The sequence below is a fragment of the Massilia sp. HP4 genome, assembly GCF_005222695.1.
Lineage (GTDB): Bacteria > Pseudomonadota > Gammaproteobacteria > Burkholderiales > Burkholderiaceae_D > Telluria.
The window spans coordinates 1-42116 of record NZ_STGG01000032.1 but is presented as its reverse complement, the minus strand read 5'-3'; the positions used below and the strand labels follow the sequence as shown (position 1 = coordinate 42116).

36 protein-coding genes and 2 tRNA genes are annotated in these 42116 nt (G+C 65.1%); 4 read left to right on the top strand and 34 right to left on the bottom strand.

Features of this window, described 5'->3' with window-relative positions; genetic code table 11:
* Nucleotides 1-379 precede the first annotated feature (379 nt).
* The 4 genes from E8M83_RS12315 to E8M83_RS12300 form a co-directional block, all read right to left on the bottom strand.
* Nucleotides 380-455, bottom strand: a tRNA-Asn gene (locus E8M83_RS12315).
* 67 nt (nucleotides 456-522) lie between these two features.
* Entirely contained in the window at nucleotides 523-1281 is a 759-nt protein-coding gene (locus E8M83_RS12310) for an alpha/beta fold hydrolase (protein WP_137173651.1), read from the bottom strand.
* Nucleotides 1282-1371: 90 nt separating this feature from the next.
* Nucleotides 1372-1447: transfer RNA gene (locus E8M83_RS12305), tRNA-Asn, on the bottom strand.
* Nucleotides 1448-1562: 115 nt separating this feature from the next.
* Nucleotides 1563-2774 carry an amino acid aminotransferase gene (locus E8M83_RS12300; RefSeq protein WP_137173650.1) on the bottom strand — a complete coding sequence of 404 codons (1212 nt, stop codon included), beginning with the start codon at nucleotides 2772-2774 and terminating at the stop codon, nucleotides 1563-1565.
* Nucleotides 2775-2892: 118 nt separating this feature from the next.
* Between E8M83_RS12300 and uvrB the strand changes: the two genes are divergently transcribed.
* Entirely contained in the window at nucleotides 2893-5001 is a 2109-nt protein-coding gene (gene uvrB / locus E8M83_RS12295; RefSeq protein WP_137173649.1) for an excinuclease ABC subunit UvrB, read from the top strand.
* Nucleotides 5002-5040: 39 nt separating this feature from the next.
* On the opposite strand, the gene E8M83_RS12290 is transcribed toward uvrB, so the two are convergent.
* From E8M83_RS12290 to ndk, 18 genes are all read right to left on the bottom strand, one after another.
* Nucleotides 5041-7071 carry an ATP-binding protein gene (locus E8M83_RS12290; protein WP_137173648.1) on the bottom strand — a complete coding sequence of 677 codons (2031 nt, stop codon included), beginning with the start codon at nucleotides 7069-7071 and terminating at the stop codon, nucleotides 5041-5043.
* A gap of 81 nt (nucleotides 7072-7152) precedes the next feature.
* A complete protein-coding gene (locus E8M83_RS12285) occupies nucleotides 7153-7749 on the bottom strand; it encodes a MarC family protein (protein ID WP_137173647.1) in 597 nt (198 codons plus the stop codon).
* A 123-nt stretch (nucleotides 7750-7872) separates the two neighbouring features.
* Nucleotides 7873-8412 (bottom strand): phosphoribosyltransferase, encoded by a 540-nt coding sequence (locus E8M83_RS12280; RefSeq protein ID WP_137173646.1) that lies wholly within the window; start codon nucleotides 8410-8412, stop codon nucleotides 7873-7875.
* Nucleotides 8413-8437: 25 nt separating this feature from the next.
* On the bottom strand, nucleotides 8438-9754 hold the full coding sequence (locus E8M83_RS12275) for an adenylosuccinate synthase (protein WP_137173645.1): 1317 nt from the start codon (nucleotides 9752-9754) through the stop codon (nucleotides 8438-8440).
* Nucleotides 9755-9757: 3 nt separating this feature from the next.
* Complete coding sequence (locus E8M83_RS12270; protein ID WP_137173644.1) at nucleotides 9758-10912, bottom strand: ATP phosphoribosyltransferase regulatory subunit; 1155 nt, start codon at nucleotides 10910-10912, stop codon at nucleotides 9758-9760.
* A gap of 252 nt (nucleotides 10913-11164) precedes the next feature.
* Nucleotides 11165-12043, bottom strand: a complete 879-nt coding sequence (gene hflC / locus E8M83_RS12265; RefSeq protein WP_137173643.1) for a protease modulator HflC — start codon at nucleotides 12041-12043, stop codon at nucleotides 11165-11167.
* Entirely contained in the window at nucleotides 12043-13329 is a 1287-nt protein-coding gene (hflK, locus tag E8M83_RS12260) for an FtsH protease activity modulator HflK (RefSeq protein WP_137173642.1), read from the bottom strand. Before hflK ends, hflC begins: the two co-directional genes overlap by 1 nt.
* 3 nt (nucleotides 13330-13332) lie before the next feature.
* Nucleotides 13333-14571, bottom strand: coding sequence for a GTPase HflX (gene hflX, locus E8M83_RS12255; protein ID WP_137173641.1), 1239 nt, complete (start codon nucleotides 14569-14571; stop codon nucleotides 13333-13335).
* Between the two features lie 5 nt (nucleotides 14572-14576).
* Nucleotides 14577-14816, bottom strand: a complete 240-nt coding sequence (gene hfq / locus E8M83_RS12250) for an RNA chaperone Hfq (protein WP_005666255.1) — start codon at nucleotides 14814-14816, stop codon at nucleotides 14577-14579.
* Nucleotides 14817-14985: 169 nt separating this feature from the next.
* Nucleotides 14986-16323 (bottom strand): ribosome biogenesis GTPase Der, encoded by a 1338-nt coding sequence (gene der, locus E8M83_RS12245; RefSeq protein ID WP_137173640.1) that lies wholly within the window; start codon nucleotides 16321-16323, stop codon nucleotides 14986-14988.
* 8 nt (nucleotides 16324-16331) lie between these two features.
* Nucleotides 16332-17486, bottom strand: a complete 1155-nt coding sequence (bamB, locus tag E8M83_RS12240) for an outer membrane protein assembly factor BamB (protein WP_137173639.1) — start codon at nucleotides 17484-17486, stop codon at nucleotides 16332-16334.
* A gap of 83 nt (nucleotides 17487-17569) precedes the next feature.
* The gene (locus tag E8M83_RS12235; RefSeq protein WP_137173638.1) at nucleotides 17570-18253 is read right to left on the bottom strand and encodes a tetratricopeptide repeat protein; all 684 of its coding nucleotides are present in this window, start codon (nucleotides 18251-18253) and stop codon (nucleotides 17570-17572) included.
* Nucleotides 18254-18300: 47 nt separating this feature from the next.
* Entirely contained in the window at nucleotides 18301-19653 is a 1353-nt protein-coding gene (gene hisS, locus E8M83_RS12230) for a histidine--tRNA ligase (RefSeq protein WP_137173637.1), read from the bottom strand.
* A gap of 65 nt (nucleotides 19654-19718) precedes the next feature.
* A complete protein-coding gene (gene ispG, locus E8M83_RS12225; protein WP_137173636.1) occupies nucleotides 19719-21038 on the bottom strand; it encodes a flavodoxin-dependent (E)-4-hydroxy-3-methylbut-2-enyl-diphosphate synthase in 1320 nt (439 codons plus the stop codon).
* Nucleotides 21039-21063: 25 nt separating this feature from the next.
* Complete coding sequence (locus E8M83_RS12220) at nucleotides 21064-22083, bottom strand: RodZ domain-containing protein (protein WP_137173635.1); 1020 nt, start codon at nucleotides 22081-22083, stop codon at nucleotides 21064-21066.
* Between the two features lie 48 nt (nucleotides 22084-22131).
* Nucleotides 22132-22947 carry a type IV pilus biogenesis/stability protein PilW gene (pilW, locus tag E8M83_RS12215; protein ID WP_137173634.1) on the bottom strand — a complete coding sequence of 272 codons (816 nt, stop codon included), beginning with the start codon at nucleotides 22945-22947 and terminating at the stop codon, nucleotides 22132-22134.
* Complete coding sequence (rlmN, locus tag E8M83_RS12210; protein WP_137173633.1) at nucleotides 22947-24116, bottom strand: 23S rRNA (adenine(2503)-C(2))-methyltransferase RlmN; 1170 nt, start codon at nucleotides 24114-24116, stop codon at nucleotides 22947-22949. The genes pilW and rlmN overlap by 1 nt, the downstream gene beginning before the upstream one ends.
* Before the next feature lie 124 nt (nucleotides 24117-24240).
* Complete coding sequence (gene ndk / locus E8M83_RS12205; protein WP_123071979.1) at nucleotides 24241-24666, bottom strand: nucleoside-diphosphate kinase; 426 nt, start codon at nucleotides 24664-24666, stop codon at nucleotides 24241-24243.
* 265 nt (nucleotides 24667-24931) lie between these two features.
* On the opposite strand from ndk, the gene E8M83_RS12200 reads away from it, so the two are divergent.
* The gene (locus E8M83_RS12200) at nucleotides 24932-25618 is read left to right on the top strand and encodes a Bax inhibitor-1/YccA family protein (RefSeq protein ID WP_123071980.1); all 687 of its coding nucleotides are present in this window, start codon (nucleotides 24932-24934) and stop codon (nucleotides 25616-25618) included.
* 53 nt (nucleotides 25619-25671) lie between these two features.
* Here E8M83_RS12200 and E8M83_RS12195 read toward each other — a convergent pair whose 3' ends face one another.
* The 8 genes from E8M83_RS12195 to E8M83_RS12160 all read right to left on the bottom strand — a co-directional run bounded on the left by E8M83_RS12195 (nucleotide 25672) and on the right by E8M83_RS12160 (nucleotide 35949).
* The gene (locus E8M83_RS12195; RefSeq protein WP_229491500.1) at nucleotides 25672-27273 is read right to left on the bottom strand and encodes a PQQ-dependent sugar dehydrogenase; all 1602 of its coding nucleotides are present in this window, start codon (nucleotides 27271-27273) and stop codon (nucleotides 25672-25674) included.
* A 5-nt stretch (nucleotides 27274-27278) separates the two neighbouring features.
* Complete coding sequence (rlmD, locus tag E8M83_RS12190; RefSeq protein ID WP_137173632.1) at nucleotides 27279-28709, bottom strand: 23S rRNA (uracil(1939)-C(5))-methyltransferase RlmD; 1431 nt, start codon at nucleotides 28707-28709, stop codon at nucleotides 27279-27281.
* Nucleotides 28710-28857: 148 nt separating this feature from the next.
* A complete protein-coding gene (gene rpoS, locus E8M83_RS12185) occupies nucleotides 28858-29868 on the bottom strand; it encodes an RNA polymerase sigma factor RpoS (RefSeq protein ID WP_137173631.1) in 1011 nt (336 codons plus the stop codon).
* A 7-nt stretch (nucleotides 29869-29875) separates the two neighbouring features.
* Nucleotides 29876-30739, bottom strand: coding sequence for a peptidoglycan DD-metalloendopeptidase family protein (locus tag E8M83_RS12180; RefSeq protein WP_137173630.1), 864 nt, complete (start codon nucleotides 30737-30739; stop codon nucleotides 29876-29878).
* A 55-nt stretch (nucleotides 30740-30794) separates the two neighbouring features.
* Nucleotides 30795-31664 (bottom strand): protein-L-isoaspartate(D-aspartate) O-methyltransferase, encoded by an 870-nt coding sequence (locus E8M83_RS12175; RefSeq protein WP_137173629.1) that lies wholly within the window; start codon nucleotides 31662-31664, stop codon nucleotides 30795-30797.
* Nucleotides 31661-32410, bottom strand: a complete 750-nt coding sequence (gene surE / locus E8M83_RS12170) for a 5'/3'-nucleotidase SurE (protein ID WP_137173628.1) — start codon at nucleotides 32408-32410, stop codon at nucleotides 31661-31663. The genes E8M83_RS12175 and surE overlap by 4 nt, the downstream gene beginning before the upstream one ends.
* Before the next feature lie 321 nt (nucleotides 32411-32731).
* Entirely contained in the window at nucleotides 32732-35332 is a 2601-nt protein-coding gene (locus E8M83_RS12165) for a tetratricopeptide repeat protein (RefSeq protein WP_137173627.1), read from the bottom strand.
* Between the two features lie 8 nt (nucleotides 35333-35340).
* Entirely contained in the window at nucleotides 35341-35949 is a 609-nt protein-coding gene (locus E8M83_RS12160) for a toll/interleukin-1 receptor domain-containing protein (protein WP_137173626.1), read from the bottom strand.
* A gap of 179 nt (nucleotides 35950-36128) precedes the next feature.
* On the opposite strand from E8M83_RS12160, the gene E8M83_RS12155 reads away from it, so the two are divergent.
* The gene (locus E8M83_RS12155; RefSeq protein ID WP_137173625.1) at nucleotides 36129-37103 is read left to right on the top strand and encodes an NADPH:quinone oxidoreductase family protein; all 975 of its coding nucleotides are present in this window, start codon (nucleotides 36129-36131) and stop codon (nucleotides 37101-37103) included.
* 15 nt (nucleotides 37104-37118) lie between these two features.
* On the opposite strand, the gene E8M83_RS12150 is transcribed toward E8M83_RS12155, so the two are convergent.
* Together E8M83_RS12150 and E8M83_RS12145 are read right to left on the bottom strand one after the other, a co-directional pair.
* Nucleotides 37119-39167, bottom strand: a complete 2049-nt coding sequence (locus E8M83_RS12150) for an ATP-dependent DNA helicase (protein ID WP_137173624.1) — start codon at nucleotides 39165-39167, stop codon at nucleotides 37119-37121.
* Nucleotides 39168-39198: 31 nt separating this feature from the next.
* Nucleotides 39199-39399, bottom strand: coding sequence for a YdcH family protein (locus E8M83_RS12145; protein WP_005666222.1), 201 nt, complete (start codon nucleotides 39397-39399; stop codon nucleotides 39199-39201).
* 181 nt (nucleotides 39400-39580) lie between these two features.
* Here E8M83_RS12145 and E8M83_RS12140 point away from each other — a divergent pair, with 181 nt between their 5' ends.
* Nucleotides 39581-40372 (top strand): PP2C family serine/threonine-protein phosphatase, encoded by a 792-nt coding sequence (locus E8M83_RS12140; RefSeq protein WP_137173623.1) that lies wholly within the window; start codon nucleotides 39581-39583, stop codon nucleotides 40370-40372.
* Here E8M83_RS12140 and E8M83_RS12135 read toward each other — a convergent pair.
* Entirely contained in the window at nucleotides 40369-41058 is a 690-nt protein-coding gene (locus E8M83_RS12135; RefSeq protein ID WP_137173622.1) for a hypothetical protein, read from the bottom strand. The genes E8M83_RS12140 and E8M83_RS12135 overlap by 4 nt on opposite strands.
* 14 nt (nucleotides 41059-41072) lie before the next feature.
* The coding region (gene zapE, locus E8M83_RS12130; protein WP_137173621.1) for a cell division protein ZapE at nucleotides 41073-42116 on the bottom strand (1044 nt) is incomplete at its 5' end.

Sequence of the window (42116 nt, the reverse complement as noted above, 5' to 3'; positions counted from 1 at the left end):
CGCTCCCTCTCGTTCAGGTGGTGTTCGACACTACCACTTTGGCACATTTGATGCCGTAGAGTGGGGGCGTCCATCCCATTGGGTAAGAACGCACTCCTTCCCTGCACAACCGCCGGATTTACGCCACTTCGCCTTGACCACAAGAGCTTCGCGGTTGCATGCCCGCTCGCCCTGCTCGGCAGCGCCTTTTATCCGATTCTTGTCCATCGGCTCGCAGTTTCGCTCCACACTTCCTCCCCACACTCGGTCGCCCTCATGCAGTTGTGCTTCGCTTCGCTCACTGTGGTCAGCTCGCGGCGGGACTTTCACCCACAAGAGTGCGCCCATGCTGGGCGCACATACAAAAAGGGCCGCATTTGCATGCGGCCCTTCTCAATTCTGGCTCCCCGACCTGGACTCGAACCAGGGACCTGCGGATTAACAGTCCGTCGCTCTACCAACTGAGCTATCAGGGAAAGGAGGCCGCATTATACCTGCTGTTTTCGATTTCGCAAGTGTCCGCACGCCGAAAAAAATGCTGACCTAGGTTTTTGCCCGCGCCATCAACCGCTTCAAGGCATCCAGCACCACCTCCGGCTCGGTCAGCTGCGGGAAGTGCGCACTGCGCCGCGCCTCGATCCTCTCCCCCAGCGGCGACAGCGCCGCCAGCCCGCGCTGGGTGCGCTCGCGCTCGCGCACGAGGCCTGCCGGCACCATCCAGCGCGGCAGGCGCCTGGTGCCCGACAAGACCGTGACCGGCACCGGCGGAAACGCCGGCGCCTCCTGGATGTCCTTCACGGTCTCGAGTTCGTTGCGGATCTCATCGAACCGGTCTCGCGGCGAGACGCGGTCGAGCAGCTTGACGAAGCCGCGCTGCAGCGGCGACTGGAATTGCTTGAGCATGGTGACATCGTCCGGCGCCGTGGCTTCCAGGAACAACACGCCCGCCACCTCATCGGCGAAGGCGCGCGCGAACAGGTTGGCGTGCAGGCCGCCGAAGGAGTGCCCGACCAGCACGAACGGCGGCTCGATGCCGGCCGCCTGCAGCAGCAGCCGCAGCTGCGCCACCACGGTCTCGCCATACTGCGCTTCGCGCGGCTTGGGGCTGCCGCCGACGCCTGGCCGGTCATAGGCGAACACGGTGCCCAGTTGCTCGATCTCGGGATACAGCTTGTACCAGCCATCGAGCGGCCCGCCCGCACCATTGATCAGCACGATCGACGGCCCGCCGTTCCCCGACTTCATCAGGCGGAACATCTGCCCTTCGACCAGGGTGGCATGGCTTTTCGGAAGTTGCTTCACGCGAGAATCTCCTGTGATGTTCGACAGCGCCGCATTTGTACGCTGCAAACGAAAAAGGCCGCATCCCAAGATGCGGCCTTTTCTGAATTCTGGCTCCCCGACCTGGACTCGAACCAGGGACCTGCGGATTAACAGTCCGTCGCTCTACCAACTGAGCTATCAGGGAATTGATGCTTGCATTATATGGCTGGTGAAACGTTTCTGTCAAATTTGCACAGTGCTCAACAACCACTTACGCTTGCTCTCCGCACACGCTGTAACGCTTGCGGAGAGCCGCGATTTTAGAGAACTTTGGCAACCGCGTCAACGACGCGATCGATATTGGTCGAGTTCAGCGCGGCCACGCAGATGCGGCCGGTGTCCACGGCGTAGATCGATTCGTCGCGCAGCTTGCCCACTTGTTCCTTGGTCAGGCCCGAGTACGAGAACATGCCGACCTGCTCGCGCACGAATTCGAAGTCATGGCCCGGCGCCTTGGCCTTGAGCTTCTCGACCATCGCGCCGCGCATTTCACGGATGCGCACGCGCATGCCGGCCAGTTCTTCTTCCCACAGCTTGCGCAGCTCAGGGGTCGACAGCACGGTCGCGACCACCTTGCCGCCATGGGTCGGCGGGTTCGAGTAGTTGGTGCGCACCACGCGCTTGAGTTGCGACAGCACACGGGCCGCCTCCTCACCGCTGGTGGCGACGATCGACAGCGCGCCGACGCGCTCGCCGTACAGCGAGAACGATTTCGAGAACGAGTTCGATACCAGCAGCGGCATGCCGGTCGCGGCGAAGCGGCGCACGACGGCGCCGTCTTCATCGATGCCGTTGGCGAAGCCCTGGTAGGCCATGTCCAGGAACGGCACCAGGCCGCCAGCCTGCACGGCGGCGATCACTTGGTCCCACTGTGCTTGCGACAGGTCGGCGCCGGTCGGGTTGTGGCAGCAGGCGTGCAGCACGACGATCGCGCCGGCCGGCATGGCCTTGAGCGCGGCCAGCATGCCGTCGAAGTTCACGCCGCGGGTGCTTGGATCGTAATAGGTGTAGTTGTGGACGGTGAAGCCGGCGCTTTCGAACAGCGCGCGGTGGTTTTCCCAGCTCGGATCACTGATATACACGTCGGAGTGCGGCAGGAAGCGCTTGAGGAAGTCGGCGCCGATCTTGAGCGCGCCGGTGCCGCCCAGCGCTTGCACGGTAATCGCACGCTTCTCTTGAATTACGGCGCTGTCGGCACCAAATACCAGCTCTTGCACCGCCTTGTCGTACGCCGCCAGGCCATCGATCGGCAGGTAGGTGCGCGGCGTTGGCTGTTCCATCAACCTGGCTTCCGCTTTCTGTACGCATTCCAACAGTGGCACCTTGCCGTTATTGTCATAATAGACGCCCACGCCGAGGTTGATCTTGGCAGGGTTGGTATCGGCATTGAAGGCTTCGGTAATACCCAGGATCGGGTCGCGCGGGGCCATTTCAATGGCGCCAAAGAGGCTGGCAGAGGCAGTGGAAGTCATCGTGATAAACTCGGTTTTGTCGGCTGGGTTGGCAGCGGCGGGTTAGCAATTGTATAGACAGCGGCCCTTATACAACAAGGCCGCGCGCGGATTCTCATTCTAACAAAGGTCTGTAAGCATGGCTGATTTATCCATCGCAACTTCTCCCGAATCCACAACTGAGCCTACCGTCCTCACCTTCCCGGATTCGCCCTTCAAGCTGCACCAGCCCTTCCCGCCGGCGGGCGACCAGCCGACCGCGATCGAGGGCCTGATCGAAGGCATCAACGACGGCCTGTCGTACCAGACCTTGCTCGGTGTGACGGGCTCGGGCAAGACGTACACGATGGCCAATGTGATCGCGCGCGCCGGCCGGCCGGCGATCGTGTTCGCGCCGAACAAGACGCTGGCGGCCCAGCTGTATTCGGAGTTCCGCGAATTCTTCCCGCAGAACGCGGTCGAGTATTTCGTCTCCTACTACGACTACTACCAGCCCGAAGCCTACGTGCCGCAGCGCGACCTGTTCATCGAAAAGGACTCGTCGATCAACGAGCACATCGAGCAGATGCGCCTGTCGTGCACCAAGTCGCTGATGGAGCGGCGCGATGTGATCATCGTGGCCACCGTGTCGGCGATCTACGGTATCGGTAATCCGAACGAATACCACAAGATGATCCTGACCCTGCGTCACAAGGATAAAGTGGCGCAGCGCGACATCATCGCGCGCCTGATCCAGATGCAGTACACCCGCAACGAGATGGATTTCTCGCGCGGCAGCTTCCGCGTGCGCGGCGACACCATCGACATCTTCCCGGCCGAGCACGCCGAGCTGGCGATCCGGGTCGAGATGTTCGACGACGAGATCGAGTCGCTGCAACTGTTCGATCCGCTGACCGGCCGCGTGCGTCAAAAGATCCCGCGCTTTACCGTGTATCCAGGCTCGCACTACGTCACGCCGCGCTCGACCGTGCTGCGCGCGGTCGAATCGATCAAGGCCGAGCTGCGCGACCGCCTTGAGGAATTCCGCCAGCAAAACAAGCTGATCGAAGAGCAGCGCCTCGAACAGCGCACCCGTTTCGACCTCGAGATGATGGCCGAGATCGGCTTTACGAAAGGCATCGAGAACTATTCGCGCCACCTGTCCGGCGCGATGCCGGGCGAGCCGCCGCCGACCCTGATCGACTACCTGCCGAAAGACGCCCTGATGTTCATGGACGAGTCGCACGTGATGATCGGCCAGCTCAACGCCATGTATAGCGGCGACCGCTCGCGCAAGACCAACCTGGTCGACTATGGCTTCCGCCTGCCGTCGGCGCTGGACAACCGCCCGCTCAAGTTCCAGGAATTCGAGAGCAAGGCGCGCCAGACGATCTTCGTCTCGGCCACGCCGGCCGACTACGAGCAGGGCAAGGCCGACAACGTGGTCGAGCAGGTGGTGCGCCCCACCGGCCTGGTCGACCCGCAGATCATCGTGCGCCCCGCCCTGTCGCAGGTCGACGACCTGATGAGCGAGATCAACGACCGCATCGCCAAGGACGAGCGCGTGCTGGTCACCACGCTCACCAAGCGCATGGCCGAGCAGCTCACCGAATACCTGGGCGACCACGGCATCAAGGTACGCTACCTGCACAGCGATATCGACACCGTCGAGCGCGTGGAGATCCTGCGCGACCTGCGCCTGGGCACCTTCGATGTGCTGGTCGGGATCAACCTGCTGCGCGAGGGCCTGGACTTGCCCGAGGTGTCGCTGGTGGCGGTGCTCGATGCCGATAAAGAAGGCTTCCTGCGTTCCGAGCGCTCGCTGATCCAGACCATCGGCCGCGCGGCGCGTAACCTGAACGGGGTGGCGATCCTGTACGGCGACCAGATCACCGATTCGATGCGGCGCGCGATCGACGAGACCGAGCGCCGCCGCGCCAAGCAGATCGCCTTCAACGAGGCGAACGGCATCACGCCGAAGGGTGTGCACAAGAAGATCAAGGAAATGATCGACGGCGTGTACAGCAGCGCCGCGCAAAAGGCCATGGTCGAAGGCGTGCACGAGGATGCGGCGACGGCCAAGGTCGAGTCGATGAGCGAGAAGCAGATCAGCAAGGAGATCAAGCGCCTCGAGAAGCTCATGGTCGATCACGCCAAGAACCTCGAGTTCGAGAAGGCGGCGCAGGTGCGCGACCAGCTGCATGTGCTCAAGCAGCAGGCGTTCGGGGCGCCAGGGGCGGATAACGTGGTGTCGATGCTGGGCAAGTAACGTTGGGTGGACGGCCGTCCACCCCTACACCGCCAACGATTACCGCGTCGGCAGCGAAGCTGCCGACCCTACACTTGCCAGCAATTCCAGCAACTTCGCCAGATCCGCCGGCTTGGCCATATGGTGATCGAACCCGGCCTTGTGCGCACGCTGCCGGTCCTCCGCCTGTCCATACCCTGTCAATGCCACCAGTATCGCCTGCGTGGTCTCGGGCATCGCGCGCAGCCGGCGCGCCAGCTCATGGCCGTCGATGTCGGGCAGCCCGATGTCGAGCAGGGCCACGTCGGGTGGCGCCTGTGCCGCGCTAGCGAGCGCACTCTTGCCGTCGAAGGCCACGCCGACCTCATGGCCGTTCATCTCGAGCAGCGTCGCCAGCATCTCGGCCGCGTCGACGTTGTCGTCGACCACCAACACCTTCAGTCCGCGCGCGCCACGCGACTGCACGTCCAATTGCGGCACGCCCGCCGCCGGCCCCCCGGCCAGGCACGGCAGGTAGACGACGAACTCGCTGCCCTTGCCCAGCCCGTCGCTGTGCGCCTCGACCCGTCCGCCGTGCAGCACCGCCAGGCTCTTGACCAGCGCCAGGCCCAGGCCGAGGCCGCCCTGCGAACGGTCGGGCGTGCGCTCGGCCTGGATGAACAGGTCGAAGATATAGGGCAGGATCGGCGGATCGATGCCCTGCCCGTTGTCGCGCACCGCCACCCGCACGCAGCCCGCATCGATGCGCGCACTGAGCACGAGGCGCCCACCCGGGGCGGTGTACTTGGCGGCGTTGTTCAGGATGTTCGACACCACCTGGATCAGGCGTGTGCGGTCGCCCTCCACGCGCAAGGAGTCCGATGCGATCTCGCAATCGAGCGTGTGGCTGCGCGCATCGATCAGCGGCCGCACCTGCTCCACCGCCTCGCGCACGATCTCGCGCATTTCCAGCGCCTCCCTGGCGATGGTCACCAGGCCGCGCGTCACGCGCGACACGTCCAGCAGATCGTTGACCAGCGACGTCATGTGCTGGGCCTGGCGCGCGATGATGTCGCTGGCGCGGGCGATGCCCGGCGCATCCAGCGCGCCATGTTGCAGCAGCTGGGCGGCGGTCGTGATCGGCGCCAGCGGGTTGCGCAGCTCGTGCGCCAGCATCGCCAGGAACTGGTCCTTCTGCTGGTTGGCGGCGCGCAGCTCGTCCTCGATGTGCTTGCGCGCCGTCACGTCGCTGCCTTCCACGAAGATGCCCGAGACCTTGCCGTGCTGGTCGTGGATCGGCTGGTAGACGAAGTCGATGAAGCGCTCTTCGAGCGGCGCATTCGGATCGCGCTGCACCCGTAGCGGCACCGCGTGGCCCACGAAGGGTTGGCCGGTGTGGTACACATGGTCGAGCAGCTCGAAGAAGCCCTGCCCCTGCACTTCGGGCAACGCGTCGCGCGCCGCCTTGCCCACCAGGGCGCGGTGGCCGACCAGCTGCAGGTAGGAGCGGTTGGTGATCTCGAATACGTGGTCCGGCCCGCGCAGCACGGCAATGATGCCGGGCGCCTGTTCGAACAGGGTTACCAGGCGCGCGTTTTCTTCTTCGCGGTAGCGTTGGGCCAGCACCTCTCCCGTCATTTCGATGCAGGCGCAGAACATGCCGGCCACGGTGCCGTCCTCGTCGCGCACCGGCGAATACGAAAAGCGGAACCAGGTGTCTTCGTCGTAGCCGTGGCGGCGCATGCGCAGCGGCAGGCGGTCCATATAGCTCGCCTCGCCCCTGAGCGCGCGCACGACCAGCGGGTGGATGTCTTGCCAGATCTCGGCCCAGACGTCGTGGAAGCGCTTGCCGAGCGAACTCGGATGCTTGTCGCCAAGGATCGACATATACGAGTCGTTATAAAGAAAGCCGAGTTCGCCGCCCCAGGCGACGAACATGGGAAACTTTGAATTGAGCATCAGCCCGACCACGGTGCGCAGCGCCTGCGGCCACAGGCGTGGCGAACCCAGGGGCGACGCGCTCCAGTCGTGGGCGCGCATCATCGCGCCCATCATGCCGCCACCGCTGAGGAAAGGCAGCCATTCGGAGGGTGTCGCTGGTTCCTGTTTCATGCCATTCGCTTGTTGGGAGTCCTGCGCAATCTGCGCACTAGCAGTGTGCCAGATTTGGTACAAGACTCCCGCACGGATGGCCTAGAGAGACTGGACGAACTCGCGGATGCCGCCCAGCAGCATTTCGATCGACATCGCCGTCAGGATCAGGCCCATCAGGCGCTCGAAGGCGGTCATGACTTGCGGGCCGAGTTTCTGCTGCAGCTTCTCGGCGCTCAGGAACACCAACAGCCACACGATGCCGACCGCCGCCAGCGCGGCGACGTGCACCATCGTATCGGTGAAGCTGGTCGACGAGAACAGCAGCACCGTGGCCAGCGCCGAGGGGCCGGCCAGCGCGGGAATCGCCAGCGGCACGATGAAGGGCTCGCCGCCTTCGCTCTTGCCCAGCACGCCGTCAGGGTGCGGGAATATCATGCGGATCGCGATCATCAGCAGGATCACGGCGCCGCCGATGCGCAGCGCAACTGGGGACAGATGCAACGCTTCCAGGAAATGCTTGCCGAAGAACATGAACGTCAGCAGCAGCAGGAATGCGATGCCGCATTCGCGGATCACGATCTTGTTGCGGCGCTCGATGGGCGTGTCTTTCAGGGCGGCGGCAAACAGCGGGACGTTACCGAAGGGGTCGGTGACCAGGATGAGCAGGATGAAGGTCTGGAAGAAGCTTTGGGTCATGTTTTTTATTGTTTGGATGCCAAAAATTTTAGTGACGCAATATTAGCAGTTCGCGCAGCAGCAATAAAAAAACAGGGAAAGACTTGCGCCCTTCCCTGCTTTCGGTCGATCGTGCCGATCGGATTACTTCTCGAACTTCTTCAACCACGCCGCCAGCTGATGCGGGCGCAGGCCATCGTACTCTTCGAACGGCTGGTGAATCCACGGATTGTGCGGCAGGTCGTCCAGGAAATAATCTGGACGGATCGACGAGGTGCCCTTGACCCAGATGACCGCCGACTTCACTTCGGTGACGTCCTTGTAGTTCTCGGTCAGGTGCTCGCTCACTTTACGCAGCGTGACACCCGAATCGGCCAGGTCGTCGACCAGCAGCACGCGGCCGGCCAGCGGACCCTTGGTCATGGTCATGTACTTCGAGATGTCCAGGTCGCCCTGCTTGGTGCCGGCTTCTTCGCGGTACGAGCTGGTCGACAGGATCGCCAGCGGCACGTCGAAGATGCGCGAGAACACGTCGCCCGGACGCACGCCGCCGCGCGCCAGGCACAGCACCTGGTCGAACTTCCAGCCCGATTCATAGACCTGCAGCGCCAGGCGCTCGATCAGGCGGTGGTACTCGTCCCAGGAGACCCACAGGTCTTTATCGGTCGATACAGGGGAATTCATCTTCTACTCCAGATTCTTATTAGGATTACGCTGCGAACGGATGACGCAGGACGATCGTTTCTTCGCGGTCCGGGCCGGTCGACACCATGTCGATCGGCACGCCAACCAGTTCTTCGATGCGCTTGATGTAGGCGCGGGCGTTGGCCGGCAGCTCTTCCATCGACTTGGCGCCGACGGTCGATTCGGTCCAGCCTGGCATCTCTTCGTACACCGGCTCGCACAGGGCGGCTTCTTCGGCGCCGACCGGGAAGATGTCGACGTCGCGGCCGTCGATCTTGTAGCCGGTGCAAAGTTTGAGCGATTCGATGCCATCCAGCACGTCGAGCTTGGTCAGGCACATGCCCGACACGCCGTTGATCTGCACCGAGCGGCGCAGCAGCGCGGCGTCGAACCAGCCGCAGCGGCGGGCACGGCCGGTCACGGTGCCGAATTCATGGCCGATGCGCGACAGGTGCTCGCCCACGCCTTCTTCGGTCGGCAGTTCGGCCGGGAACGGGCCAGAACCGACGCGGGTGGTGTAGGCCTTGGTGATGCCCAGGATGTAGTGCAGCATGTTCGGGCCGACGCCAGCGCCGGCGGCGGCGTTGCCGGCCACACAGTTCGACGAGGTGACGAACGGATAGGTGCCGTGGTCGACGTCGAGCAGCGAACCCTGCGCGCCTTCGAACAAGAGCTTGCCGCCCTGCTTGTGGGCCGCGTACAGCAGCGACGACACGTCGGCGACCATCGGACGCAGGCGCGCCACGAGGGCCATCGCGTCGTCGTAGGTGGTCTGGAAGTCGATCGCCTCGCCGCCCAGGTAGTTCACCAGCACGTGGTTGTGGTAATCCAGGTTTTCCTTGAGCTTCTCGGCGAAGCGCTCGGCGTTGAGCAGGTCGGCGATACGGATCGCGCGGCGCGCGACCTTGTCTTCATACGCCGGGCCGATGCCCTTGCAGGTGGTACCGATCTTGTTCTCGCCGCGCTTGGCTTCGCGCGCCTTGTCGATGGCGACGTGGTAAGGCAGGATGATCGGGCAAGCCTCGGAGATCTTCAGGCGCGACACGACTTCGATGCCGGCCGCTTGCAGCTTGTCGATCTCACGCATCACGTCCGGCACCGAGACCACGACACCGTTGCCGATGTAGCAGGCCACGCCTTCGCGCATGATGCCCGAAGGGATCAGCTGCAGCGCGGTCTTCTGGCCCTTGATCACGAGAGTGTGACCGGCGTTATGGCCGCCCTGGAAACGCACCACGCCAGCGGCGTGGTCGGTAAGCCAGTCGACGATCTTGCCCTTGCCTTCATCGCCCCATTGGGTACCGATGACGACGACGTTTTTTGCCACGTTAGTATTTGACATCACTTAACCTAAGTTTTTGAGAATCCAATTTCCGTTTTCGAGGACGAGCACGCGGTCGCACTCGAACTCGTCCTGAATATTGTCGTGACCAGGCATGCTCTGGATCACGACTTCGCCTGCCTTGCGCAGGTCAGCGATTTTTTCCTTCAGCTCGAGGGCATTGCCCCACGGCGCGCGGATGGAATGCTTGCGCTCGGCCGTCGGCAGCAGCCGGGCCAGTTCGCGCAGGTCGAGCGAGAAGCCGGTCGCCGGACGCGCGCGCCCGAAGGCCTCGCCCACATGATCATAGCGCCCGCCACGGGCGACGGCGTTCGGCAGGCCCGGCACGTACAGTGCGAACATGGCGCCGCTTTCGTACTGGTAGCCGCGCAGGTCGGCCAGGTCGATCGCCACGTCGGCGCGGCCGATGGCGCCGGCCGCCAGCGCCGCCAGTTCGGCCAGCGCGCGCTGCACGCCCGGCAGCGCCGGCAGCAGTTCGCGCGCCCTGGCCAGCACCTCGACGTCGCCGTACAGGTGCGGCAGCGCCAGCAGGGCCTGGCGGGTCTGCGGGTAGTAATTGGCCGAGATCTCGTCCAGGCCCGGCGCATCCTTGGCGCGCAGCAGGCAATAGATCTGGTTCTCGTCGCGCTTGGCGGCCGGGTCTTCGGCCAACAGTGCGCGCAGCACGCCGACGTGCGCCAGGTCCAGGCGTACATTGGTAAAGCCGGCCAGGGCCAGCGAGCCGAGGGCCAGTTCCTGGATCTCGGCGTCGGCTTCCAGGCCGGCGTGGCCATAGATCTCGGCGCCGATCTGCACCGGCTCGCGGGTTGCGTGCAGGCCCGACGGACGGGTATGCAGCACGCTGCCGGCGTAGCACAGGCGGGTAATCGATTCGCGGTTCAACAGATGCGCGTCGATGCGCGCCACTTGCGTGGTCATGTCGGCGCGCAGGCCGAGCAGGCGGCCGGACAGCGGATCGATGACCTTGAAGGTTTTCGAATCGGTGTCTTCACCGGCGCCGGCCAGCAGCGATTCGGTGTACTCGAGCAGCGGCGGCATTACCAGCTCGTAGCCGTAGAGCCGGAAGTTGTCGAGCATCAGGCGGCGCAGCTCTTCGATCTTGCGCGCTTCGGACGGCAAGACATCGGCAATATTCTCAGGCAATAGCCAGTTCGGCATGGGCAACAGATGGGAGTTGGGAATTGTCAGTGGCGACAGGCACGGGAATACGACAGACGTGCCAGCGCATGGCGCGAACGCCGAATCGGTGATTTTACCCGAAAACGGGCGGACCGAGGAATGGAATGCTGTCTAGACATGGTGGCAGGTTGACAATCTGCCACGGCCGCACGTCCACGAAGGTGGCGTTGAAATGAAAACGGGCTCCCGTTTTTTGCGGGAGCCCGTCCTGGCAAGGCCTGGAGGCGCGGTTTAACGCCCCGACGACGCCGGCTGCTTGAGGTACTTGAAGAACTCCGAACTCGGATCCACCACCAGCACGTCGCTGCGATCCTTGAAACTGGCGCGGTAGGCTTCGAGCGAACGGTAGTAGCGGGCGAACTCGGGGTTCTTGCCGAAGGCGTCGGCGTAGATGGCCGAGGCTTTCGCATCGCCGTCACCCTTCACCTTCTCTGCATCGCGGAAGGCTTCGGCGATGATCACGGTACGCTGGCGGTCTGCATCGGCGCGGATCTGCTCGGATTCGGCAGCGCCGGTCGAACGCAGCTCGTTGGCGACGCGGACGCGCTCGGCGCGCATGCGTTCGTACACCGAGTTGTTGATCTGCTCGATGTAGTCGACGCGCTTCAAGCGCACGTCGACGATGCCGACGCCGATCTCTTTCGCTTCAGCCACGACCTTGGCCTGCACCGCCGCCATCACGGCGGCGCGCTCGCCGGAGATCACTTCGCGCACGGTGCGCTTGGTGATCTCGTCGTTCAACGCTGCCTTGATGATCTGCGACATGCGGTCGCGGGCACGGTTCTCGTCACCACCAAAGCTGACGTAGTACAGGCGCGGATCTTCGATACGCCATTTCATGAAGGCATCCACCAGGATGTTCTTCTTCTCGGCCGTGATGAAACGGTCGGCGTCAGGCGTGTCCAGCGTAAGGATGCGCTTGTCCAGGTAGATCACGTTCTGGAACGGTGGCGGCAGCTTGAAGTGCAGGCCCGGCTGGGAAATCACTTCCTTTACCTGGCCGAGTGCGAACACGATCGCGAAGCGGCGCTGGTCAACCACGAAGATCGTCGACGACAACAGCATCAGTGCGATGAAGCCCGCGACGAAGATAGTTACGAGGCGGTTCATCAGCGGGTCTCCCTGTCACGTGAGGAATCGCGGCTGCGCTCGTCTCGCTGGCGCACCGCTTCCAAGGCCTGGCTCACTTCGGCAGGCTGGCCGGTCTGCGGCAATTGCACCGGGCCCGACTTGCTGCCGACTTGTGAGTCGTTGGCTGCCTGCTGCTGCATCAGCTTGTCGAGCGGCAGGTACAGCATATTGTTGTTGGCGCGCGAGTCGATCATGACCTTGGTGGTGCTGGTGAAGATCTGCTGCATGGTGTCGATGTACATGCGGTCGCGGGTCACGGCCGGGGCGCGCGAGTAGGCAGCCACCACCTGGTCGAAGCGCGAGGCGTTACCGGTCGCGTTCTCGACCACCATCGAGCGGTAGGCTTCGGCGTCCTGCTGCAGGCGGAAAGCCTGGCCGCGCGCGGCCGGGATGATCTGGTTGGCATACGCCTCGCCCTCGTTGCGGGCACGGGCGCGGTCTTGCCCTGCGCGCACGGCGTCGTCGAAGGCGCTCTGCACCTGCTCCGGCGGCTGCACTCCCTGCATCGTCACGTTGGTGATCAGTGCGCCCAGCGCATAGCGGTCGGCGACCGTCTGCATCATCTTGTGGACGTCGGCAGCGACCTGCTCGCGGCCTTCGTACAGGACGAAGTCCATCTTGCTGCGGCCGACCACTTCTCGGATCGCGGTCTCGGCGATCTGGCGCACGGTGGTGTCCTGGTCGCGGTTGTTGAACAGCCAGGCGACCGGGTCCTTCAGCGTGTACTGCACCGCGAACTGGATGTCGATGATGTTTTCGTCATCGGTCAGCATCAGCGCCTCTTGCGGCTGCTTGTTGCGCACGTTCGCGCGATAGCCGATCTCTGCCGTACGGATCTGCGAGGTGTTGACGGTCTCGTGGGCCTGGAACGGATACGGCCAGCGCCAGTTGAAACCCGGCGTGGTCGTGTGGCTGTACTTGCCGAAGGTGGTCACGACGCCGGCCTGGCCCTCTTGCACGATGAAGGCGCCGCTGGCAAGCCAGATGAAGCCGACGATGATGGCGATCACGCCGGCGCCGATGCCGGCGCCGCGCATCTCGCCGCGCGGGCTGCCATTATCGCCGCCGCCGTTGTTGTTGCCGCGGCCGCCGAACATGCGGTTCAGGCGCGCATTGAAGTCGCGCCACATCTGGTCGAGGTCGGGAGGACCGTCACCGGGGCGGCGACCATCCTGGGCCTTGCGGTCGTCTTCGGGGTTGCGTCCCCAGCGTGGGTCGTTCAGCGACAGTTTGACGCCGAATCTTTTTAGGAGAGAAACAAGCATAGGCTAGTGGGGCCTGACATGGGTGGAAGTTGGCATATTATCGGCAAGACCGCCGGGGTGCGCGTCCACCGACGCGTCTTCCTCGGCGAACCCGGAGGCTTGATCCTGCTCTTCGTTTTCTGTGTTGTCATACTGGCCGGCATCGGACCCGGACTTGGCCGCCTCGGCGATTGCCGAGCGCAGCAGGTCCAGGCCGGCGCCACTATGGGCGCTGATGAAAACCCGGTTGATCTTATCATACTCATCACGCTCGATTCCCGGTTCTAGCCCAGCGGCATCGATCTTGTTCCATACCAAAATTTGCGGAACATGATCTGCGCCAATCTCGCGCAAGACTTCATTGACCTGTTCGACCTGTTCCATGCGCGTCGGAGAGGCGCTGTCGACCACGTGCAGCAAGAGGTCGGCATGGATGGTTTCTTCGAGCGTGGCGCGGAAAGCCGCCACCAGCTGGTGCGGCAATTCGCGCACGAAGCCGACGGTGTCGGAGATCACGACGCTGCCCACCTCGTCGTTGAGATACATGCGGCGGCTGGTGGTGTCCAGGGTCGCGAACAGCTGGTTCGCGACATAGACACCGGCCTTGGTCAGCGTATTGAACAGGGTCGACTTGCCGGCATTGGTATAGCCGACCAGCGACACCGAGAAGGTCTTGTTGCGGCCGCGCTGGCGGCGCTGGGTCTCGTGCTGCTTGCGCAGCTTGGCCAGGCGCGCGCGCAGCATCTTGACGCGCTCGCCGATCAGCCGGCGATCGGTCTCGAGCTGGGTTTCGCCGGGACCGCGCAAGCCGATACCGCCCTTTTGACGTTCCAGGTGGGTCCAGCCGCGGATCAGGCGCGTGGCCAAGTGCTGCAGTTGAGCGAGCTCGACCTGGAGCTTGCCCTCGTGGCTCTTGGCGCGCTGGGCGAAGATGTCGAGGATCAGGCTGGTGCGGTCGATCACACGCAGCTGGAGACGGCGTTCCAGGTTGCGCTGCTGGGCAGGAGAGAGAGCGTGATTGAAGATGACGATCTCGACGCCGAGGGCCTTGGCGTCGAGGGCGATTTCGTCGGCCTTGCCGCTGCCGACGAAATGCGCGGGATCAGGGCTGCTGCGCTTGGCCGTGATCGTGGTGACCGGCTCGGCGCCGGCTGAGCGCGCCAGCAACGACAGCTCTTCGAGGCTGGCGTTGAAGTCGCCAGTCCCGAAATCGATGCCGACCAGCGCTGCGCGCAGCGTGGGAGTGCCGGGGGCGTCAGCCATCGGCCTTACTCGGCTTCGTTGGAGTCAAGATTGAGGTTGACGGCACGTGCCGGCACGACGGTGGAAATGGCATGCTTATAAACCATCTGGGTCACGGTATTACGAAGCAAAACGACGTATTGGTCGAAGGATTCGATATGACCCTGGAGTTTGATACCGTTGACGAGGTAGATCGAGACAGGGACGTGTTCCTTGCGCAAGGCGTTGAGGAATGGGTCTTGTAACAGTTGCCCTTTGTTGCTCATAACAGCTCCGTAATGTTGTTGTAGTTAAAAGTTTGAGGCGATTTGCCGGTTTTCAAGTAGTCAGAGCCATATTCTGCGTGAGCGAATGCAGCCCTGAGCCTACTGTAACCTGTTTTGCGGCTTTTTGTCGTACTGCTAAGGTTAAGAACGACTTAACCGCCTTATACCATCAGTCCTTGGCAAACGGGTTTTTCCCGCTGCGCAGCTCGATCCGCAGCGGCGTACCGACCAGGCTGAACGTTTCACGGAAATGCTTTTCAAGATAGCGTTTGTACGGCTCGGTAATACCTTCGAGGGCATTACCGTGGATGACGATGATCGGCGGGTTCTGGCCGCCCTGGTGGGCATAACGCATCTTGGGACGCGAAGTGCCCTTGCGCTTCGGCTCCTGCTTCTCGACCGCCTCTTGCAGCGCGCGCGTCAGGCGCGGCGTCGACAGGTTGGCGGTGGCGGCGGCATACGCAGCTTCGACCGACTTCATCAGTTGCGACACGCCGGTGCCGCGCAGCGCCGACACGAAGTGGGTCTTGGCGAAGCTGAGGAAATCCAGCTTGCGGTCGAGGTCGATCTTGACCTCGTCGCGCTCTTGCGTCTGCAGGCCATCCCATTTATTCACGGCCACCACCAGCGCCCTGCCCGATTCCAGGATGAAGCCGGCGATGTGCGCGTCCTGCTCCGAAATATCCTGCTGGGCGTCGAGCAGCAGGATCACGACGTTGGCGTCCGAGATCGACTGCATGGTCTTGACCACCGAGAATTTCTCGATCGCCTCGAAGATCTTGCCGCGGCGGCGGATACCGGCGGTGTCGATCAAGGTAAAGCGCTTGCCGTCGCGTTCGAACGGCACTTCGATCGAGTCGCGGGTGGTGCCCGGCATGTCGAAGGCGATCACGCGCTGCTCGCCAACGAGGGTGTTGATCAGGGTGGACTTGCCCACATTGGGACGGCCGACGATGGCGATCTTGAAGCCGTGGTCGGCAGGTTCCAGTTCTTCGGGCTCGTCCGGACGGCCTTCGAAGGCCATGTCGAGCGCCTCGTTGACCAGGTCGCTGACGCCGTCGCCATGGGCGGCGGAGATCACATACGGGTCGCCCATGCCGAGTTCATAGAAGTCGGCGGTGACCGAGGTGTACTTCATGCCTTCCGACTTGTTCACCACCAGCATGACCTTGCGGCCACTCTTGCGCAGGAAGTCGGTGATGGTCTTGTCGTGCGGGGTCAGGCCCTGGCGGCCATCCACGATGAACACGACCACGTCGGCCTCGGCCACGGCCTGGCGCGTCTGCAGCGCCATTTCATGCATGATGCCTTCTTTGGCGACCGGCTCGAAACCGCCCGTGTCGATGACCAGGAATGGCCGTTCGCCAATCCGGCCTTCGCCATAGTGGCGGTCGCGTGTCAGGCCAGGGAGGTCGGCCACCAGCGCGTCACGCGAACGGGTCAGGCGGTTAAATAAGGTCGATTTCCCGACGTTGGGACGACCTACGAGTGCGATTACCGGCTTCATGTTTTATTCTATTCGACCGCGATCGCGGTCACAGTTCCATTTTGTGTTTGAAAAATCAGGTTCGTGCCGGCTACCAGCGGCGTGCCCATGATCGGGCTGCCATCGGTCGCTGCGCGCGCCAGGAATGATCCGTCCTCGCGCGACAGGAAGTGCACATAGCCTTCGTAGTCGCCGACCGCGACGGCGCGGCCATAGGACAGCGGGGTCGACAGGCGGCGGAATGCCAGCTTGTCGTTCTTCCAGCTGGAAGACCCCGTGTCGCGGGTAAAGGCGTGCAACGCCCCCTTGTCGTCCGGTGCGAACACGTACAGCTGGTCGACGCCGACGCCAGCGTCCGACGACAGGTCGCGCGTCCACTTGGCCGAACCGGTCACCAGGTCGAAGCAGCCTACGCGGCCCTGGTAGGACGCGGCGCACACTTCGTTTTCGAACAGCACCGGGGCGCCGCCGATATCGGTCACGCGTTCCAGTTCGGTGGCGCCGCGCGAGACGCCCACCTCGACGTCCCAGCGCGGGGCGCCGGTGGCCAGGATCAGCGACGACAGCTTGCCGCCCGGCTGGGCCACGATGACGTCGGTGCCGGCCACGATCATGCCCGGCGCATTGCGCAGGGTGAGAGGCGGCGAGACTTTTTGCACCGTCCACTTGGTCTTGCCGTTGGCGGCATCGACGCCGACGATGCGGTTGTCGATCGAGCGCGCCACCACGATGCCTTGCGACACCACCGGCGCCGACAGGATTTCGCTCGACAGCTGGCTGGTCCACAGCTTCTTGCCGTCCATGTCGAAGGCCAGCAACTGGCCCTTGTCGCCGCCGACCACGATCAGGTTGCCGTCGGTGCCGACACCAGCGCTGAGCTCGGTGTCGGACTTGATGCGCCACAGCTGCTTGCCGCTCGCGGCTTCGACACGGGCGATGGCGCCGTCGGCGCCGGCCACGACCACGGTATTGCCGGTCAGCGCAGGCGAGAAGGTGTAGCCGCGCGCCTTGCCGATATCAAGTTTCCATGCGGTGCGCACGGCCATGCTGCCCTTCAGTTCGACCAGCTTGGCTGGCTGGTCGCCCTTCTTTTCCGAAGCGAATGGATTGAGCGAATTGAGGGTCGAGCAACCCGTCATCAGGGCCAGTACGCCGACGCCAACAAGCTTGCTGCAGATACGCATTTTTTTCTACCTTGTGCCAGGACTATAAGGACGCAAAGCCCGCGCCGCCGTCAGGCGTGCGCGGGCCATCTCATGCGCGAGTATTACGCGGCTGCCTTTTGTTCAGCAGCTTTTTCTTCCGATTTCTTGTCGGCCGGCGCGGTGCCGCCGATCGCTTCCAGCTTGACCTGCACCAGCTGGCGGCCGGGCGCATTCTGGTCCATGGCGGCGATCGCAGCGACATAGGCCGTGCGCGCTTCGTTCAGCTTGCTCTGCGCGACCAGCACGTCACCCTTGCGGTCGTTTACTTGTGCGCTGAACTGCGGCAGGAACTTGCCGTTCAAGACTTTCAGCGCTTCGTCGAATGCTTTCTCGTCCAGCAGCACGCCGGCCAGGCGCAGGTTGGCGATCGACTTGTATTCGTCGTTGCCATGCTCGGCCACCCACTGCAGCTGGGCCTTGGCGGTCTTGAGGTCATTGGCTTCGAAGGCGGTCTTGGCCGCGGCCAGGGCCGCCATCGGCGCGTAGGCCGACGATTCGTACTTGGCGCGGATATCGCCCGCCACGCGCTGCACCTTGGCATTGTCGTTCGCCAGCAGCGAGGTCTGCAGCTCGTCATACAGCGCCGACGCCTCGACCGACTTGTTGCGCTGGTGGGTTTTCCAGTAGTTCCAGCCGGCGTAGGAACCGAGCGCGATGATCAGGACCCAGATGATGATGTTGCCGTACTGCGACCAGAACGCCTTGAAGGAATCAAGTTGTTCCTGTTCTTGGTGATCGTATGCCATATGCGATTTCTTGTAGTAGGTGTAAAGGTAGGTGGCCAGTGCCTGGATTAATGCCTGTGCACGTGGTCGTGGTCGTGGTCGCAATCGGGACCATGGACGTGGCCGCCGACGATCTGGTCGACCAGGTAGTCGACCACTTCCTCGAACGGCACGCTGGCCTGCTGCTGCTCGCCGACTTCGCCGCGCATCGTTTTCACTTGTGCGGCGTTGCTCGCGATTTCGTCCTGGCCGATGATGACGGCAAACGCCGCGCCGCTGCCGTCGGCCTTCTTCATCTGGCTCTTGAAGCTGCCTGCGCCCGTTGGCGTTGCGCAATGTAACACAACATCCAGGCCGGCATCCCGAATCCGCTCGGACAGGATGAAGGACTGCAATTGCGCCTCTTCCCCCTGGTGCACCATGTAGACGTCGCACACATTCGGCTCGGCCGGCTCGCCCAATGACTTCATCAGTTCGATGATGCGTTCCATGCCCATCGCGAAACCGACCGCCGGGGTCGGCTTGCCGCCGAAGGTCTCGATCAGCGGATCGTAGCGCCCGCCCGCGCAGATCGTGCCCTGCGCGCCCAGCTCGTCGGTGACCCATTCGAACACGGTGCGGTTGTAGTAATCCAGGCCGCGCACCAGGCGCGGATTGACGGTGTACTGCACGGCGTTCTTGTCCAGCAGCGCCTTGACGCCGTTGAAGTGGGCCAGCGACTCTTCGCCCAGGTAGTCCAGCAGGCGCGGGGCAGCGTTGACCATCTCTTGCATCGCCGGGTTCTTGGTATCCAGGATGCGCAGCGGGTTGCTGTGCAGGCGGCGCTTGGCCTCGGCGTCCAGGATGTCTTCGTGCTGCTCGAGATAGACGATCAGGTCGGCGCGGTGGCGGTTGCGCTCCTCGGCGTTACCGATCGAATTGAGCTCGAGACGGATGTTCTGCAGACCCAGGTCATCCCACAGGCGGCGCGACATCATGATCATTTCGGCGTCGATGTCCGGGCCCGAGAAGCCGATCGCTTCGGCGCCGAACTGGAAGAACTGGCGGTAGCGGCCGCGTTGCGGACGCTCATGGCGGAACATCGGGCCCTTGTACCACAGGCGGCGCGGGCCGTCGTAGACCAGGTTATGTTCGAGCACGGCGCGCACGACGCTGGCCGTGCCTTCCGGACGCAGGGTCAGCTGGTCGCCGTTCATCGAGTCTTCGAAGGAATACATCTCCTTCTCGACGATGTCGGTGACGGCGCCGATGGCGCGCGCGAACAGGCCCGTCTGCTCGACGATCGGGGTCACGATCTTCTGGTAGCCGTAGCTTTTCAGGATCGTTTCGGTGGTGTTCTCGAACAGCTCCCACAGCGCGGCATCTTGCGGGAGGATGTCGTTCATGCCTTTGATGGCGACGATTTTTTCTGGTTTGGACATGATTTCTTTCTAAATTCTTGGCGCTGCTCGTTGGCGCGGGTTCGCCAGCTCTCCCAGCCCCAGGCTTACGCCTGGGTCGCTGCGCCGGCGAGCGACATGTCGCTCGAAACCCCGGCTCGCCCGTAGTTCTTCTTCACATAATCGAGCACGATGGTCTGGAACTCATCGACGATGCGCTCGCCGCGCAGGGTCGCGAATTTCTGGCCATCGACAAAGACCGGTGCGGCCGGCGATTCGCCGGTGCCCGGCAGGCTGATGCCGATGTTCGCGTGCTTCGATTCGCCCGGGCCGTTGACGATGCAGCCCATCACTGCCACGTTCATCGCCTCCACGCCCGGGTAGGTTTTCTTCCATTCAGGCATCTGCTCGCGCAGGAAAGTCTGGATATTGTCCGCCAGCTCCTGGAACACGGTCGAGGTCGTACGGCCGCAGCCCGGGCAGGCGATCACCATCGGGGTGAACTTGCGCAGGCCCATGGTCTGCAGGATTTCCTGGCCGACCACGACTTCGCGGGTGCGGTCGCCGCCCGGCTCTGGCGTGAGCGAGATGCGGATCGTGTCGCCGATGCCTTCCTGCAGCAGCACCGACAGGGCCGCGGTCGAAGCCACGATGCCCTTGCTGCCCATGCCGGCCTCGGTCAGGCCCAGGTGCAGCGGGTAATCGCAGCGGCGCGCCAGTTCGCGGTAGACCGCGATCAGGTCCTGCACGCCCGACACCTTGCAAGACAGGATGATCTTGTCGCGCGCAAGACCCACTTCTTCGGCGCGCACGGCATTCTCGATCGCCGAGGTGATCAGGGCTTCGTACATCACGGCCTGGGAGCTCCATGGATTGGCGCGCGCGGCGTTCTCGTCCATGATGCGCGCCAGCAGCGACTGGTCCAGACTGCCCCAGTTGACGCCGATGCGCACCGGCTTTTCGTACTTGGCCGCGATCTCGATCATCTGGGCGAACTGGGTGTCGCGCTTGGCGCCCTGTCCCACATTGCCCGGATTGATCCGGTATTTCGACAACGCCTGTGCGCACTCGGGATAGTCGCGCAACAGCAGGTGGCCGTTGTAGTGGAAGTCGCCGACCAGCGGCACGTCGACTTCCATGCGGTCGAGCTGTTCGCGGATCGCCGGCACGGCGGCTGCCGCTGCAGGCGTATCGACCGTGATGCGCACGATCTCGGAACCGGCGCGCGCCAGGTCCTTGACCTGGATCGCGGTGCCGATCGCGTCGGCGGTATCGGTATTGGTCATCGACTGCACCACCACCGGGGCGTCTCCGCCCACCCACACCGTGCGGGCGCCATGCGACACCGCCACCATGCGGCTGGCGCGGCGCGCCAGCGGGCCGGAGGGAATTGGTTGAGGGATGCAGGCTTCGTTCAGCGAATTCATTTGATTGGTTTCCAGCTTGATCGGCTTATTTCAGTGCTACGCGCGCGATGGTCTTGCCCGGCTGCTGCGGCAGCGCGACCGCGGCGCCGCGCAGGGTCGCGCTCACGCCGCCCGGCGCGCCAACCACCAGGGTGGCGGGGCCAGTCAGCTCGACCGACTCGGTGCTGCCGGCCTTGACCAGGCGCGAGATCAGCGGACGGCCGCCGGCGCTGGGACGCACTTCGACCCAGGAATCCTCGCGCACGTTCAGCACCAGGGTATTGGCGCCGGCGGCCGCCACGGCGGTCACCGCTGCGGCGGCGGGCGTCAGGCTCGGCGCCGGAGTGGCCCCAGGCGCGGTGGCGCTCGGCGTGCCTGCTGCCGGTGGCGTGGTCGGCGCCGGTGCATTGTTTTCCGGCGCGGCAGGCTGCGTGCCTTCGGCGGCCGGCGCCGGCACCGAGATCAGCGGCACCGACGGATTGATCAGGCCTGGCTGTGCGCCATGCGCGGGCGCAGCACCCGGGGCGGCAGCGCCAGGCGCCACCACGCCGGCGGCCGGGTTCTCGAGCACCGTGGCGCCACCGGCCTCGCCATCGCGCGACAGGTTCGGAATCAGGTCCATTTGCCAGGCTGCGACGGCGGCGCCGGCCACCACCACGACGGCGGCGATCCAGCCCAGCGGCAGGCGGTTGCGACGGCCAGCGATCGGGAACCGGGTCTCGGAAAACGTGGCCGGACGCTGCTCGCGGCGCGCGGCGCTGGCGCCGGACGTGGCGCCGGCCTGCGCCTCGGGCGGCATATTCAGTTCGATCATCGACACCAGCGGCGCGGCGTCGATCTTGAGCAGCTTGGCATAGACCCGCACGAAGCCGCGTGTCACGGCCGGGCTCGGCAGCGAGGCATAGTCGCCCGCCTCGAGCGCCACCACCTGGCGCGGGGCCAGCTTCAGCTGGTCGGCCACTTGTTCCACACTCCAGCCCAATGCTTCGCGCTGGGATTGCAGGGTCTTGCCAGGAATGCCAGGCTGGCTGCCTGGCGTAGCGGGCTGATCTGCTTGCTCGTTCATTGTCCTCGTCCTTGTCCTTATAAACCTGCGCTTGTGGTCGCGCTTACTTCACTCATCGAAGGCGCCGCGTTCGAACGCCGCGTACTCGGGCGAACCGGGGAAGCGGCGCCGCAGCTGGGCCGCCAGCGTCGCGTCAAGGGTGCGGTCGCCCAGCTTGCGCTTCACGCGCATGGCGAGCCAGAGCGCGTCGGCCGGCAGTGCGTCGATCCTTGCCGTCTCGATCAGGCGGCTAACGAAAAAACCGGCGCGCTGCATGTCGCGCCGCTCGAAGTACACCCGCGCCAGGCCGGCATTCACGGCCGGCAACGCCGGGTTGAGACGCAGGGCCTCGAGCAGGTAGCGCTCGGCCGCGTCGAGATTGCGGTTCTTGATGCTGCATGCGCCCGCATTGACCAGCGCCGAGAGCGGCGTCTGGTAGGCGGGGTTCTTGAGGGCGGCGTCGAAATGACGCAAGGCATCAAGCGGCTTGTTCACCGACTGGCACAAGAAAGTGCCATAGTTGTTCGCGAACTCGGGATTGCCCGGTTCGAGCCGCAGCGCATGGCGATGGTTCTCGTCGGCCAGCGCGAACTGCCCCATCGAGGTATAGATCAGCGCCCGCAAGCCATAGGCGTCGGCGTAGTTCGGATCGGCCGCCAGCGCCTGCTTGACTTCGTCGAGGGCGATCTCGTGCTTGCCTTCCTGATAGTAGCCGACCGCCAGTTGCACCCGGATCGAGGCGCGCTTTTCGACCGCGGTCTGGTCGGATGCCGTCTTGAGTTCGCCGTCACCGCCCGTACCGCCGCCCGCGCCCGTGGTGGCGCAGCCGGACAGCGCCAGGAACAGGGTGGATGCAAGCGCGAGCGCGGTGACGGCGAATTTCATCAGGTCGGGATCTCCACGATGCGTCCGAAATCGGCGCCGAATTTCTTCTGGTATTCGGCCATTTTTTCCATGCGCTCGGCCACGCGGGTACGGTCCTTGACCTCGCCCGCCAGCTGGCCGCAGGCGGCATCGATGTCGTCGCCGCGCGTCTTGCGCACGGTGGTCACGATGCCGGCGTTCATCAGCACTTCGGCGAAGGCCTTGATGCGCGGGTTCTTGGAGCGGAACAGGCCCGACTCGGGGAACGGGTTGAACGGGATCAGGTTGAACTTGCAGTTCACGCCGACCACCGGGTCGTTCACCAGCGCGATCAGCTCGCGCGCGTGCTCGTCGCTGTCGTTGAAGCCGTCGAGCATGCAGTACTCGAAGGTGATGAAGTCGCGCGGCGCAAATTCGAGATAGCGCTTGCAGGCGGCCATCAGCTCGCGCAGCGGGTATTTCTTATTCAACGGCACTAACACATCGCGCAGCGCGTCGTTCGAGGCGTGCAGCGACACGGCCATGGCGACCGGCACGTCTTGCGACAGCTTGTCGATATTCGGCACCACGCCCGAGGTCGACAGGGTCACGCGGCGGCGCGACAGGCCGTAGGCGTTATCGTCAAGCATCATCTTGAGCGCGGTGACGGTCGGCTCGTAGTTCAAGAGCGGCTCGCCCATGCCCATCATGACCACGTTGGTGATCTGGCGTTCGCCCTTGGGACCGGGCTCGATGCCGCGGGTAGCGCGCAACTCGAACTCGGCCATCCACAGCTGGCCGATGATCTCGGCGACCGTCAGGTTGCGGTTGAAGCCCTGCTTGCCGGTCGAGCAGAACCGGCAGTTCACGGCGCAGCCCGCTTGCGTGGAGATGCACAGCGTGCCGCGGTTTTCTTCCGGGATGAACACGGTCTCGACCGCGTTGCCGTTGCCGACGTCGACCAGCCATTTACGGGTGCCGTCGCTGGCGGTGCGGTCGCTGACGATGGCCGGCGCGCGCACTTCGGCGCGCGTCTTGAGCTTTTCGCGCAGCGACTTGGCCAGGTCGGTCATGCTGTCGAAGTCGCTAGCTCCGAACTGGTGTATCCAGCGTTGCAATTGCTTGGCGCGGAACGGTTTCTCACCCAAGTCGGCGCAGTAAGCGACGAGTTGCGCGGGATCAAAGTCCAGCAGATTGGTGAGCGTTGTCATATCGTGTTTCCTATATTTCTGAACCTGCTCGCATCGCCCCGAGGGCGCAGGCGAGCAAGTTACTCATTCAATTAGTCCGGGGGAATCATCCGGGGAACGCCCGGACTGCGCTCCCCCTTACTAATTAACGCGAGTAGACGTTCAGCGCTGGGAAGTAGTAAGCGATTTCCACAGCGGCGGTTTCGGCAGCGTCCGAACCGTGAACGGCGTTGGCGTCGATCGAGTCGGCGAAATCGGCGCGGATGGTGCCAGCGTCAGCCTTCTTCGGATCGGTAGCGCCCATCAGGTCGCGGTTTTTCAGGATCGCGCCTTCGCCTTCGAGCACCTGGATCATCACCGGACCCGAGATCATGAAGTCGACCAGGTCCTTGAAGAATGGACGTGCAGCGTGCACTGCGTAGAAGCCTTCGGCTTCAGCGCGCGAAAGTTGCACCATGCGGGCAGCCACGACCTTCAGGCCGGCTTCTTCGAAACGGCTATAGATTTTGCCGATCACGTTCTTTGCGACTGCGTCCGGCTTGATGATGGACAGGGTGCGTTCGATTGCCATGAGAAAACTCCAATAAATAAAAGGTTATGAACTGAGAAATTCGTATGAACTTTGGGACTCAATCAACCTTTAATTTTACCATACCTCCCCCAGATATCCGATATTGCGGTAGTGGCAAGCATGGTGTTACAGTGGCGGCAAAAGTCCGTCCAGTTTCTGCGCGTCTTCATGGTCTTTTAAGAATGCTCGCGTAAGCTTGTTGTGACGTACCTTGCAAGCGCTGTATTTACCTTGCCCGTACCATTCATCCAACCGGAGGCACTATATGTACCCTAGTACCCAACAGCAAAGTACCATCGACCTGAGCAAAGGTGGTCAGGCCACACGTAACAAAGTGTTACGCAACACCTACTGGCTGCTGGCGCTGTCGATGATCCCTACCGTCCTGGGCGCCTTCACCGGCATCTCCCTGGGCATCGCATTCACCGGCATCATGGGCTTCGTGATCTTCCTCGCGGTTGCCTTCGGCTTCATGTGGGCCATCCAGAAGAACAAGGATTCCGGCCTGGGCGTCGCCCTGCTGCTCGGCTTCACCTTCTTCATGGGCCTGATGCTGGCGCCGCTGCTGACCCATACGCTCAATTACTCGAACGGCGGCAGCCTGATCATGACGGCATTCGGCGGTACCGCCGCCGTGTTCGCCGTGATGGCCAGCATCGCCACCACCACCAAGCGCGATTTCTCGGGCATGGGCAGCTGGCTGATGGCCGGCGTCGTGGTCCTGCTGCTGGCGGTGGTCGCCAATATCTTCCTGCAGATGTCGGTGCTGTCGATCGTGATCTCGGTGCTGGCGATCGGTATCTTCTCGGCCTTCATCCTGTATGACGTGCAGCGCATCGTCAATGGCGGCGAAACCAATTACGTCACCGCCACCCTGTCGATCTACCTGAACGTGTTCAACATCTTCACCAGCCTGCTGCGCCTGCTGGGCATCGTGGGCGGCGACGACTGATCGATCCGCGCTCCCCATGAGAAGCCGGCCTGCGGGCCGGCTTTTTTGCGTCCTTACGGCGGACTCAGGCGCAACAGGCAGGCATCCACGCCGTCGGTGAGGACGTAGATCGCACCGTCCGGGCCGGCCCGGACGTCGCGCATGCGCTGCCCCAACTCGGCCAGCAAGGTCTGCTGGCCGACGATCTTGCTTCTGTCGCGCAGCACGCGGTGGATGGCGCGGCCCCGCAAGGCCGGCACCAGCAGGTCGCCGCGCCATTCGGGAAACAGGTCACCGTGATAAACCGCCAGGCCGGCCGGCGCGATCGACGGCGTCCATTCCAGCAGCGGCGCCTCGAAGCCGGCCAGCCGGCTGAACGGCGTCACGCGGCCGAACGGATAGTCGATCCCGGCGGTGACGAGCGGCCAGCCGTAATTCTTGCCGCCCACGATACGGTTGATCTCGTCGCCGCCGCGCGCGCCGTGCTCGGTGAGCAGCAGCTCGCCGGTGGCCGGATCGACGGCAATGCCCTGCGGATTGCGGTGACCCAGGCTGTAGACCTCGGGCGCGGCGCCCGGGCGCCCGACAAATGGATTATCCGGCGGCGCCTTGCCCTCGCGGTCCAGTCTCACCACGGTGCCCAGGTGATTGGCGGGATTCTGCGCCTCTTCGCGGCGCCAGTTGCCGTCCCCGACCGTCAGCACCAGGGTGCGATCGGGCAGGAAGGCGATGCGGCTGCCGTTGTTGCCGGCGCGCGGCTTCGGGGTCGAGCTGAACAGGATCCGGACATCCTCGATCCGATTCGCTACCAGCCTGGCGCGCACCAGGCGCGTGCCGTTGGCGCCCTCCTCGCCATGGCCCATCGTCAGGTAGAGCCGGCCATTGCGTGCGAAATCGGGATCGAGGGCGACATCCATCAGGCCGATCGTGCCACCGCGCTGGAACACGGGCGGCAGGCCGTCGGTCGCGATGGGCGTCTTCGCGCCATCCAGCGAGATCGCCAGTAATCTCCCGCTCATTTCGGTGACCAGCAAGCGGCCGTCCGGCAGGAAGGCCAGCGACCAGGGCCGGTCGAGCCCTTGCGCCACGGTCTCGACCCGGTAGCTGGCCGGATCGACCGCATCGAGCTTGCCTGCCGCGCCCGGCGAGGCGATCAGGAATAGCGCCGCGGGGACCAGCGCCAGCAGCGCCGTCGCCAGCCACTGGCGGCGCGACCCGGAAGCCTGCCGCGCCGGGGAGCTCATGCGGGCATAGACCAGGCCGCCGACGATCCCGGTGGCGGCCATCAAGGCATGCTCGAGCCCGCCCCGGGTCGCGGCGATCGCCGGCATCGGAATCACGTTGAGCATCAGCCAGAACGCCGTCCACAGCCCGGCCACGGCGGCCACGACGAACAACGGTGTGCGGCGCGCCGGCCTGGTGATGCGTTCGATCACGTGCGCGGCCAGTACCGCGGGCAACAGCGCGGCCAGCGCGATCCCGGTCATGACCGGGCCGAAGCCCGCCAGGTCTTGCAGCGTGGTCCAGGCCCGCAGCGATGGAGTAACCGTCGCGCCGAGCGCAGTGAGTTCGCCGAGATTGACCTGGGTCTGGACCAGGCTGGCAACGACCCCGGTCGCGACGGCGGCCGCCAGCAAGGCTGTCGCGTGGCCGCCGAGCCGCCTCAACCAGGCCACCTCGATCAGGCCACCGCGTCGCTTGCGGCCGGCAGGTCGACCGGCACGCAGGCGGCGTTGTCGGATGCCGGGACGGGCTTTTCTCCCAGTTCGAACACGCCGATCGATTCGACGTGCGAGGTGTGCGGGAACATGTTCACCACGCCGGCCTTCTTCATCACATAGCCGGCCTGGTGCACCAGGATGCCGGCGTCGCGCGCCAGCGTCGAGGGGCTGCACGACACGTAGACGATGCGTTGCGGCATCAGGTGCTCGTGGGTCTCGCGCAGCTCGGCCAGCGCCACGGCCAGCGCCATGGCGCCGTCGCGTGGCGGGTCGACCAGCATGCGATCGAATTTTCCGAGGGCGACCAGATGGCCCTTGGTGACTTCAAACAGGTTACGGGTCGAGAACGCCGTCTTGTCGGCTAGGCCGTTGGCCCTGGCATTGTCCAGCGCGCGCGTGGTGAGCGCGGTGCTGCCCTCGATGCCGACCACCTCGCGCGCCTGGGTTGCCAGCGGCAGGGTGAAGTTGCCCAGGCCGCAGAACAGGTCGGCCACGCGGTCTTCCGGCTGCACGTCGAGCAGGCGCAGCGCCTTGGCCACCAGCACGCGGTTGATGTGGTGATTCACCTGGGTGAAATCGGTCGGCTTGAACGGCATGCGGATGCCGAACTCGGGCAACGTGTAGTACAGCTCCTTGTAGCCCGGCCCGTCCGGCGCCGGGTAATAGGGTTGGGCGGTGTCCGGGCCCTTGGTTTGCAACCACCAATGGATGCCCCACTGGTCGGCGAAGGCCTTGAGCAGGGTTTCGTCGGACGGCGTCAGCGGCGCCATGATGCGCAGCACCATCACCGTCGATTCTTCGCCGATCGCCACCTCGATCTGCGGCAACTCGTTGATGATCGACAGTGCGCCGATCAGCTCGCGCAGCGGCACCAGCAGGCGGGCGACGTGGTCGGGCAGGATTTCGCAGGTAGTGATGTCGGCCACGAAGGACGAGCCGCGCTCATGAAAGCCGACCAGCACCCCGCCCTTCTTTGGCACATTGCGTACCGACAGGCGCGCACGGTAGCGGTAGTCCCAGGTCGGACCGTACATCGGACGCATGATCATCTCGGCCTTCACCTTGCCGATATGCTTCAGGTTATCTTCCAGCACGCGCCCCTTCATCGCGACCTGGGCGCCCGGCTCCAGGTGCTGCATCGAACAACCGCCGCAGACACCGAAATGGCGGCATGTCGGCTCCACGCGCATCGACGAGGCACGCTGCAGGGTGCGCAGGCGGCCGGCTTCCCAATTCTTCTTCTTGCGCGTGGTCTCGAAGCTGACGCGCTCGCCCGGCAGCGCACCTTCGACAAAAATCACTTTACCGGGCGAGCCGTCCTCGTTCTCGAGGTGGCCAACGCCGCGCCCGTCCATGTCGAGGGATTTGATGTCGATGAAGATTTCTTGCATGGTCTGAGGAAATTGGGGTGAGTGCCGGGAGGGCGTCCTGGCCGGCGGCGCGGGCGTCCATCGCCGCGCACATGAAAAAAATGGCCGAAACGGCCCGGCGGGCATGATAGCAAGGAATCGAAGGGGACGCTACTTGCCCGGCTTGCCCTTACAGCAAGGAATCGCGCACCACGCCGCGCGCCGCCATCGCGCGCTTGAGCTTGACCAGCGCCTCTTGCTGGATCTGGCGCACCCGCTCGCGCGTCACGCCCATCTCCTCGGCCAGGGTCTCGAGCGTGGCCGGGTCGTCGTTGTCGAGGCCGAAGCGGCGGGTAACCACCAGGCGCTGCTTGTCCGGAAGCCGGGTCAGCCAGTCGCGCACCAGCAGCGCCACCTCTTGCTGCTCGGCGTGGGCGTCGGGACTGCCCTCACCATCGTCGGGCAGCATGTCCATCAGGCTCGAGCCGGGATCGTTGTCGAGCGGCGCGTCGAGCGAGGTCGCATGCTCGGACAGGGTCAATATGTCTTGCACCTCTTCCACCGGGCGGCCGACCAGGCTGGCGATGTCTTCGCTCGAGGCTTCCTTGCCGTCGTGTTTCTGCGCTTCGAGGTGGTATTTGGCGCGCAGCACGCCGTTCAGCTCGCGCACCATGTGCACCGGCAGGCGCACGGTGCGCGCCTGGTTCATGATGGCGCGCTCGATACTCTGGCGGATCCACCAGGTGGCATAGGTCGAGAAACGGAAACCGCGTTCAGGCTCGAACTTGTCGATGGCGCGCATCAGGCCGATATTGCCCTCCTCGATCAGGTCGAGCAAGACCACGCCGCGGTTGATGTAGTGCTTGGCGATCGAGACGACCAGGCGCAAGTTATGCTCGATCATCTTCTGGCGCGCGTCGAAGTCGCCGGCCTTGGCCAGGGTGGAGAAGTGGACTTCCTCGGCTGCCGTGAGCAGCGGGCGGGCGCCGATCTGGTTCAGGTAGTGCTGGGTGGTGTCGGTCGCGAGCTCGGCCTGCAAGACCTTGCGCAGCTCGTCGACCGACTCGGCGCCGGCGCTGGCGTTGCCGGGATGGGCGTCCTCGCCATCGGCGCCGTCCGCAGCATGCACGCGCTCGCTTTCCGGTTCATCCGGAAACTCGTCCGTATCCTCCTGGTCCAGCGAGTGCGGCGGCTGCGTCATACCGTTCCTAACGAACGGGCAAGAACCTCGTCGGGTCGACCGGCTTGCCCTGCTGACGAATCTCGAAGTGCAACTTGACCAGGTCGGCGTCGGAATCGCCCATCTCGGCGATTACCTGGCCACGGGTCACGTTGTCGCCTTCCTTGACCACGATCTTGCGATTATGGGCATAGGCCGACAACAGGCTGTTGCTGTGCTTGACGATGACGAGATTACCATAACCGCGGATGCCGCTGCCAGCATACATTACCTTGCCCGCGCTGGCCGCGACCACCGGCTGGCCCAGCTTGCCGGCGATGTCCAGGCCCTTGTTGCGGCCATCGTCGAAGGTGGCGATGACGCGCCCTTCGGACGGCCACATCCAGCTCAGGCGCGCTTCGTCGGCTGCGACTGGCGCTGCCGGGGTGGCCGGCGCGGTGCTGGCCGGCGGCGGCGTGGTGGCGGCCACCTTGCCGTCGGTATACGGGGTCTTGTCGGCGCGCGGCTCGGTCTTGCGCGGCACATTGGCCGGCGGCGGCATCGGTACCGGCTGGGTCTGGATATTGGCGTTGCGTTCGCCCTGGGGCTGGGTCACGCGCAGCACCTGGCCGACCTTGATGTCGTCCGGGTTGGCCAGGTTGTTCCAGGCCACTAGGTCGCGGTAGTTCTGGCCGAAATCGAGCGCGATGCGCAGCAGGGTATCGCCCTTGCGCACGGTGTACATGCCGCGCTCGTCCTGCTTCGGCGCTTCTTCGACCTGCGCCGGCGCCGGACGGCTCGGGGCGGCGGCGACGGGACGCTCGACGACCGGCGCCTGGCGGGTGGTGGTGGAACAACCGGCCACGAGGCCGATGAGGATCGTCAGGAGGGCTAAACGCGGTGCTTGTGTCATTGGCATTCTATTGTCTTATCGGCGTACGGCGGGCCTGGCGGCCCCTCTTGGGTTTTTAGATGGTGCCTGGGCGCAGCGGCACGAAGTGGCACGCTTCCAGCGTTTCGCTGGTCCACTCGGATTTGCCGGTGCGGGTAATACGGTGCAGGTGCTGTACCTGTGCACCGACCGGCGCCACGAGGTGCGCGCCGATGGCCAGCTGCTCGAGCAGGGCCCGCGGCACCTCGAGCCCGGCGGCGGCGAGGATGATGCCATCGAAAGGCGCAACCTGCGGCAAGCCTAGCATACCATCGCCATACTGCAAACGCAGGTTCGATAGCCGCAGCGGGCGCAAATTCGTCTTGGCGAGCTCGTGCAAGGGCTTGATGCGTTCGATCGAATACACGTCCTTCGCGACGAAGGACAAGACCGCGGCCTGGTAGCCGCAGCCGGTGCCGATCTCGAGCACTTTCCCCAGCGTTGCGCCGGCCGGCCTTGACGCATTCATCGCCTCGATCATGCGGGCCACGATATAGGGCTGGGAAATCGTCTGGTTGTGGCCGATCGGCAGCGAGGCGTCGACATAGGCCTGGCCATACAGGGCCGGTTCGATGAACAGGTGGCGCGGCACGGTCTCCATCGCCATCAGGACCTTCGGGTCGCTCACGCCCTGGCGCGCAACGCGGGCCACCATCGCGCGCCGCACCGCCTCGGTCGCCGCCAGGTCGGAACGCTGGGCGGCCGGGGCGCTGTTCGCGACCTGGACATAGCCCGGTGCGCGCGGCGCCGGGGCCGGCGCCTGGGGCGCCCTGGCGCCGCCATGGCTGCTGGCCGCGTTGCGGGTGGCCGTCTGCGGCGTCGCGAACGGCGCCGGCGTGCCGGGCTTGCGCACGCCGCTCGTTACCGACGACAGCGGCAGCGGGAAGTTCGGACGCGCGTCCTTCATGCCAGCCCTCCCGCCAGCAGCGCCAGCTGGGTCTTGTGGGTGAGGTCGACCTGCAGCGGCGTGATCGAGACCCGGCCTTCCGAGGTCGCGTGAAAATCAGTGCCCTCGCCCGCGTCGCGGCAGGCGCCGGGCGCGCCGATCCAGAAGATCTCGCGGCCGCGCGGGTCCTGGGCCCGGATCACCGGCTCGGCCTGGTGGCGGCGCCCAAGGCGGGTCGGCGTCAGCGGACCGATGTCCTCGTAGGGCAGGTTCGGGATGTTCACGTTCAGCAGGAAGGGCTTGGGCAGCATGTCGAAGCCGCCGGCGGCAAAGCGTTCGACGATGTCGCGCGCCACGCGGGCGGCGGAATCGACATGGGCCCATCCGCCATGCACCTGCGAAAAGGCGATCGCCGGCAAGCCGAACAGAAAGGCTTCGGTGGCGGCGGCGACAGTGCCTGAATACAGCGTGTCGTCGCCCATGTTCTGGCCGTTATTGATGCCCGAGACGACCAGGTCGGGCGGCGCATCGGACATGCCGGTCAGGGCGATGTGCACGCAGTCGGTCGGGGTGCCATTGGTAAAATAGAAACCGTTGGCCGATTTGTAGACCGACAGCGGCCGGTCCAGGGTCAGCGAATTCGATGCGCCCGAGCGATTGCTGTCGGGCGCGACGACGACGATGTCGGCGATCGGCGCGAGCGCGTCCGCCAGCGCCTGTAGCCCGGGCGCCAGATAGCCATCGTCGTTACTGATCAAGATTCGCATGGCGGAGATTTTACCCGAAGCAACGGCTGTATCGACACAAGACCAGAGAAATTCGCGCCTGGATTTCATAATCCGGGACGATATCTGGACGGCTTGATAACAGTGCTGCGGACATGCGACAGTTGTCTGATCAGGCTTGCAAGCTGGGCCTGGAACGAGAAATAGCGGCTTGCCAACTTGCTTGTCAGACGGTCAAGCATGCGGGAGCATGCTTGAGCATGCGAGCATGCCTGAGCATGCCCAAGCACGCCTGGGCATGCTTGCGCTTGCGCTTGCGTATGCCGGACCGGCGCCGACGCGCGCCATCGGCGCGCAAACGCCTCAGCGCATCGCCATCGAATGGTCGCGCGCAGCCTCGATCAGGGCGCCTTCGAGCAGCGAGACTTCGTCTTGCGTGAAGGACAGCAGTGCATCCTTATCGCCCTCTTGCAGATAGACCTGCTTGATCATCGCCGCGCCGCGCCGCCGTAGAGGATGGGCGGCGCTGGGCCGTAGCACCGACGTGCGCAGGCTGTCGGCCAGCGCCCTCGCCTCTCCTGGGCTGCGGTTGTCGATCAGGTTCTGCAGCTGGGTCAGCTTCTGGCCGAGGTTGTCGGCTGCATGGCCGGCCTCTGCGTGCCTGCCGGTGGCCGCGTGCTCGTGCGCAATGCGTACCGAATGCGCAGCATCGCCCTGTTCGGCAGGCGAGGATGACGGGGACAGGCCGCGGACGGCGCCGCCCGGCGAAAGTCCGGCTGCGACCGCGTCGAACGGCGCCCCGGCGCCATCGCCCTGGCCGGCGCCGATGGCCGGCGCCCCTTCGACGCCCTCGACGCCTTCGACTTCGCGCAGGTGCTGGCGCAGCTCGGCCACCCGTTCGCGCAGGCGGCGCGCGGCTTCGGCCTCGCCCTGCTGGCCGAGTGTCGAGGCCAGCCGCAGCTGCATATTGAGCGTTTCCGGGTGGCAGGCCCCCAGGTGCCGCTCGCGGGTGCGCGCCAGCGATTCCTGGATGCTGCGCACGGCCGCCAGGTCGCCCTGGGCGGCCAGGATCTCGGCCAGCGCCTCGCGCGCCGCCAGGGTGCCGGCGGCGTCCGGGCCATCATGGCGTTCGTGGGCGCGCAGCACCGACTCAAGCATGCGCCGCGCATTGCCCAGCTCGCCCGTCTCGCCCAGCAGCAGCGCCAGCCGCTGGCCGCAGCGCAAGGTGTCGGCATGCTCGCCGCCCTGCCCGCGGCGGCGCGCGTCGAGCACCCGCTCATGGACGATGCGGGCGCGCTCGAACTCGCGCTGCTGCACCAGGCTGTGCGCCAGGTCTTCGAGGCAGTCGAGCGTGACCAGGTGTTCGGCGCCGAGCGCGCGCTCGCAGGTGGACACCACCTGCTCGTGCAGCGCCAGCGCGCGTTCGCCCTCGCCCAGCCCGGCCAGCGCGCGCGCCAGCTGCGAGCGCGCCGCCAGGGTCTCTGGATCGTCGGGGCCGGCCTTGCGCATGCAGGCCTGGACCAGCAGGTCGTAATGACGGCGCGCATCGTGCAGGTCGCCGTTCTCGAGCAGCAGCGCGGCCAGCGCGGCGCGGCCGGCCCGGGTGGCCGGGTGCTCGTCGCCGAGCAGGCGTTCGCGCAGCGCCAGCGATTCTTGCAGACAGGCGCGGGCCTCGTCGCGGCGCCGCTCGCGCCGGCACAACTGGCCGAGCAGCGCGAGGTGTTCGGCCAGCGGCGGCGAACCGATCTCGTCGCCGTTCGCCATGCGCCGTGCCTGGGCCAGCGCCGCGCGCAGGCGGACCTCGGCCAGCGACTGCCAGGGGAAACGGCCGGGTGCCAGCCACTCGGCCAGCAACGCGGCATGGCGCGCCAGCGCGCGCCGGTCGCCGGCCGGGCCGGCGGTGGACAGGGCGTCGGCCAGCGCCAGCTGGGTCTCGTCGAACCAGCTGTCGAGATTGACCTGCGACCAGCCATAGCTGGCGCGCAGCAGCGCCTCGAAGCGCGGCTGGTAGCCCGGCAGGCCGTGGCGCACGTCGCCGCGCCGCCAGCGCGCCTGCGGGTCGCTGCGCGCGCCGTCGGCCGTGCAGGCGAGCGGATAGAACAGCAGCGGACGCTGCTCTTCTTCGTGCGTGCAGCGGTAGTCGATTGCCCGCCGCAGCACGCCCTCGATGCCCTCGATGCTGCCCGGCGCCGGCGTGAACAGGCCCACCAGGCGGTCTGGCACCAGTGTGGTGCAGACGCTGACGGCGGCCGAGCGCCCGGCGCCGGCAGCAACCAGCACGTGGCCGAAGTGCTGCGCCAGGCGCGCCGCAAAGCAACGGAACAGCGCCGGGCAGGCGTCGAACAGGGCTTCATGGTCGAGCCGGCCCGCGCGCTCGGCATAGTTGCCGTCGAAGCGGCCGGCGCGCAGCAGGTAGACCGGGCGGCGGCCGTCGGCGCGCTCGATATAGGCCTGCCAGCCCACCGCGTCGATCACGCGTTCGGCCAGCTCTTCGCCGCGGCCGGCGGTGCTGCGCAGCCTGGCGCGGCAGGCCTCGAAGAATTCGAGCAGGCCGGGCCGGGCCTGCTCGCCCGTGTCGTCGCCGCTTGCCTGCGCGTCTCGATGCGGCGGGAACTGCGGCGGCGGATACTGTGCCTGGAACTGCGGTGCCTGGAACTGCGGTGGCTGGAATTGCGGTGCCTGGAACTGCGGTGACTGGAACTGCGGTGACTGGAACTGCGCGGAGGCGGGCGCGAACGCCGACCCGGACGGCTCGTCGGCCGGCAGCGCGAAGTGGCGGTGCAGGGCCGGGGCCGCGAGATCCCAGTCGATCACCAGTACCGGCGTCGCGTCTTGCGTGCCTGCCAGTTGCAGCGCCAGCGCCGCCATCACGGCATTGCGCGCCGCCCCACCCTCGTAGGCATGGAAGCTCGTCACCGCGCCGGGCAGTGGCAGCGGCTGGAGCAAGATACCCTGTTGGTCCATATGGCTCCTCATTCTTTTGGAAAGGTCAGGTCTGGAACATCGCGCCATTCGGGTGGGACAGCGGGAAGCACGAATTGGTTGCAGTCGTGGTCGAGCGGAGTGTGCTTTTTTTGACATGCGTAATGGGCCGCGATCCGCTTGACCATCTTGTCGATGTCTGGCAAGAAGTCTGGATTCGACATGATGTCGGCCGTGGCCATCGTGTAGTGCGAGAAGTCGACGTAGAAACGGGCATCGCTGATCTGGGGCGGCAGCGATGCGGGGTGGCGCGTCATGACAACCGGGATGATCAGGCGGCTCGGCAGGGTGTACCACTTGCCGCGCTCGGCCTCGATCAGGCGCATGGCCTCGTACTCGCGCCGCGTATAGGCATGGGCCTCGTACTTGGGTGTGTAGATGAGGATCATGCAGACGCTCTCGCACATGGCACGTGCAATCTTGCGATCGAGATCGTCGCCACCACCGAGCTGCTCGGTATCGATAAACAGTTCGTCTTCGGTGTCGAAGTAGGGTTCGAGATAGCAGCGCAGGGCGTCGGCCAGGGCCGACTTGAAGCGCTGCATCAGCGCGTGCCGGCCGTGGGCATAACTGAAGAAACAACCGTAACGGATTGCCATGCTTGTCCTCTTGTCCCGGGCACTTGTGGCACCCGCATCAACATGACTCTAGCGCGCACTCCCGTGCCGGCTTTGCGGACGGACAAGCAGACAGGGGCCTCCGCGACGAAGATCCCCTCTCTTTCTTAGGGCATAATGCGCCCCGAAAATATGCCGTTGATAAAACATGTGAGGAAGTAATGAAAGCGATACGCTGCACCGCCTGGGGACCACCAGGCAGCCTGGTGCTCGAAGACCTGCCCGACCTGGCCGCCGGCCCCGGCGAGGTCGTGGTCGACGTGAAAGCAGCCGGCGTCAATTTCCCTGACGTGCTGACGGTCCAGGGCAAGTACCAGGTGCGTCCTCCCCTGCCCTTCACGCCGGGCAACGAGTTCGCGGGCGTGGTGCGCGCCGTCGGCACCGGCGTGCGCGACGTCGTCCCCGGCCAGCGCGTGATCGGCTTCACCCGCACCGGCGCCTTCGCCGAGCAGGCCGTGGCGCCGGCCAGTGCCTACCTGGCCATGCCGGACGGGATGGACTTCGACGTCGCCGCCGCGATCACGCTCACCTACGGCACCTCGTACCACGCGGTCGTCGACCGCGGCGCCTTGCAGGCCGGCGAGACGATGCTGGTGCTGGGCGCGGCCGGCGGCGTGGGCCTGGCGGCGATCGAGATCGGCAAGGCGCTCGGCGCGCGCGTGATCGCGGCCGCCTCCAGCGACGAGAAACTGGCCGTGTGCAAGGCGCATGGCGCCGACGTGTTGATCAACTACGACAGCGACGACTTGCGCGAGGCGCTGCGCGCCGCCACCGACGGCCGCGGCCCGGACGTCGTCTATGACCCGGTCGGCGGCAAGTACAGCGAGCCGGCACTGCGCTCGATCGCCTGGCGCGGCCGCCACCTGGTGGTCGGTTTCGCGGCCGGCGAGATCCCGCGCCTGCCGTGGAACCTGATGCTGTTGAAAGGCGCCTCGGTGGTCGGCGTGTTCTGGGGCGACTTTACCCGCAAGGAGCAAGAGGCGCACCTGGCGGCGATGGCGCGCATCACCGGCTGGATCGCGCAAGGAAAACTCAAGCCGCAGGTCTCGCAGCGCTATCCGCTGTCCGACACCGCCCGGGCGCTGGACGACATGGCGGCGCGCAAGGTGATCGGCAAGGTGGTCATCGTGCCCTGAACGGGCATCGATACCTCAGGCGGCGCTCTCGTCCGCCTCCGCGACCGGCTGGAAGAACTGGATCACTTCTTGTTGCACCCGCGTACGCTTGAACGACGGCAGGCTTTGCCAGATGCGGCGACCATACGGCTTGGTGATGATGCGCGGGTCGCAGATCATCAGCACGCCGCGGTCGTCGACGTCGCGGATCAGGCGCCCGGCGCCCTGCTTGAGGGTGATGATCGCCTCGGGCAGCTGGTGGTGCATGAAGCCGTTCATGCCCTGCTTTTCCATCACTTCGATGCGCGCGGCCAGTACCGGATCGTCGGGCGGCGCAAATGGCAGCTTGTCGATGATCACCAGCGACAGCGCCTCGCCGCGCACGTCGACGCCTTCCCAAAAGCTCTGGCTGCCAACCAATACCGCATTGCCGGCATTGCGGAAGGAGTCGAGCAATTCGGTGCGCCCCCGCTCGCCCTGCACGAACAGCGGGAAATCCCAGCCGCGCTCGGCGAACTCGGTGCGCAGGCGCTCGGCCACCTTGTTCACGGCGCGGATCGTCGTGCACAGGAAGAAGGTACGGCCGCCCGCCGCCTCGATCACGGGCAAGGCGGCATCGACCACGGCGTCGGTGTACACCGCCGCCTGCGGCTCGGGCAGGCCGGTCGGGACGTACAGGATGCCCTGGTTCTGGTAGTCGAAGGGGCTGGGCCAGGTCTTGGCCGGCTCTCCGGTCAGGCCCAGCTGATCGGAAAAATGCTTGAAATCGTTCTTGACCGCCAGGGTCGCCGAGGTAAAGATCCAGCTGCGCGGCGTGCCCTCGCGCTGGTTGGTAAAGATCGGGGCGATCGACAGCGGCGTCTTGTGCAGTTGCAGCGAGGACGAGAAAGCCTCGGCCCACAACACCGCCTGCTCGCTGGCCGGCGCTTTATGGTCCGGCTTCCAGGCCTCGAACGAGGCGGCCAGCTCGTGCGCACGCAGGCGGCAGGCCTCGATCGTCTCGGCGCGCGCGGCGTTTTCTTCAAGTACCGTGATCATGCCGGCAATCTGTTCCTTGAGCGCTTCAAGTGCCGGGAAGAATTGCGACGTCGGCATGATCTGCGGCAGCGACAGGCGCAGGTTGCCGTCGCCGAAGGACAGGCGCAGGTCGCGCGCGGCCTTCTCGACCACGGTCACGACCTTGGCCCAGTCCGGGCCGCCGCGCGCATGGGCCAGGCCCTCGGCCAGCACGTCGCGGCACAGTTCGAGCACTTGCGAGGTGGAGACCGACTGACCGAAGAACAGGGTTGCGACGTCGGGCAACTGGTGCGCTTCGTCGAAGATGATGGTATTGGCCGACGGCAGCAGCTCGGCCACGCCGGTATCCTTCAGCGCCACATCGGCAAAGAACAGGTGATGGTTGACCACCACCACATCGGCTTGTTGTGCTTCCCTGCGCGCCTTCATGACGAAGCAGTCCTGGTAGTACTGGCACTCGGCGCCCATGCAGGTGTCGCGGGTCGAGGTGACCAGGTTCCAGACCGTGGCGGTCTCGGGCACCTTGGCCAGCTCGGCCTTGTCGCCCGAACTCGTCATCTTGATGAAGCGCGAGATCTCGCGCAGGTGGCCGACGTCGTCGCGCGAAGTCAGGCGGCCGTTCTGCAGGGTGCGTTCGAGGTGGAAGTGGCAGACGTAGTTCGAGCGGCCCTTGAGCAGGGCCACCGACACCGGCGCGCGCAGTGCGGCGCGCACGGTCGGGATATCGCGCAGGAACAATTGATCTTGCAGGTTCTTGGTGCCGGTCGAGACGATGGTCTTGCCGCCCCACAGCAGCGCCGGCACCAGGTAGGCGAAAGTCTTGCCCGTGCCCGTGCCGGCCTCGGCCATGAGGACTTGCTGGCCATCGATGGCCGCGGCCACGGCCTTGGCCATCTCGGTCTGCGACTGGCGCGGCTTGAAGGTGCCGACGGCGGGCGCGAGCGGGCCGCCCGCACCGAACAGGCGGTCGACGTCGGCGTCGTACTTGCCGGCGGGAGCCTGGGTTTCCGGGGCTGCGGGAGCAATAGGCTCCACCGCATCCGGAGAAACAGAGTGTTGGTCGGTCAAAATACGTGGTTTCGTTGGGCCTGGGAATGAATCAGGCCGGGATATCGGGTACCAGCTGCATCTTCAGCAGCGTAATATGATCTTTGAGCTGCAGTTTACGCTTCTTGAGGCGGCGCAGTTGTAACTGGTCGGCATGACCGTCCGCCGTCAACAGGGAGATGACGGCATCGAGGTCGCGGTGTTCCACATCGAGTTCGATAATACGGCGCTGGATGTCCTGTACGTCAGTCATGTTGGATGCAGTTACGGGAAAGAATGGCGAAAAGCGCCGGCCAGGGCGGGCGCTCCGGGATTTGCTATGTTGTTGCCGCCAGGTTAACTTGCGCGCTGGTGGCTTATCAGTGCATAGTTTAATCGAGGCGGAGGTTGCCGCCAACAAAGAATGGCGTTAGCGTCCTGGAAAACACGGATTTATGACTTCTTACAAGATCGAAGCGGGTACCGCGCAACATATTGGAAACCGCCCCCAGCAGAACGACCGCGCCGCCCTGTTCACCGGCGCCCGCGCCCCGGGCTATATGCTGGCGGTGGTGTCGGACGGCGTCGCCAGCCCGGCCGGGGCCGACCAGGTCTTGCACACCGCGCGCCAGGTCTTCGACGAATTCAAGCCCGGCGAGCGGCCCGGCATCGAGCGCCTGGCCCAGCTGCTGCACGACATGATCAGCGAAACCCATACGGTGATCAAGATGAATGCCGTCGCCCGCCAGGCCGACATCCACGCCAGCTTCGTCGGCCTGGTGATCAGCCCGCACGGCGAGGCGGTCTGGGCCCACGTCGGCGATTCGCGCCTGTACCGCTTCGAACATGGCAAGTGCGCGGTGCGCACGGGCGACGCCGCCTATGTCGAGCACCTGGTCGCCAGCGACCGCCTGCCGCCGGATGCGGCGCGCAACCACCGCCGCTCCAAGCTCTTGCTCAATCTGCTGGGTAATAGCCGCAAGGAACCCTTCGTCACCACCGGCAGCCATACCGGCCTGGCCGCGGGCGACAGCTTCCTGTTGTGCACGGACGGCTTGTGGCATTTCTTCACCGATGCCGAACTGGCGGCCGTGACCGCCAAGACGACGCCGCGCCAGGCGTCCGAAATGCTCATCAACAAGGCCACCGAACGCTCCCAAGGCAAAGGAGGCAATTGCACGATGGCGATCGTCAAGCTCGTGAAACCGGCCCAGGACGGATCTTTCGCCGGGCCGAACCGGGGCTAATTGGCCGGCGCCGGCTGGTTGCCGTTCGTCTTCTTCGCTTCTTCTGCCGCACGCTGGGCCGCCTTGGCTTCGCGTTCGGCCACGCGCCGCGCCACTTCCTTCTGGCGCTCTTCCGACTTGCGGCGGCGTTCCTCATAGGCCGCGACATTGGCCGCGCGCTCGGCCGCATCCTTCTCGGCGTTCGCCGCGTTTTCCTGGGCCCGCTGCTGGTTGCGCACCACGCGCGATTCGCCCGGCTTGGTGCGCGGCGGCGGCACGGCGGCGCCGGCCGGGTCCTTCGCAGCTTGCGGATTGCCGGCCAGCTCCGCTTCTTCTGCGGCATAGGCGGCGTCGGCCTCGGCGATCGCCTGGTCGCGTTCCTCGACCTTGAGGCGGCGCAGGTAGAGCGAAGCCTCGATCTCGATCGCGCGCTGTGTGACCAGCGCCGCGCGCCGCACTTCGCGCGCTTCGTCAAGGCAGCTGTTGACGAAGAACTTGTCGTAGCAGACCACTTCGCGGTCGGCATAGCGCGTCTCGATCGCGGCGCGCTCGCGGGCCACCGCCGCCAGGCGCTCCTCGGCCTGCTCGGGCGAGGTGGTCGGCGCGGGCGGCGCCTCTTGCGACGCCAGCTCGGTGTTCGAGCACGCCGCCAGCAGCAGGGTCAAGGCGGCGGCAGCCAGGGTACGCAGCATCGGTAGTCTTGTCATGGTATTCCTTTCGATCATGCAATGGCGTCGGCCGCGCCGCGCCGTTCGGCGAGCAGGTACTCGCGCGACTGCATCTCGATGATACGCGATACGGTCCGGTGGAATTCGTTCGCCAGCTGGCCCGTGGTGTACAGCTCCTCGGGTTCGACCGCGGCCGACATGATCAGCTTGACCTTGTGGTCATAGAACACGTCGATCAGCCAGGTGAAGCGGCGCGCTTCCGACGATTGGGCCGCCGACATCGCGGGAATCCCGGACAGGACCACCGTGTGGAACTGGCTGGCCAGTTCCAGGTAATCGTTCTGCGAACGCGGGCCGCCGCACAGGGTCGCGAAATCGAACCAGATCACGCCGCCCGCCTTGCGTAGTGCGCGGATCTCGCGCTTCTCGATGTGCACGATCGGCGATTCGTCGGCGGTATCGGCCACCTTGGCATAGGCGTCGCGCAGCGCCTTGTCGGATGCCGCGTCGAGTGGCGTGTAGTAAGCCTCGACCTGCTCCAGCGCGCGCTTGCGGTAGTCGTTGCCGGCGTCCACGTTCAGCACGTCCAGCTTCTCTTGCAGCAGGGCGATGGTGGGCAGCATGCGGTCGCGGTGCAGGCCGTCCGGGTACAGGGTCGATGGCTCGTAGTTCGAGGTCATCACGAAGCTCACGCCGTTGTCGAACAAGGCTTTCAGCAGGTTGTACAGGATCATCGCATCGGCGATGTCCGAGACGTGGAATTCGTCGAAGCAGATCAGGCGGTACTTCTTGGCGATGCGCTTGGCCACTTCGTCGAGCGGATCGGCCACGCCTTTCAGTTCATCCAGCTGGCCGTGGACGGCGCGCATGAATTCGTGGAAATGCAGGCGCGTCTTGCGCACCACCGGCACCACCAGGTAGAACGAATCCATCAGGAAGGATTTGCCGCGCCCCACCCCGCCCCACATGTAGATGCCCTTGGGCACGTCGGGACGGTTGATCAGGCGCTTGAAAGCGGACGACCGCTGGGCCTTGTAATGGACCCAGTCGTCGTACGCCTGTTGCAGGCGGTCGACCGCCATCTGTTGCGCCGGGTC

Bases quoted from the DNA above. Each gene is read 5' to 3' on its own strand.
- hisS (WP_137173637.1), bottom strand. From the start codon at position 19,653: ATGTCCAAACCAGAAAAAATCGTCGCCATCAAAGGCATGAACGACATC.
- rlmN (WP_137173633.1), bottom strand. From the start codon at position 24,116: ATGACAACGCTCACCAATCTGCTGGACTTTGATCCCGCGCAACTCGTC.
- surE (WP_137173628.1), bottom strand. From the start codon at position 32,410: ATGCGAATCTTGATCAGTAACGACGATGGCTATCTGGCGCCCGGGCTA.
- rpoS (WP_137173631.1), bottom strand. From the start codon at position 29,868: ATGACGCAGCCGCCGCACTCGCTGGACCAGGAGGATACGGACGAGTTT.
- hflC (WP_137173643.1), bottom strand. From the start codon at position 12,043: ATGAACCGCCTCGTAACTATCTTCGTCGCGGGCTTCATCGCACTGATG.
- E8M83_RS12200 (WP_123071980.1), top strand. From the start codon at position 24,932: ATGTACCCTAGTACCCAACAGCAAAGTACCATCGACCTGAGCAAAGGT.
- ispG (WP_137173636.1), bottom strand. From the start codon at position 21,038: ATGAATTCGCTGAACGAAGCCTGCATCCCTCAACCAATTCCCTCCGGC.
- E8M83_RS12135 (WP_137173622.1), bottom strand. From the start codon at position 41,058: ATGACAAGACTACCGATGCTGCGTACCCTGGCTGCCGCCGCCTTGACC.
- E8M83_RS12280 (WP_137173646.1), bottom strand. From the start codon at position 8,412: ATGAATTCCCCTGTATCGACCGATAAAGACCTGTGGGTCTCCTGGGAC.
- E8M83_RS12275 (WP_137173645.1), bottom strand. From the start codon at position 9,754: ATGTCAAATACTAACGTGGCAAAAAACGTCGTCGTCATCGGTACCCAA.
- E8M83_RS12235 (WP_137173638.1), bottom strand. From the start codon at position 18,253: ATGGCATACGATCACCAAGAACAGGAACAACTTGATTCCTTCAAGGCG.
- hflX (WP_137173641.1), bottom strand. From the start codon at position 14,571: ATGGCTGACGCCCCCGGCACTCCCACGCTGCGCGCAGCGCTGGTCGGC.
- E8M83_RS12300 (WP_137173650.1), bottom strand. From the start codon at position 2,774: ATGACTTCCACTGCCTCTGCCAGCCTCTTTGGCGCCATTGAAATGGCC.
- E8M83_RS12285 (WP_137173647.1), bottom strand. From the start codon at position 7,749: ATGACCCAAAGCTTCTTCCAGACCTTCATCCTGCTCATCCTGGTCACC.
- E8M83_RS12145 (WP_005666222.1), bottom strand. From the start codon at position 39,399: ATGACTGACGTACAGGACATCCAGCGCCGTATTATCGAACTCGATGTG.
- E8M83_RS12160 (WP_137173626.1), bottom strand. From the start codon at position 35,949: ATGGCAATCCGTTACGGTTGTTTCTTCAGTTATGCCCACGGCCGGCAC.
- E8M83_RS12165 (WP_137173627.1), bottom strand. From the start codon at position 35,332: ATGGACCAACAGGGTATCTTGCTCCAGCCGCTGCCACTGCCCGGCGCG.
- bamB (WP_137173639.1), bottom strand. From the start codon at position 17,486: ATGCGTATCTGCAGCAAGCTTGTTGGCGTCGGCGTACTGGCCCTGATG.
- E8M83_RS12140 (WP_137173623.1), top strand. From the start codon at position 39,581: ATGACTTCTTACAAGATCGAAGCGGGTACCGCGCAACATATTGGAAAC.
- E8M83_RS12290 (WP_137173648.1), bottom strand. From the start codon at position 7,071: ATGAAACAGGAACCAGCGACACCCTCCGAATGGCTGCCTTTCCTCAGC.
- rlmD (WP_137173632.1), bottom strand. From the start codon at position 28,709: ATGCAAGAAATCTTCATCGACATCAAATCCCTCGACATGGACGGGCGC.
- ndk (WP_123071979.1), bottom strand. From the start codon at position 24,666: ATGGCAATCGAACGCACCCTGTCCATCATCAAGCCGGACGCAGTCGCA.
- pilW (WP_137173634.1), bottom strand. From the start codon at position 22,947: ATGAAATTCGCCGTCACCGCGCTCGCGCTTGCATCCACCCTGTTCCTG.
- hflK (WP_137173642.1), bottom strand. From the start codon at position 13,329: ATGCTTGTTTCTCTCCTAAAAAGATTCGGCGTCAAACTGTCGCTGAAC.
- uvrB (WP_137173649.1), top strand. From the start codon at position 2,893: ATGGCTGATTTATCCATCGCAACTTCTCCCGAATCCACAACTGAGCCT.
- E8M83_RS12155 (WP_137173625.1), top strand. From the start codon at position 36,129: ATGAAAGCGATACGCTGCACCGCCTGGGGACCACCAGGCAGCCTGGTG.
- E8M83_RS12270 (WP_137173644.1), bottom strand. From the start codon at position 10,912: ATGCCGAACTGGCTATTGCCTGAGAATATTGCCGATGTCTTGCCGTCC.
- der (WP_137173640.1), bottom strand. From the start codon at position 16,323: ATGAAGCCGGTAATCGCACTCGTAGGTCGTCCCAACGTCGGGAAATCG.
- E8M83_RS12180 (WP_137173630.1), bottom strand. From the start codon at position 30,739: ATGACACAAGCACCGCGTTTAGCCCTCCTGACGATCCTCATCGGCCTC.
- hfq (WP_005666255.1), bottom strand. From the start codon at position 14,816: ATGAGCAACAAAGGGCAACTGTTACAAGACCCATTCCTCAACGCCTTG.
- E8M83_RS12175 (WP_137173629.1), bottom strand. From the start codon at position 31,664: ATGAAGGACGCGCGTCCGAACTTCCCGCTGCCGCTGTCGTCGGTAACG.
- E8M83_RS12220 (WP_137173635.1), bottom strand. From the start codon at position 22,083: ATGAACGAGCAAGCAGATCAGCCCGCTACGCCAGGCAGCCAGCCTGGC.